The sequence below is a fragment of the Microcoleus sp. AR_TQ3_B6 genome, assembly GCF_036702785.1.
GTDB lineage: Bacteria > Cyanobacteriota > Cyanobacteriia > Cyanobacteriales > Microcoleaceae > Microcoleus.
This window is the reverse complement of the sequence record NZ_JAUBVJ010000038.1, coordinates 25,170-74,345: the sequence shown is the minus strand read 5'-3', so window position 1 is coordinate 74,345 and position 49,176 is coordinate 25,170. Positions and strand designations below refer to the sequence as shown.

Below are 49,176 nucleotides of genomic sequence, written 5' to 3'. Positions count from 1 at the left end.
AAAAAACAGTATGGTGTTGAGCAGATGTGTGAAGTCATTAGCCAAAACTGGCATTTATCGGCACAAGAAATTAAGCAGGCGGTGATTGACGATTTACGGCGACATATCGGCACTCAAAAAGTAGTTGATGATATTACGCTATTGGTTGTGAAGCTGATCCAATTAGGTGTATAAAAAAAGTCACAGCCTGAAGCATTCGCATTGGTTTAGAGCGATCGCCAATACCTCGAAAAAATTAACGTCTGGGTGAGTACACATTTGTGATACGATCACCTTGCTGGTCATAAAATTAGAAAATTTGTTATTGAGAATCTAACTAGCCATGCTTCAAATCTTCGGAGATTTCGTCGAAAGCTTTCCCCCTGACCAGGATTCGTTGGAATTAACTTTTACCCCAAATTCACTTCCCATTAAAAAGCCCTGGCTTAGTAATCGACTATCGGCTAATTTTATGGCGGATTACTTTTCCAACTTCCTCCGGGTATATGAGCAGGATCCAGCCGAGCAACGACTCATTAAAGAAAGTAAAGGAGCGGTTAGTTATGGGGCCAATGAACTGTTGGAAAATGCGATAAAATTTAATAATCAAAGAACAAACTTTAATAAATTTGGAATTTACTTTATTGAAGAAGCTGACATGACGGCCGTGCTTTTCGCTAGAAACATTGTGATTGCTGAAGGGCTTGATAAGTTTCAGAAATTTATTCAAGAATTTTTGTGCTTCGATCGAGAAAAACTCTACGTGCAACAGATAGAAAAAAGTGCAGAAGAGGAAAATAGTGGAGCATCGGGTTTAGGTTTTTTAAGGATGATAAATGATTATTCAGCCAAGCTAGGCTGGAAATTTGAAAGAGTGCAAAAATATCCTAAAATGATTGGTGTCACGACAATGGTAATCGTTCCAGTCTAGTTACCTGTTTTTTCCCGAACCCAAATTAAGTTATTAAGAGAGGATAGAACCGATAGTGACCACTCTAGAAGTTAAAGGTGAAGACTATATTGTTCAATTCGATCCTGACTCTGTAAGGGTCTACTTCCAAGGTGAACTTAGCCTTGGTGGAGCTACAGAGTACGCTCCTATCACAAACTTACTGAATGAAGTGGCTGAGTCTGAACCCCACACAATGACGATTGATTTGAGAAACTTGGTCTTTGTCAATAGTTCGGGAATTAGTATGTTGTCTAAATTTGTTCTCAGTATGCGAAAAAAGACAGGAGTTCAGTTAGTCGTTTTGGGGTCGAATGATATGCCCTGGCAAGGAAAATCTCTTAAAAACTTAGAGAAATTGTTGCCCGGACTGAAGTTGGAAATTGAGTAGGCTATCCCTAAAAGCTATAACTTGCAACTAGCTGATGGTGTACATTCTCCCTTTCCTTTCTATCAACCTGGAGCAAGTATTGCTCATGCTTCGTAGTTTGGTACTAACAGTCGTTGGAGCCACACTGCTATCTGGGTTATTGTTTTACACCCTGCAGACGGTATTTCGCCAATAGGAACGAGATACTGCCTTAGTTACGCTCACTGTCTCTGCTAATCATGCCTTGCTCGCCTTTATTCTAACCAGTTTGAAAGTTACATTTGACAATTTGAAACTGGAAATCGAATGGGTCGCTCGCATCCTACGTGCTAGCATTATCGTTACCGCAACTTACTCGTTGCTTGGGCTTTTCAACCAAGTTATAATTTACTGTCTTAAAGAGTATGCCCAGCAGACAGAAATTATGTGGGATAACGTCCTAATGCCATTGCTGGAAGGAGTGATTCCTGTTTTGATTTTATAGGCTGGCGTTGCTCTGATGTTGCTATGTTCCTTAATCTGATAGGGCTGGAAGTCATCGTTTTGGAATCGTCAAAAAACAAGCGGAAATTTTCTCGCCGGAGGCGATGGCCTCGCTTCATCCAATTCAAAGAAACGAATTCTCCTAACTCGCTCATCAGAGGCTAAATCTCAAGAGAACTCCAAAGCTGTAGTCAAGGTCTAAATTCCTATGATTAAATCGCTCGGTTGTTTTTCAATAACAGCTAAGATTAGGATGTGCAATTTATTCTAAATTATAAGATTTACCAAATTTTTTCTATTTTTAATAAAACATCAGTATTTTTAGGCTTTTCACTTAGAAGTCAGTGCCTGCCGAATTTAAATCCCGGGCTAACAGCTTGCAGTCTGTTTGAAATGATATCTTGCATCCATGCCAATAAAGGGAGCGATCGCTCATCCCGTCAGCGATCGCTCCCTTTATTGACATTAGTGCTTGCGGTCAATTAAAACTCTTCACTCAAAGCCTTTCTACATAGCGTAAGGCGCGCCGAGGCGCACCCTACCGGATAGATATGCAAGGGTAATTCTTCTTCCTCTCAAAGCTTTTTCCGAGCTATAACAGCTTTGTTCTATTTTTTCTTTGATTCAGAAATCAAATCGTCTTTATCAACTTTCGGAACAAAATCAGGGCGTTCTTTGGATTCCCAACCGGGGGGGCGCTTGGAGTTGTACCAGGCGATGGAGCCGATCGTAACTGCGGCAATAAAGCCAGCACCAAGAACTGCTATTGGAGTGGTCAAGCTGACACTTGATTCCGGCACTGGCTGCTGCATCAGCAGATCGATCGTTACTTGCTTGATGGGTGCAAGAATAACTGCCATGGGAGCGGTCAAGCTGATATCTATCATTAGGCTAAATCCTTTTCTACTCTACTTTTACATTATCTTAAGTGCTAATGCCGTTTTGTTGATATATCTGAAGACAGAAAAAGTGACAGAATTGCCGTCATAATGGTTAGAGGTTGAAAATAGGAGAGCTGATTTTATGCCGTTGGGGACAATAGCATTGCTGTTGGCTGCTAGTTTCAGCCTGGGTGCTTTACCGCTAACGAGATGGGCGGTGCGAGTGTTTACCCGCCGAGATTTGAGGGCGCTGGGTACGGGGAATGTTGGGGTGTCGGCCGCTTTCATTCACGGGGGGAAATTAGCTGGAATTGCTGCGGTGTTGGCGGAAATTGTCAGGGGAATTACTCCGGTTTTGGCGGGGCGATTTTGCTTCCCCGATGCACCGGAGATCGCGATCGCCCTGTTAATTCCTCTAGTTGCGGGCAGATATGCGATCACCCGAGGTGGAGGCGTTACCAACGCTGTTTGGGGTCTTTTGGTATTTTCGCCGCCGGTGGCTGTATCCTCGGGCATTTGGGGGCTGCTGGCGTGGGGTTTGGCACAGCGCTGGTGGGGTGAGGGCGATCGGGCGAGACTTTTTGCTTCCCGTTGCGGGTGTCTGTGCACCCCTATCTGGGTTTTGGTGTGGCGACAATCAATACCCGAATTTTTAGCAGCAGCAGGATTGGCTTTGTTGCTAGCAGCAATTAATCTCAGTCAGGGTGATGATATAGCTTTATCTAAATCCGAACAATTGTTTTCTCTAGATGACTCGTTAGATGCTGCAATTTGCGGGGATAAAGCTGCTAAGTTGTCTCAACTGAAACGCGCCGGTTTTAATGTACCTGCTGGTTTTATATTGCCCTCGAAGGAAGAAGGAAGAGGGAAGAAGGAAGAAGGAAGAGGCGAGAAGGAAGGAGGAAGAGGGAAGAAGGAAGGAGGAAGAGGGAAGAAGGAAGAAGGAAGAGGGAAGAAGGAAGAAGGAAGAAGGAATGAGGAAAATGCCGATCGACTGTTAATCAATAATTCTGTAATCCAAAATCTCAAATCCCAAATCCCAAATCGAATGATTGTGCGTTCTTCTGCTGCGGGAGAAGATGGCGATACGAGTTCTGCCGCCGGACAATATCAAACTATTGGCCCTGTTTTCACTGAAGCAGAATTGCTGGATGCAATTAATCGCTGCCGCCAGTCTTATTGGACGGACGAAGCTGTTGCTTACCGCCGCCAACGACAACTCCCCGATACACAAATGGCTGTATTGATTCAGCCTTACATTGACAGCAAAATTGCGGGTGTCATGTTCAGCCGCAATCCTTTAGATGGCGGTTCCCAGATTATTATTGAAGCTTTACCGGGAGGTGCTGAATCTGTTGTCGGCGGACAAGTTACTCCGCTTCATTGGGAAATTGATTTTAGTACGCCTGAAAATTTAGAAAAAAATTTAAGGGAAATCGAAATATATTCAATAATTGACAAAGGAATTATAGCAGCATTAGTCCAAGAAGCGCAAGCGATAGAAGCTTGTTTTCACGGAATTCCGCAGGATATTGAGTGGAGTTGGGACGGGGAAAAAGTTTGGATTTTGCAAAGCCGCCCGATTACAAATTTACAGCCTTTTTGGACGCGCACTATTGCAGCGGAAGTGATTCCAGGTGCAATTCGCCCGCTAACTTGGTCGATTAACCGGCCTCTGACTTGCGGGGTTTGGGGAGAGATTTTTCAGGTGGTTTTGGGCGATCGCGCTAGCCATTTAAATTTTAACGAAACGGCAACTTTGCTGGGTTCTCACGCCTATTTTAATGCGACTTTGTTGGGCGAAATTTTTAGGATGATGGGATTGCCGGAGCAGGGTTTGGAATTTTTACTCAGAGGGCAAAAGATGGGCAAGCCGCCTTTGGGGAAGATTTTGCCTTCTTTGCCTGGTTTGTGGCGTCTGGTGCAGCGCGAGAGGGCGCTCAATGCAGATTTTGAGGTCGATCGCACTTCTATTTTCCGGACCGCGCTCCAAAGTCTTCAGAAGGAAGAAGACTCTTGGACTCGGCTGAGGGTAAAAAGAGAGAAGAGGGAAGAGGCAGAGGAATTGGCAATTGCTAATTATCAATATTTGTCGGAATTGTTGGAGAGAGCAGAGCAAATTCAGGAGTGGCTGAAACCGATTACTTACTACAATATATTAGGGCCGATCGGGCTGGCAATTCGCAAAGGAATTTTTCGCGTGGCTGATGAATGGCTTGCCAATGATACTGCTCCGGAAATTGCCTCTATCCGAGCTTTGCAGCAATTATCTCAAAAGTTGCGAAAAACTGCGATTGGGCAATTTGACGAGACTGTTTCAGTCGCCGAGTTAGCACAGATATTTGCTGAAAGTTCGGCTTTACAAGCCGAATTTGCACAGTGGCTTGATAGTTATGGATATTTGAGCGAAGTGGGAACGGATATCGCTGTTCCTACTTGGCGAGAACAGCCGGAAATTTATCAAAAATTGCTGATAACTCTGGCTCAAAAACCGACTGTGACTAATTTAGCAGAAACTGGTAAATTAGGCTTGACCTTTGCTCAGAAGTGGCGCTTAAATAAATGTCAGCAGCGCTCGCTCGTCAAAAACGAAATTAGCGAAATTTACGCGCGGTTGTTGGCTCACCTGCGCTGGACTTTTTTGGAGATAGAAGCTTGCGGATTGGCAATGCAGGTGTTTCAGGAAAGCGGGGATATTTTTTATCTGGAATTTGGGGAAATTCAGCAGTGGATTCGCAGCGGGGCGCGTGTTTCTTTTCAGGATACAATTAGCCAAAGGCGCGATCGCCTGTTAGCCGATCGCGATCGCCCGATTCCGCCTGTCGTCTACGGCAATTTGCTGCCAAATTCTCAGAAAAGGTCGATCGTTCCCGCAACATCCGAAACTAATATCATGCAGGGAATCCCAGCAAGTATCGGCTGCGTCGAAGGCTTTGTGAAGATTTGTCGCACCGTGACAGCAGATTTAGGAGAAAATGCGATCGCAGTAGTGCCTTACACCGATGCAGGTTGGGCACCGCTGCTATTAGGAGCAACAGCAATTATCGCCGAAGTTGGCGGTCAATTGTCTCACGGAGCAATTATCGCTCGCGAGTACAAAATTCCCGCAGTTATGAATATTGCTGAAGCTACAACTCGCTTGCGAGACGGTCAAAAAGTCCGAGTAGACGGGTATCTCGGCACTGTGGAATTGCTGGAATAAGCCGAAAAAAAAATGTAAAAATTCATCTATCTTGTAGGGGCGGGTTCCACCAACAATAATTGCCCAAAACAAACAATCTCGTAAACCCGCCCCCACCCGACCAAAAACCTTTCCTAGGCTTTTAAGAAATTCTGGACAACATAGTTCCCCACATTTCTACCAGCACTCAAACCGTCTACATTAGCACTCATGAAATGAATCCCTCCGTAAAGGCGACTCATCCCCGATTCGTCGGCAGCTTCGCTGAAATTTTGGTAGGTTCGCAAACTGTTGACAGATCGATCGCCTTTGTCCCCAAACCCAAAATCCGGACCAAACACAGAACTCATCACTGCATCTGCTGCACCGCTAAAGGTACTGTGTCCCGACATATACTCCGGGAAAGGCGGAGTAGTTAGCAGTGGCAGCCACTGGGGGTCGGCTGTCGTGTTGGGATTGTTGTCTGTCTCAGCTTGGCGAATAGCTGTCACCGGCCGCCAAAAGTTGTACTCATACTTGGCATCCCAGCAGCTAATAGCTGCATCGGCGAGGGCAATATTTAGCAGGGCGAACAAGCGGGCGCTATCTTCTAAGGATTGGCCCGTGAGAGTCGCTGTTTCTTCGGCGATTTGGTTCCAGTGGCCCGGAGGGGTAAACGTACCTGCGCCGTTGGCCCAGAATTTGGCGATGGCTGTTTGGTCCGGAGTCCGGGTGAGGCTGTCACTTTTGCCGATTTCTTTGATGTAGTTAACTTCCTCTGCGTACTTGGCGCCCTCCAGGGCGGGCGGGCCGGGCGGGCGGAACTGAGAACCGCTAGTCATGGCAAAAGGAGTCACCTGCGGCCACTGTGGCGCCAGCGCGGCGGCAAAGGCGGGGGGAGTCGGCACCCAACTGCCGGGGTCGGTTGAGGGGGTGTACTGCACTACTTTCGTGATGCCGTCTGTATTCCGCAAACTGATAATTTGGTCGGCAACCTGTTGTCCGATGGCGATACCGTCTTGTTTGGCTTTGCCGTCGGGAATTTTTGCCAGAGATGATTGCAATGCTGCGTCGAATTTACCTGCTTGCGCCGGGTAGAGGCTGACTAGGGTGCGGTGGGCTGCGGCTGCTGTGGCTGCTTCTTCTGATGCCCCTGCTGGTGCATCTATGCTGACTCGGTAAGGGCTGTATTTTTTGCTAATAGAGTTAACAGAGTCGTAAATGGCTGCGTGAACCATTGCCATGTTGCGTCCGGCAAGGGGAGGCGGGCTGCTGGCTGTCCGCACGGCGTCGAGTAAGGTGGTGTTCCAGTCTGTGACTGGGTTTCCCGATCGGTGAGTGGTGAAGTTGGATCGGTTGATGCTGCTGCTGTTGACTCCTGGCAATACTGCTAAATATTCGCCTGTTAGTTTGTCTTGAATGACGGTACTGTTGCTGTTGGCGTCTGTGCCTTGCTGGATGTTTAAGTCTTCAAATGCCAGGCCGTCTAGCAATCGAATTTTGTCATTGCCGTTGCCGAAGTCGGCGATATAGTCGGCTGTGGCTACAGTTGCGCCGCCGCTGCCTTTAGCAATGGCAAATATATCATCCCCTGTGCCGCCGGTCACGGTATCGCTACCTGCGCCACCGTAGATGATATCGTTGCCGGAATTGCCGGCAATTAGGTCGCTGCCTTTGCCTCCCCAGAGGATGTCCTCGTCGTCTCCGCCAACAATCGTATCGTTGTCTCGATCGCCGCAAATTTTGTCTTTGCCTGCATCGCCTTCGAGAAAGTCGTCTCCGCTGTTGGCATAAATTATGTCGTTGCCATCCAATCCGTTAAATCTGTCAGCTTGGGTGGTTCCTTCAAGATAGTCAAATTTAGCACTAGGAGTGAGGGATGCCATGTTTATCTATTGAATATTTTGATTAAATCGTAAAGGTTTCGTAACGTCTGTAGATGCTTAGGTCTGTTTACCTCGGTTTTAATATTATTAAACTTTGTGGTTGGGAAGCAAAGGCCACAACACAGCTTTATAGCCTTTCGAGCGTAACATGAGGTACTATCTGACATAAGGCATAGAGCATAGGGAATTGGGCATTGAGCATTGGGCATTGGACCCACGGGCATTGGGCATACCTCACCACGCGATCGAACCGCTATATTGAATCTTTAATATTTAACGGGCTTTTTATGATGTTTGGCGCTCTGACGCTGGGTAAAATACAGTCATTAAAACTGCCTCACATACTGCAACTTTGTTAAGTTCTTACAAAAAAACTGTTTTTTTTAAGATTTAGATATAGATAATTTTTACCAGCATAATATGAGGGGATTGTGTAACGGAGTAAGTAGATACAGCTATCCCAGGTTTATGAAGTCCAGCTTTGGACCTGCAATCTGCTGTATTTATTAAGCACTTCTCAAAGCTGCGATCGGGTCGAGTTTGGCGGCTTGGCGGGCGGGGACGACGCCGAAGAAGAGACCCACTGTGCCGGACACGCTGACTGCAAGGGCGATCGCCACGGGCGAAATACTAGCTTGCAAGGGCGTGAAATTACCTACCAGCAAGATACCGCCGACACCGACGCAAGTACCGACTATCCCTCCGGCAGCGGATAAAATTACAGCTTCGACAATAAATTGAAATAAGATATCTTTTTGGGATGCGCCGATTGCCTTTCTGAGCCCGATTTCCTGAGTGCGTTCGCTGACGGACACCAGCATAATGTTCATAATCCCAATACCGCCGACTAATAGGGAAATGCTAGCAACAGCAGTTAACATAAGTGTTAGAGCCCCGGAAATCGCACCCATTGTTGCCATTAAATCTTTTTGATTTCTCACAGTAAAGTCATCTTCGGTAGTAACTTTGTGCCGCAGTCTCAGCAGGTTTTCTACCTGAAATTGCGCCGCGTCCATTTGCGATTCATCTTTAATCGAAATAAATATCGACGTGACAGCCAAACCGTAGGGAGATTTGCGCCCGACTATGCGATTGGCCATTGTGGCGATCGGAACAGCAGCCGAGTTATCGTAATTCGTACCAAAAGAGGTTCCTTTGGGCGCCAATACTCCAATTACTTTGACGCTGACATTTTGGATACGCACCTGTTGGCCCAAGGGATTTGTATTGCCAAAAAGTTTCTCTGCTAATTCAGAGCCCAGAACCACAACTTGGTTACTTTGTTTAACATCGAGTTCGGTCAAAAACCGCCCTTTTGCCATTTCAAAGCTTCTGACTTCTAGAAATTCTGGAATCGTGCCGAAAATTAAAGCAGAAACATTTTTGTTGCTATAGCGAACAATCTCTGAACTGTTAAGTTCTGCTGAGACGCCTTGAACGGAGGGGACTTGACTTGCGATCGCCTTTGCGTCTTCTACTATCAGTGTTTGAGGCGCATTTAGGATCGAACTTCGCCTAGCGTTGGGAACTCCGGGTCTCACGATTAATACGTTTGTACCGAGGGATTGAACTTGTCCTGCTACAAATTTTTGAGCTCCTTCTCCAATTCCCATCATGGCAATTACTGAGGCATTGCCGACAATCATCCCGATCATTGTTAAACTGCTGCGAATTTTGTTGGCTAGTAGCGTTTGACCAGCCATTTTCACACTTTCAATAAAATTCATACTTGGTTATGAGTTATTAGTTATGAGTTATTTGTATAACAATCAACGGTCAACCGTGAACAGTCAACCGTGAACAGTCAACCGTCAACAGTCAACCGTCAACAGTCAACCGTGAACAGTCAACCGTCAACAGTCAACCGTGAACAGTCAACCGTGAACAGTCAACCGTGAACAGTCAACAAACTAATTAAGCACTTCTCAATGCGACGATCGGGTCGAGTTTAGCCGCTTGTTTTGCGGGTACAATGCCGAAGAATAAGCCGATGCTGCCGGAAACACCGACTGCAAGTGCGATCGCCACTGGGGAAACGCTAGCTTGCAGGGGAGTAAAAGCAGCTACTATAAGCACGCCGCCGATACCGAATCCAGTGCCGATCGCCCCGCCTGCCGCTGACAAAATCACAGACTCAATCATAAACTGAATTAGAATATCTTGCTGAGAAGCTCCGATCGCCTTTCTCAGCCCAATTTCCTTGGTGCGTTCGGTAACAGAAACCAGCATAATATTCATAATCCCGATGCCGCCGACAAACAGCGAAATTGCCGCCACGAAAGCCAACATCAACGTCAAAGCACTAGTAATACTGCCCAAAGTTTTCATTAAATCTTTCTGGTTGCGAACAGTAAAATCATCCTCCTTAGTAATTTTGTGACGCAACCTGAGCAGATTTTCTATTTGAAATTGGGCCGCTTGCATCATAGTTTCATCTTTAATGGAAACCGAGATAAATGTTACCTTTGTACCGTAGGGAGACGTGCGACCTACGATCAGATTTGCCATTGTTGTCAGGGGCAAATAAACATTCATATCTTGATTGTCGCCAAAGCTGGAACCTTTCGCCTGCATGACTCCAATCACTTGAAAACTAGAGTTTTTGATCCGAATATATTGACCAATTGGCTGTGTATTGCCAAACAATTGTGCTGCTGCTTCCGCTCCTAAAGCAACCACATTTTCTTGTCTTTTTACATCTAATTTGCTTAAAAATCGACCTTGAGCAATATCAAAGTTTCTAACTGTCAAAAATTCTGGGGTAGTTCCGACAATGGAAGACGAAACGTTTTTATTGCGGTAAGTAACGAGTTGACTATCATTGAGAGTTGGTGCGACTTCTTCGACAGAAGGTACTTGAGATGCGATCGCCTCTGCATCTTCCACTACTAAAGTCTGGGGCGGAATCACCGGGCGGGTTTGCGCTTCAGGACTTCCGGGAATAATAAATAGCAAGTTTGAACCCAGAGAGTTAACTTGTCCCTCGATAAATGTTTGAGCTCCTTCGCCGATACCGATCATAGAAATTACCGAAGCATTGCCTATGATAATTCCTAACATCGTCAAACTGCTGCGAAGCTTGTTTGACATCAAAGTTGTGACTGCCATTTTGACGCTTTCAACAATATCCATGATTCGATTTTAGATTTTAGATTTTAGATTTGCGATTGGGGATTATTCGATTTGCGATTGGGGATTATTCGATTCTCTATTGGGGATTTGGGATTATTCGATTTGCGATTATTCTATTGGGGATTATTCGATTGGGGATTGGGGATTTGGGATTATTCGATTTCCGATTATTCGATTGGGGATTGGGGATTATTCGATTTACGATTGGGGATTATTCGATTCTCTATTGGGGATTTGGGATTATTCGATTTGCGATTATTCTATTGGGGATTATTCGATTGGGGATTGGGGATTTGGGATTATTCGATTTCCGATTATTCGATTGGGGATTGGGGATTATTCGATTCTCTATTGGAGATTTGGGATTATTCGATTTGCGATTATTCTATTGGGGATTGGGGATTTGGGATTATTCGATTGGGGATTGGGGATTGGGATTTTTGGTGTCAACTTAATATTTAAACCCATAATAAATCTTAAGAGCGGCGCAAGACTGCTCTTGTCCCACCCTCTACTCCCCGGAGGCGGGGGGCGTCGGCGGGAGATCCGGGGAAAGAAAACACCCTAGATGAGAGAAATAATGCCCCATGCCCTATGCCCCATGCCCCATGCCCTATTTCTGATTCTTGATAATATCCTCTAATTTTTTACCTTGAGGAAGTTCGGTAAAAACGCGATCGCCCGATGCGGCACCCTCTAAAATCTGAATCTTGTTGCCAATAGTCGAGCCAACCGTAACAGGCTTAAACTTCGGCTGTTGTTTTTCATCAGGAACCAGCACACCCGTTTGACCTTTATTAGTCACAATTGCCACCGTCGGCACAACTAAAGCATTGCTCAGCTTTTGACCAACAAATCTCAAATCTACGTTCATTCCCGATTGCAATAAATCCTTGCCAGTATCAATCGCTACCCGCACTTGAAACAGCGTCACATCTCGTTCTTTCACAGCTTCCGGTGCAATCAATTTAACCTTGCCTTTAAACACCTTATCTGGATAAGCATCAGCGACTATTTCAACTTCTTGACCCGGTTTAATTTGACTGATATCTGCCTCCGGGACTTTCGCCAAAACTTCCACCTCTCTAGCTAGAGCGACAATCGATGTCGAAGTTGCCGAAGTTGCTTCCGATGCCGAAGTTGCCGGAGTTACAAAAGCTCCTTGAATGGCGTATCTTTGGGTAATAACTCCAGCAAAAGGAGCGCGAACTTTCGTATCTTCTAACTGCACTTCTTGATAGCGGACTTGAGCTTGAGCTTCCGCTAATTCAGCTTTAGCTTGAGCTATTTCTTCTGGGCGAGAACCGTTTTCTTGTTCGGCTAATTGGCTTTTTGCTTCAGCAACTGCTGCTTCGGCTTTGGCGATTTCTTCTGGACGGCTGCCGTTTTCTACTTGTGCTAATTTGCTTTTTGCTTCGGCAACTTCTGCTTCGGCTTTCGCAATTTCTTCCGAGCGCGTGCCATTTTGCAATTGCTTCAATGCTTGCTGCTCGACTTGGACAGCAGCTTGCAGTTGCTGAATTTGCGACTCCCGACTTTCTTGCAGTTGTTGCAGGCGTTTTTGGGATTCTATTAATTTAGCTTGGGCAGTGCGATTTTCTTTGATCAGTTCATCGAGTTTATCTTTAGCAAGAGCACCTTCTTGCACTAACGGTCGATTGCGTGCCACCCGTTGAGCGGTTAGTTCGGCTTCGGCTTTACTCGAGTCAATTTGCGTTTGTGCTTGGGCAATTTCTTGTTTGACACTGCCGGTTTGAGCATCTGCTAAACGAGCTTGAGCTTGGGCTAAACGAGCTCGCGCTTGACTGACTTCTTCAACGCGGCTGCCGGCTCGCAGTTGCTGCAAGTTTGCTTGAGTTTGCTGCAAGCGGGCTCTGGCTCCTGCAACTTCTTCCACGCGGCTGCCGGCTTGGACTTGCGCGAGACTGGCTTCGGCTTGCTCTAAGCGCGCTCGGGCGCTAGCGATGTCTTCCGATCGATTCCCGGCTTCAATTTTGGCGAGTTTGGCTCGCGCGCTGGCTTCCCGGGCTTTAGCTTGAGCGAGTTGAGCTTCTACATCGCGGCTTTCCATGCGCGCCACAATCTGTCCTGCTTCGACTCTATCGCCCTGTTCGACAAATAATTCTGCTATGCGCCCGGAGCCTTTAGGGCTGAGATTCACGCGCTGTACGGGCTGCACCGTGCCGCTAGACGTAATCCGCACCGTAAGGTTTTGCGCTTCCACCGGCACTGTCATACTGGCGATCGCATCTACTTTCGGCTGCGATCGACTTTTTACTATATATATGGTGGTCGGTACAGCTAGCAACCCGGCTGCCACCAACCCAATCGCCCATCGCTGCGGTTTGCGCGCGGGTTTCTTCGGAGACTGCTTTTGGGCGGTTTTGTTATCTGCAATTTGGGTCTCTGCGGCCTTGGTGTCTACAGTCTGAGTATCTTCCACCTTGACCTGAGCAGTTTCCTTTTTAGGGCTAACGATCATACCGACTCACCTACTTTAATCTCAGGATTACCTTTAAGGTAAAATTTTTGCTGATGCTTGGCATCGTCTTTGAGACTCATCCGATTGGGTGATTTAAAAAAAGTTCCCCAACCAGCACCTGTAAACGATTATAGCCAATCGTTGCAATTTATTAACTAATGTTAAGTTTTTTCAGCCTAAAGAGGTGGGTCTAAACAGGATCTCTCCCGGCTGCTGGCAAATAAAAATATATTTTAGTAAATAATATCATTTTTGGGATCTAGGAGCGCGCTCCTTACCAGCAACAAAAGCGGATCGACCAGCGGGCGATCGACCGTCACTCGCTCATTGCGGACTCGTGTTAGCGATCGCAGCGGGCTCTGCCAGTGAATCCCTCGTAACGACACAATATTAAGATCGGGACTTAGACCGTCACGCTATATATAGCGTGACAAAAGTTACGAACGCCCGTTAAATCGGAATGGGCGATCGTTATAAGATTAAAAATTGAACTGCTATGCGCGAGCGCGCTCCTTTCCTGTTAATACAAGTACGCAACGTATAGTTTGGTCTTTCAGTTCAAGTTTGAGGTAGTCTGACAGTAATTTCTGCTTTAATTTGTCTACTGTTTTTTCCCCAGCCCAAATCCTACTACCGCCCTCAAACGCCCTTTTGGAATGTCGTTTAGGTGCAAGTACATCCCGGTTGGATTTATCAGTTCCTCTACCCAACTCTGCAACTAACCTGCCAGACAGTATCTTGATTCATCCGCTAATACTGGGCTTTCCACTTGTGACAATGGAGTTGGTCAACGAGGCTGCGGACTTTGCTGCGTGTGTAAGCACTTGTATCTCGGGCTTGACAATAGTGTGCGATGGAAATACCTTCGATCCCGGCTGCCGAAATACCTGCATCTCGGGCTACACAATACGTTGTGACGGAAATACGTTGTAGTAATTCAGCTGCGCACGGGCACTCGGCAGACTAATTACCCTATATCGCTAGTTTGCTCGATTATCCCCGGGCTGGCTAATCACGTTAATCAGCACAAGTTAATGCCACAAAACCCTCTTGTTTTGATGAGTCTTGATAGGTGCTGCACTAACTTAGTCGATCGCTATCAATGGTGGGATCTGGATGCAAGGAATGACTCGCCAGCCTCGAATATTCGAGGCTGGCGAGTCATCACCACAAAGGAGGGAAATTGATGAACTACTCTATGAAATATCAGCTGAAATTTGTTGCCCCCCGACTTTCAGCAGACTTGGTTTCAACCGAAGCTTTGTCCCACATTTACAAATTAGCCCAAATCCTACCACCCCTCTCAAACGCGCTTTTGGAATGTCGTTTAGGTGCAAGTGCATCCCAGTTGGATTTATCAGTTCCTCTACCCAACTCTGCAATTAACCTGCCAGACAGTATCTTGATTCATCCTGTATGGAAACGCTGTCAGAATTTATCCCAGGATTTAGCTGAGGCCAAATCTTCCCTGCACCAAAGGGTAAATGCTATCTGGCTCGAGTTCGATGTGGATGGGCAGCCATCAAACGTGCCAATTCCCTGCATTGGGCTGCATTTGAATCAGGAAGTTGCCTGTGATTTTCAATCGCTGCGAGAAATGGCTCTAAAGTTGCTCGATCATCCACTTTCCTCGCACCGTGAGTCGAATCTTCATCTGTGTTTTGAGGCTTTACCTGCTGACGCAAAAATTATTTTTATTGGTGCGGCGCTGTCTCGCCAATCTGATGCTATAAGGTTGATTATAAGCGGAATTCCTCCAGCTCAATTCTCAGCATATTTAGCACATATTGGTTGGAGCGGTTCAGTTAATGAACTGGAAGAGGTTATTTCAAGCATATCCGGTCTTGTGGATAATATCGTCCTGAGCTTCGATGTGGGTGATACCATATTTCCCAGTATTGGACTGGAATGTTATGTCACAGAAGAGGCAGAAGAGGAACCTCGGTGGCAGTTATTTTTGGATCATCTCGTCACAACTGGGCTGTGTACTCCAGCGAAGAGAAACGCTCTCCTCGGATGGCTAGGATATGAACAGAAAGCGTTAAAACGAGCATTTCAATTTGGCAAAAAAATATGGGACAGAATCCAGAATGCTGCAACTTCATTTGGTAGCTTAGTGGGGGTAAACAAAAGTGAGAAGCATCCAGGGGTAAATATCTTTAGTAGGTTCACAATCAGTACCAAAATTGTTTACCAACCCGGTATTCCCTTGGAGGCTAAAGGATATCTAGGGTTATGACCTGATTGATTAATTCAGTCAATTAGCGACACCAAAAGTATTGTCAATCGAAACCATTAGTTGCTGCAAAGTAATTTGACTTTTTGGATCTTTAACCATGCTTGATAATCTTACCCTCGCTGGCTTTGCTGGCCGCGCCAGCAACCTATCTGAGCGCCTCTCAATCACTAAACAATTGGCTGAGGGCAACACCTTGCTGGCTTGCACTGGGCAGCTCAGCCCGCTCGATACTTGGACGCTGAACAAATTGGCTGGCAAGTTAGCCGCAACACAAGTCAAGCAGCAGATTTATGAGCAATTGGCAAGCAACATACCTACAAAGGACAACTTGCAACAACTGCTAGCTGATTACAAGTTGTACGAACAAAATCTGACCAACTTGTCTGAGTCGGACCGGGTACAGTTTATGCAACCTCATGCTACATGGTTGAACCTGTACCAAGCCGCACTGGCAAAGCTGGATTTACCGCAGGCTGATTTTGCGGGCAGCTGGTGGTATGAGGGCGATATTTACTACAGACGCTTTGGCAAAGTTTGCGAACCATTTCTGCGTTGGCTGCAACAAACACTGCAACCCATCTGCGCTGAAGTTAATCAGGCTACCACTAATTACATCATTAATCAGCAAGTTATCGCTAATATTCAGCTTCAACTGCTAAATCGCTTTGAAAAATTGCTAGCTCATGCGATCGAGGCTGATATAAAGCTTTACTGTCACCAAAACAAGCTCGCCCCATCATCCGATGCTCAAGCCTATGTAAATTACTTTGAACAGACCTTTAATAACGAGCAGAGTTATCACCGCTTTTATTGCAAGTTTCCCGTACTCGGGCGTTGGTTAGCTCAAGTTACCAATTTTTTAAGTAAAATTGGTGAAGAACTGATACAGCATTTGACGAGCGATCGCGCTGAAATCAGCGCCACCTTTTTTGGGGGGCTACCCCTGAAGCAAATCAAATCTTTCAAATTAGGTCAGTCTGACTCTCATGCTGGCGGTCATAGCGTGGTCGTGGTCGAGCTAGAGTTAGCGAACTCGCACCAAGGAACTATTGTTTACAAACCCCGCTGTATAAAATCTGAAGCTGCATTGCAAGGTTTACTCGAAACCTTGACCAAAGCTGAAGCGATCGAGTTTGCGGCTTATCGAGTGCTTTGTAAAGATAGCTATGGTTATGCCGAGTTTCTCCCCGTACAAAATCATACCCAAAGCAAAGAAGTTGTCGAGAAATTTTACAATCAGCTAGGCGGTTATTTAGCCATCTTTCATATCTTAGGCGGCAGCGATCTTCATTTTGAAAACATTCTCGTCTCCAACTGCAACGCCTTCATCTGCGACTGCGAAACTGTCTTGGAATTGCTACCGCGTCGCCTGGAAAAAATTTCCGATTCACTGTCTGATTCAGTGTTTAGAACAGGGATGCTGGATTGGCCGCGCGCCAATACACCCGATGCTAGCAATCGGATAAACCTAAGCGCCTATAGTGGTGGGGAATCTTACGAGACACCCTTTGCTGTACCCCAAATTAACAACCGCGTGTCATTATCCCTGGCAGTTGAACGCAAAATTGGTGTCCGCGTTGAGGTAGAAGCTACGAATCGCATCTATTACAACGGTCAGTTGGTACGTCCGCACGATTATCAACAATGCATTGTGGACGGGTTTAACAAGGTTTACGGCTGGGTGCAACAAAACCCTACGCAAGCAATAAAGCTGATCGAAGAGTTATTCGCACCTTCCTCAGTGCGCTTTGTGAATCGAGCCACACAGATTTATGCTCACTTACTTGATGCCGCGCAACATCCTAAATGCTTAGCGGATCCGCTGGAAGTCGATTTGGTTTTCCACACTTTAATTGAACATCCGCGCCTGTGGGATGATACCGGCAAGCTAGCTGAACTTGAATTAAAGGCTTTGTGGCAGTTAGATATTCCCATCTTTGCTGCAAAGGCCGATAGCAAAGACCTGATTTATAACTATCAGCTGCAGTTGTCCGATTCTCTGTCGATTTCGCCCTTGAATAATGCAGTCGATCGCATTAAACGGTTATCCGCGGACAGCCAAATCCGACAGAACCAGTATATTTATGCTAGCTTGTGCAGCGGCGAAATTAACAGCCCACACTTTGTTGCTTCAGCGGTTGATTATGCTCAGCAAATTGGGATGCAATTGTGTTCGCTACTCCAAAAACCGTCTAAGTCGGCTCCTTGGCAAACGATAGATTACACCCCTACTGGTAAACGTTTGGTCGATATTAATAGTTCGCTGTACAGTGGTTCAGCCGGAATCTGTCTGTTTTTCGCTTACCTGGACGCAATTCAACCGAAGGCAGAATTTCGCCAAACTGCAGAGCGGGCGCTTGTCCATGCTATCGAACAACGCGATCCGACAATGATCGGGGCTTTCCAGGGCACGGCAGGTCTGATTTATCTGTTGACACACCTCGCCAAGTTCTGGGGCAAACCAGCTCTGCTGGAGCAGGCTAGTGAATTATGTGCTGAGATGACACCACGCATTAGTCAAGATGATTACTACGATATCATCCACGGCGCTGGGGGGTTGATTCCCGTCATGCTTGGTCTAGCACAGGCAACGTGCGGTAAGGGCATGAATTGCGCGAACATCTGCGCCGAACACTCACTGCAGCAGGCGATTCGCGTGGACGAGACGCTCTCGTAGCCCTGTAACCCCGAGTTAGGGCGAGGCAATCTAACTGGCTTTTCCCACGGCGCAAGCGGCATCGGCTGGGCGCTAATTCAGCTAGGCTGCCACACCAACAACCCGGAGTACATTACAGCTGGTCGTCAGGCCTTTGCCTATGAACCAACCCAATTTGATGCAGCGGAGGGCAATTGGTATGACTTGCGGACATCAGTGATGACTAAACAAGATTCAGGGCCAAAGTTTGCTCATTTTTGATGTAGTGGCGCGGCGGGGATTGGCTTGAGTCGCATTGATAGTTGGGCGACTTTAGGCCGAACGGACGAGGATATCTTGCGTGAAGCTTACACGGCGTTAGAGGCAATGCTTCGTAATTTTCACAGGCTGGAAAATGATTCCCTGTGCCACGGCAAAGCAGGTGGTGCGGAGCTATTACTGAGATTCGGTAAGCTCGTAAACGAGCCTTATCTGCAGATGGAAGCTAATGTACAGGCGACAACACAGTGGCGCAACTTTGAGAAGGCCCGACGTTGGACCTGCGGTGCAGGTGGTAGCGATGTGTTGCCCGACATGATGACCGGGTTGGCAGGCATTGGGATGCACTTTTTGCGTTTGGCCTATCCGGAGCGAGTTCCTTCACCGCTGCTACTCGATCCGCCGCTACTAGCGAAATCAATCAACTCAACCGAGCTAGCTAAGGATATGGCAAACATAGAGCCTAACTAGCCAGCCAATCAATTAATGTGTTCGAGCGCAACATGAATAGATTTGACCGTCAGTTATGGAAGCGATTTTTAGGACTTACCCAACCTTACTGGTATCCAGTCGAGCAAGGAGGAGGACGAACATTTCTTGGGTTGTTACTGCTGCTACTGCTATTCATCTTCACTACTTTCTTTATTGTGGTCAGCACAGTCAGCTTAGTGGGTCAGCATTATTTTCCGAAACTCTCTAGCAGTATTGCCCCAGGCTTTGCTGAATCTGTAGCTGATATTATCAATTCTCCAGCTATTTATGGGGTTGTGTTATGTTTATTTACTCCAATTCTCGGCTTTTTATACTACAAAATCCCGTTGAGAAATCATAGGCTGCCCTGGATTTTGTTAGCTGTATCACTATTGTTGTTGCTATCATCCATTGCTTTGGATGTAATCAGCACTTATGTAAGCAGAGACATTATAAATGCCTTTGCCGAAAAAGATGTTAAAAGCACTTTTCGTCTGTTATTTTTATACGGCAGTGTGTTTGCCGTCACTACACCGATTGTCGTCTTCTACGGCTACCTCACAAAGAAACTTGGACTCCACTGGTATGGGTGGCTAACCAATTATTTTCTGAATAAGTATTTCCACAATCGGGCTTATTATGAAATTGGCTCCAACCTTGATATTGACAATCCAGATCAGCGCATCTCGGAAGAAATTGAGTCATTTATCCTAAGTACTGTGCAAATTTTGTTAGGTATTTTCACTCAAGCCCTTAATCTAATTGCGTTTATTGGAGTTCTTTGGTCTATTTCTAAAGCGCTGGTCGCTGTTTTGTTTCTATACTCTATGTTTGGCAATGTCGCAACAGTTTTTTTAGGCAAACGACTGATCGGGCTCAACTTCAATCAAAGCCGACGAAATGCAGACTTCCGCTATGGCTTAGTTCATGTCCGCAATCATGCTGAATCGATTGCCTTTTTTCGGGGAGAAGATAAGGAATCAAGGCTTGTAAGACAGCGACTTTCTGCGCTACTCCAGAACTTTAATCTACTGATTAGATGTCAGCGGAATCTGGATTTTTTTACACAAGGATATAACTATTTTGTTCTCATCTTACCTTACTTAGTAGTAACCCCTTTGTTTTTCAAGGGTCAAATTGAGTTGGGCGCAATTCCCCAAGCGGGTATTGCCTTCAATCAGGTTTTAAGTAGCCTGTCGATGATAGTGAGACAGTTTGAATCCCTGAGTGCCTTTGCCGCTAAGATTCATCGCTTAGCCAGCTTTGCAGAAGCCTTGGAAGCGTTAAAGCCAGGACATCGCTCTGAAAGCTGCGTAAACCAAAACGCCCAAACAATTGATACAGTCGAAGATTTTCATCTAGCCCTCGAACACATCACCTTACAAACCCCTAACTATGAACGGATATTAGTCAAAAACTTGTCAGTCTCAATTGAAGCCGGTAAAGGACTGCTGATTGTGGGTTCTAGTGGCTGTGGCAAAAGTTCTCTGCTACGGGCACTCGCAGGTTTGTGGAAAACTGGCTCAGGTCGCGTAGTGCGACCAAATCTAGAAGAAATGATGTTTTTGCCCCAGCGGCCTTACATGATTTTGGGTTCCCTGCGTGACCAGCTACTATACCCCAACAGCACGGGTGAACTCACAGACGAGGAACTGTATCAGGTTTTGGAACAAGTCAATCTGCAAGACCTACCTACAAGAGTTGGCGGTTTGGATGTAGAACTCAACTGGGACGAGGTTTTGTCATTAGGAGAACAACAGCGCATCGCTTTTGCACGGCTGCTACTTGTGTGTCCCCGCTACGCCATCTTGGATGAAGCTACAAGCGCGTTGGATCTCAAAAACGAAGAAGCTCTCTATCAGCAGTTACAAGAGACTAAAACAACTTTTATCAGCGTCGGTCACAGATCGAGCTTGTTGAAGTATCATCAACGGGTTCTGGAACTATTTGGGGATTCCAGTTGGCGGCTGACATCAACTCAAGACTACTGCGCCGATGCCAGTTCCTTTGCCTAAGACCCGTGCATGACAACTTAGATAGACAGTCCTGGACGCAGTCACGCTATATATAGCGTGACAAAAGTTACGATCGCCCGTTATATCGTTTCCGGTTGCATCGGAATAATAAAATCGAGTCAACAGTTAACACTCAACGATTCAGTTTTTCGACCCGCCCGTCAACAGTCAAAAGTCAACAATAATTCCGGTGCAACCGGAATTGATATTAAATAGGAATGGGCGATCGCTCAAACACTTGCACTCTATATATACCGTGCCTGCGTCCAGGACTGAAGATGCTTACTCTCATAAACCCGGCTGCTGCCAGAAATAATAGGTTTGTCCGCGAAGCATCCGCGCAGAAACCCCGTTTCACGGGTAGCGGTGCGTAAATCCTGAATCCATATCCGCCCTGTGCCCACAACAGGTTAAAATATTTTTCAAATCCGTTAAGAATGGAAAATCAAAACAATGAATCGTCCTCAAAGCGTTACAGTTCTAGCAATCTTGCAGCTAATTAGCGGCATTTTCAGTCTGCTTGACGGCTTGTTCATCTTACTTTTTGCAGGCATTTTTGGCGGTCTCGGTGCCGCTGTCGGTGGGGCGAAAGTTGGCACTGTAATCGGCGGCTTCATTGCAATTTTTGCTGGGATAAGTTTTATTTTAGGGCTTCTCTCCTTACTCTTAACTTGGGGTTTGTTTCAACTAAAAAATTGGGCTTGGACGGGAACGTTAATTGTCCATATCATCGCCACCCTCGCGCAAATTGTCAAATTGTTTGGCAGCGGCGGTACAGCAGTCAATTTTTTAACTCTGGGTTTTGCAGTGGCTAGCATTTACTACCTGCTGCAGCCGGATGTTAAACAAGCATTTCGTGTCTGATTTCCTTTTCATTAACGGTACTGAATTCTCGGATCTAAAAAAGCATAGGAGATATCAACCGCCAGATTAATCAGTACAAAAGTTACAGCCACAAAAATTACTCCTCCTTGGACAATTGGGTAATCCCGCGTCAGAATACCCGTATAAATCCAAGAACCAATTCCCGGCCACGAGAAAATCGTTTCAGTCAGAATAGCGCCGCCTAAAAGAGTGCCGAACTGCAAACCTATAGTTGTGACGATCGGCAAAAACGCATTTTTCAAAGCGTGTTTCAAAATCACCCAATATTCCGGCAATCCCTTAGCCCTGGCAGTGCGGATGTAATCTTGAGAAAGCACTTCCAGCATCGCAGAACGAGTGATGCGAGCTATAATCGCCAGAGGAATAGTTCCTAAAGTCAAAGCTGGAAGGATTAAATGGGCGATCGCATCCCGCAAAGCCGCCAAATCCCACCTCAGCAACGCATCCAAAACATAAACACCCGTAATCGACTTAAAACCAAACCCCAAATCTACACTGATCCGCCCGCTAGGAGGCAGCCATTTCAGATAAACAGCAAACAAATAAATCAACATCAATCCCAACCAATACACGGGCAAAGATACGCCAATTAACGAACCGCTCATCGCGAGATTGTCCAGCCAGCTATTTTTCCGCACAGCAGCCAAAATACCCGCCGGAATTCCGATAAAAAGTGCCACCAACATCGCCACCACAGACAGCTCAAAAGTAGCAGGCCAGCGACTTCTAATTTCATCAATTATCGGAATACCGCTAATAATGCTATTTCCCAAATCCAAGCGCAGCAAACTCCATAAAAAAGCTAAATATTGCAAAGGTAAAGGCTGATTCAGACCCAACCTTGCTCTCAAAACTTCCACCTGTTCGGGAGTTCCCCGTTCTCCCAAAAGCACTGTAGCTGGGTCTCCCGGTATCAAATGCAAAAAAGTAAATACTAGCAGAGTGATTCCGAAAAGGACTGGCAATAGTCCCAGCAAACGTTTAGCAATATATTGAAACATCAGTCGATCTCATTCACCTTGCAAATTTGCCAAAATCCGATCGACCGTTTCTTCTACCGTTAGATGGGTTGAATCCAGCCAGTAGCCAAGGCGAGGAGTTTCGCTACGGAGAATGCGATCGAAGGCATAAACCATTGTTTCGTTGGCATATCCGGTTTTCGTTCTTGCTGCATCCCGTGCCGCTACAACTTCTGCCTTCGGACACAGAACGATCGCGGACAACGGCAAATCGTGGAAAGTAGCAACTACCTCAGCCAGTGCCGGACCAATGATTATATCTTGATAAACGACCGTAAAACCAGCCTGGAGATAGTGTCGCGCTGCCATTGCTGCTAGGTGATACCGCAGTTGAAGCTGCTGATATGCCTCTGCTGACAAATTTAACGCCATTTGGGCCTGTCCGTTCACAATCATGCGACGAAAGATATCGCCGCGAAGGTGGACACTTTTGGGCAACCGTTCGGCAAGTGATTGGGCCACACTTGATTTTCCGGCAGCCATATTCCCGGTAATCAAAATAATTTGTGGCTGATGATTTGCAGGTTGCTGATTGCTCTCCATACTGTTTGTTAACGTAAATTCATGTAAAGTAAGATAACCCAGGAGAGGTGTCTCGATCTAAACTCTCAATTTTTGCTCACTTCCTCAAAAGACTCAGACCCCAAAGGACTCGGGATCCAACCTTGAATATTCTTGCGTTTCCCTAAAAGCGGCTGCGAATGTACGATCGGCAAACGCACAGCTTCCCCGTGCAAAATCTCGCTAACTTCCGCATAAATTTTCCTCCTAGCTGCTTTATCCCCACTCGCCCTCCCCCGATCCAAAAGTTCCAAAACTTTCGGATTTTTCCAATTTCCCAAATCCGCCGTCGAACCCGGCCCGAAGTGAGGATAATAAAAATTGTCTGGATCGCCATAATCTCCCGTCCAACCCATCATAAAAGCTTGAAATCCGGGAGGTTTGAGCCGATCGGCCAAATAAGCAGACCAATCCTTTGTCAGCAATTTTACCCGAATCCCGATCGCGCTCAAATCCGCCGCCAAAGCCTCAGCGATCGGCTTCGGCGTGGGAAAATAGGGACGGCTGACGGGCATATACCACAAATCCAAATCAAAACCGTTCGGATAACCAGCTTTCGCCAGCATTGCTTTAGCTTGCTGCGGGTTAAATTCATAATCTTTAACTCGATCGGACGCCGCCCAATTCAGCGCAGGCGGGATAAATTGCGGATCGTGTTTTCCGAGTTCTCCCCAGAAAGCTTTGACTATGGCTGGCTTGTTAATTGTTTGGGCGATCGCCCGCCTGACTTCCGGTTTTGACAAAGGTTCGTAACTCGGATTTAAAGCTAAATAACCGACATTAAAAGAAGGTCGCACAACAGCGTCTAAATTAGGATCTCCCTGAACTTCTGGCAGTTGATCCGGCGTTAAATCCACAGTAAAATCAAGTTGTCCTGCTCGCAACTGAGCCAATCTCGCCGCCGGATCGTCAACAAAACGAATTACCAATTGATTGACTTTTGGCGCGCCAGATTTCCAATAATTGGGATTTTTCTCCAAAACAATGCGATCGCCCGATCGCCATTCCTGAAACACAAAAGGTCCCGTACCCACCGCCAGGGACCCCGGAGTGCCGTATTTAGCACCAGCTTTTTTCACCGCCGCCGGACTCGCCATCCCGAAATAACCAGACCCAATCGCCGAGGGAAAACCAGCAAAAGGTTGATTTAAAACAAACTTAATCGTAGACTTATCAACAACTGCCACATCTTTTACCAGGGAATTTTTATCTCCCTTAAAGCCACCAAAAAGATCCTTCCAAATTTGATAAGTTTTGCCAGATTCTCGATAACCGTTAGGATTTTTCGCATCCCACCAGCGCTCGACATTAAACTTAACAGCTTCCGCGTCAAAATCCGTACCATCGTGAAACTTTACCCCCGAACGCAACTTAAAAGTCCAAGTTTTGGCATCTGTAGAACTTGACCATTCAGTAGCGAGACTCGGCTCAAGTTCCACAGTTCCCGGTTTGAAATCAGTCAAGCGATTGTAAATTTGGTCGATCGCAATCACCGAATTGCCATCAGTAATATTTCCCGGTTCCAGATTTACCGGCTGACCCCCCGCACCGTAAACCAAAGCCCCTGGAGGAATTGCAGCAGGAGCGATCGGACTGGGAGAATTATTGCTAGCAGTATTTGAAGGAGTGCCGCAATTTGATAAAATTACAGCCACCCCAAAAACCATACCCAATAAAACCAAACGCCATAATTTTAACAATTTCATCTCAATATCTCCCCTTGACTAGCAAACTGCACTCATCTAATAAATTGGTAACTCTCCCCAGCTCTCCCCTCTGCGCTCTCTGCGCTCTCTGCGGTTAATTTAATTAATTCTATATTAAAACAAAACACAATCTAAATATAATTCTCACTTCTCCTCAATTGACCGATAATAAAACATTGTCCGATACCGAGAAAGTCCCGTGAATACACAGCAAGTTACAAATTTAATTAACCAACCAATTCGAGTAGGCGTGCTCGGCTACGGCGGACTCTGCCAAGCAGCCGCGAGGGTACTCGCTCCCAAAGGCGAAATGCTCTGGGTAGCAGCAGCACACCAAAAAGTTATGCTTATGCGGCAGAAGGATTGAACTCTCAGAAATGCGAGGTCATTTACAAATCTCAAGCTTCTTTAGGTTATTTAGAACCAGGGGGAATTTTGAGCGATCGCAGCATTCAAGAACTCATCCAAACCGCCACAAAAGTAGACGGCTATTTCCTAGCCGTGCCCAATCTTCCCAACAATTTCATGGCATCTGTAGCCAGACAATTTATCGAATCCGGGTGGCAAGGAGTATTAGTAGATGCTATCAAACGCACCAGCGCAGTTGAGCAACTGCTCGCCCTGAAATCCGAACTCCAAGCAGCAGGAATTACCTACATGACAGGCTGCGGTGCAACGCCGGGATTGCTAACAGCAGCCGCATTAGCAGCTCAAAGTTACGCAGAAATTCACAGCGTCAAAATCACCTTTGGAGTCGGAATTGCCAATGGGGAAGCTTATCGAGCCACGATTCGCGAAGATATCGCTCATTTGCCCGGTTATGACGTACCGAAAGCCCAAGCAATGACCAAGAATTTCTTAATGGTACAAGCCCCCGGATTTATCCGTGGAATCAATCCCTTTTCGAAAATTTAAAATCCTCAAGCCCCCGCATTGATCCGTGGGGTCAATCTAAAATCTAAAATCTAAAATCTAAAATCGATTGACCGATGCAGAAGTGGAAGCGCTGTTAGATAGCACTGGCGGTTTATTGAAGCTCGAAAATATGGAACACGCCGAGGATATCATGTTGGAGTTGGCGGGAATTTGCGCGCGCGATCGAGTCACAGTCGGCGGCATCGTCGATACCCGAAATCCCAAAAAACCCCTCAGTACCAACGCCCAAATTACTGGCCGCACCTTCGAGGGCAAAATCTCTACTCACACCTTTACTTTAGGCGACGAAACCAGCATGGCAGCCAACGTTTGCGGCCCGGCATTCGGCTATCTCAAAGCAGGAGTAATGCTGCACAAAAAAGGCATTCACGGCTTATTCACCTCCACCGAAATCATGCCTTTATTTGTGCGCTAACAGCGGTAGAGCAATTCTCAATTGCCGACAAGGAAATTACCACACAGCAATGCTGTGTCCCTACCCGAGAAATAAATTTTAGATTTTAGATGTTAGAGGCGATCGCACGGATGAATTCGTTCGTAGCTCGATCGGACGCGGAGCTTTTTTCTCGCTTGAAAGTTCTTTTATTTTGCCAAACTCGGGTAAAGCGTTGCCATCCCTTGCGGTTCATGGCTGTATTTACCGCTGTACTGCGGTCGATAGGTCTCGTTATACAAACAAAGGCTGTTGGGATTTTGCATCACAAACTGCATCATTTGCCGATGGGCCTCACCTCGAAAGAACTGTTTCAGGTCATGTTCAAAGCGCCAGTAACTGACCGCGACCACTTCGTTGGGTCCGCAAATTCCAGTTTTCACTTGCACGCAGCCTTCAGCTTTGGCAGTGGCACTCCGGATCCAGAATAGATTTTTCCACATCCAGAAAAACCCCGCGCGATCGCGTGCCAAAATACCGTTGACAAACACAACCGCCTCTGGTTGTTCCGGCAAATCGATTTGGTAAATAGAATAGCTCTTTGCACTTGCCATCTTCAGACTCCTTTGCAGTATTGTTATCCGCGAGCCGTTTGTTCAAAAAACATAATATTCACTAAATTGAATATGCACTCTAATATATATTCAATTTAGTGAATATGTCAACCCATAGCCCATGTCTCTTACCTATGCCATTTTGTCGGTCTTAGTCAGCGCCCCCAGCAGCGGCTATGACCTTGCCAAGCGGTTCAACCCCTCCGTGGAAGGGTCGGTTGGTTTTTTCTGGAATGCCACATTCCAACAGATTTATCGAGAATTGAACCGCTTGGAAGAAAAACAGTGGCTGCAAGCGGAATCCGTCCAGCAGGAAAATCGACCGGACAAACGTATCTATACGTTGACGGCAATGGGTAAACAGCAGTTGTGCCAGTGGATAGCGGAGCCGGAAGAGATGGCACCGATCAAGGATGATTTGCTTGTGAAACTCTATGCGGGGCATCTGATGCCTAGCCAGACGATGCTGGCCAAGCTGGAAGCGCATCGCCGGCAACATCAGCAGCGATTAGCGATTTATCAAGAAATTAAGAGCCAGAATTGCCAAAATCCGCAAGCATTGTCAAAAACCCTAAAGTTTCAGTACATGACGTTGCTGCGCGGAATTCACTACGAAACAGGCTGGCTAGCCTGGTGTGATGAAATCGTGCTGTTGCTGGAATAGGTTGATGGGGTTTTTTTGCCTTCTTCCTTCTGCCGATTCAACCAATCTCATCTGCATCAGGATCGATACCCATAGCCAGCAGCCGCTCTGCAAGTCGCGCCGCTTTTTGTTCCGCCCGTTCAGCACGCTGACGTTCTTGTTCAGCACGTTGATGCTCCTGTTCAGCACGTTGATATTCCTGTTCAGTTCTCAGTTTTTCAAGTTCAGCTCTTTCGTCACCAATTAATAACAAATTCCCCTGACTATCCCACCACCGCAACCAAATTTGCGTTTGATTTTGATAACTTCCCTGCCACAGTCCCAACTCAATTTCTAACGGTTCAATAGGATAGTGACCCCGTTGATTTGGTACGAGTTTTTGATAAGACAAGTCTCTCAAATGATAGACTTCTAACTTATCGTTGCTAATTTCATAAATGCCGTAGTAAGGAATGCGAATAATTTGCTCGTAAACCCAAAATTTACCCGGTTTTTGCACCTCTCCTTCATCAGTTATCAACAGAGGAGTTGCATCCCGTTCTTCGCTGCCGTTTCCGCTGGCAAATTCCAAGGCAATTAAAGGTGCCAGATGTTCTCGCCACAGCACGTAAGAACGGCGATATTTTCCCTGTTCCGGGCGCGGTGAAACATTCGGCACGTAGAACCAATCTGGAGCTTCTGCCCCTTGTTCCGGTGGCTCGGTTTCTCGCCAATAAATACCGCAATCTTGTCCTATGCAGTAGCGTCCGTCGGGATGTCGGCGCTCCAAAACAGGCCCGATAGAATCCGTCAGAATTATACTTTGAGGATGCTCCTGAAAATTTTTCACGAAAGTACCGTCAGACTCTGGAAGTTGTGTATGGTCGGGAAATGCGGGGGGCAGACCTATGTCAATTAATGTTTCCGACATAATTTTAGGGCGATCGGAGCTATTGTTTGCAATTTTATTATAGTTTCTAACAATTAAGCAATAGAGTCACAAGCCCCAAAGCCGCGATTGCAAATCTCAAATCGAGTCTAGCAAGTGGCGTGGCTTGAGGGGGCTTGTGACTTGTTCGATCTAAAATATCGATGCGAAAATGCACCTTAATAGGCAACAGTCAATCGATTTTAGATTTGAGATTTGAGATTTTAGATTGACTTGCGCGAGATAAATGCTCTTTCTTGAGGATTTTCGAAAATCGATTTGGGATTGATTCCACGGATAAATCACGTGGCGGGTACCACCTTTGAAATTCTTGGTCATTTGGCAGCGAATAAATTGAGGACTCTCAACTTCATCAAGTAGGGCGCTCAAACCATTCAAAAACGTTTTTAACTGCTAAATCGATCGTTTCCCGGTCTTCATAAATTAGGATTTATTAGTACAGGTTCGGCGAGCCACACCTGCGGTTAATACCCAAATTTATTTACTAATACTAGAATAGACTAACCAAATTCTTAAAAGGTATGACCAATGAATAAAAAGGAAAGACAGGAATTGCATGAGAGTGTAAAAGAATAATTGCGACACGTGAGAGAGAGACTGAATGATTCCAATCTCAGTGAAGAAGAGTGGAGAATACTTGATAAAAAAGAAGACAAGCTGATTGCGCCGAACCTGAGATTATCTCTAGATTTAGAGAGAGAGAGTAATTCGGAATTAGTAAGTCAAGTTAAATAGGATATCACTGTAATTCCTGATGCCTTAAAATATTGAAAGTCAGAGCTATTACACTGACTTTCTAGCGGGCTGCCAAAAACTGCTCATTGCGAAGGCTACAAATCAAAACTCTCTTCACCAATACTTCCGAGTTCCCCGCTACCCAGAAACTCTTCCTCCTCTACTTCCTCAATCCCAGAGTCGAAACTTTCCAACACAAACGGCAAACCAGCGGCCATCAAACCCCGTTGAATCAGTTCCGGCGTTTCATCAAACAAAACAAATAGCGGATGAACAGCCTCAGCTTCATCGCTATAAATATGTCTGTAGCGGTGCGGCATCACCCATTCGTAACCTTTATCCAGCCAAACCTGAGACTGCCGCCAGCGGCCGAGCAACTCTGAAAACTCTTCGCCCGGACGATGAATGAAAATCAAAATTTCCACTCCTATTTTAACTTTCCATTCAGGATCGCACATCAAAATCGCCAAATCGCACGGCAAACAAACTGCCTGTCCGGGCGATATGCTAGTGCCGCCGCTTCCCGCATAAGAAACCCCGTCCCGCAAGCGCGCAATTGGCAAAGGAATTGTGATTAAACTCTCAAGGGCGCGGCGGATACTGGGAATCATTTCCATGTAAACCCGATATTTTTTTAGCAGGGCGATCGCGGCAGAAGATTCGCTGTACTCTGCTAGTAAGGCCTCGTAATGTGATTGTTTAACAGACATTTTCCAACCAAAGAATAAGTAATTACTAATTGCTGCTAATTCCTGAGCGATCGCTTCTCGTTACCAGCAAGACCTTGATAATGAAGATTTGGAGGCTCTACCTTCAAATTGTTTTGTCTTTTTAATCGAGGTTGTGCTTTCTCCAAAGGTCTTCCCAGGCAGAGCCTGGGAACCATTGAAATAGTCATTGGTTATGCGTTAATTGATACTAACTAATAACTAATAACTAATTAGCCTTTTTTTACAGCTTCTGGAACACTGCGAACATCGGCAGATACATGGACAGCAAAATCGAACCTACGATCCCACCGACGACAACAATCATCAGAGGTTCTAGCATACTGGTAAGTCCTTTTACAGCTTCTTCCACTTCCGTTTCGTAGAAAGCGCCAACTTTCATCAGCATCTTGTCAAGTTCCCCTGTCTCCTCGCCAATTGCCATCATTTGAATGGCCAAAGACGGAAAAACAGCTTGTTCTTGCAAAGCAATACTGATCATGCCGCCGCTTTGAATTTCCTGCCGGGCATATTCGATCGCATTAGATATCGCCTGATTCCCAGCCACATCTCGCACAATTTCCAAAGAATTGAGAATCGGCACGCCCGATCGCGTCAGCGACCCAAATATCACGCAAAACCTAGCCACAGCAGATTTTTCGATCAAATCTCCAAAAACCGGCAACTTCATGGCAATCCGATCAATTTGTAGGCGACCTACTGGAGTTTTGTAGTACATATCGAAGGAAATTTTGAGCGCTATAATTACCCCAATAACTGTTACCTGTTGGATAGGAGGCCAAGCCGTACAAAATGCACTAATTGCCAACATCATCACCGTAAAAGCCGGTAAATCTGCACCAATATCCTTAAAGATTTTGGCGAAAGTTGGCAGCAAGAATATGGTCATTGCGAAAAAAATCACGATTGCAATGCCCAACACAGTCTTCGGATAAGACATCGCCGAATTAATTTCAGATTCCGTCTTGTGATTTTTTTCCATCATCACCGCCAGACGGTCTAGGGTTTCATCTAGCACCCCCCCGACTTCTCCCGCCGCAACCATACTGATAAACAGTTGGTCAAAAACATCAGGAAACTTAGCCATCGCCTCTGCCAAGTTTATCCCCTCCTGCACGTCAGCATTCATGCTTCTGAGCGCTCGCTTCAGCTTAGCATTAGAACACTGTTCGTGCAGCACGGAAAGGCATCTAACGATCGCCACCCCTGCATTAAACATAGCCGCAAACTGACGAGCAAAAATAGCCAGATCCTTAATAGTAAGACTGGTAAGGTTATACTCGATTTGCTCCTGAATCTTACTGAAATCAAAGCCACCTTTCGGTTTTTCGCGGATAACGTTGGTAGCCACAGCTCACCTCTGAAAATTTATTAAAAGTTATAACTCATCAGTCATCAGTCACCAGTCATCAGTTCTTTCTGCGGACTCCTGACTAATGACTGCTGACTGAATTAATGAGATCCTACCTTGGCGCCAACAGGTGCCGGGCCGATCAAGCGTTCGAGTTCGTCAGCCTTAGAAGCCTTAGCCATTGCCGATTCCCAAGTGACTTTACCGCTCTTGTAAAGTTCAGCTAGGGCCATTTCCATAGTCCTCATACCCAATTTCGCGCCCATTTGGATTTGGGAGTAAATCATTGGAGTTTTGCCCTCCCGGATCAAGTTCGCCATAGCTGGAGTATTCACCATGATTTCCATAGCGCAGCAGCGGCCGCCCCCAACTTTTATTACCAAATTTTGGCTGCAAATTCCCACCAAAGAGTTAGACACCTGGGCGCGAACCTGGGGTTGTTGAATGGGCGGGAACACGTCCAAAATCCGATCTATCGTTGCAGCCGCCGAATTAGTGTGCAGCGTTCCCATCACCATGTGACCGGTTTCTGCTGCGGAAATTGCCAGACCGATGGTTTCCAAGTCCCGCATTTCCCCCACCAGAATTACATCAGGATCTTCGCGCAAAGCAGCTTTCAGCGCATTAGCAAAGCTCTTAGTATCTTCGCCCTTTTGGCGCTGGTGAAACAAACTCTTGATATTAGGAAACACGTATTCGATCGGATCTTCAACTGTGAGAATGTGTTCCGCCCGCGTCCGGTTGATCAGATCCAACAAAGCCGCCATCGTAGTAGTTTTCCCGGAACCTGTTTGCCCCGTCACCAACAGCATACCCCTGGGTCTTTCCGTGAGATCCCGCAAAATTTGCGGCACGCCTAAAGCATCTGCATTAGGAATCTTAGAAGCCAGAGCCCGCATACAAGCAGCCCAAGCACCCCGCTCCCGGTAGACATTGACGCGGAACCGAGCCAATCCCCGAACGCCGTAAGCGCAGTCGAGTTCCCACTCCATTTCCAACTGCTTGCGCTGCATATTGTTGAGCATTTGGAAAATTAGGATCTGCACTTCCTCAGCAGCCAGAATGTCGCCGTATTGCGTCTGAGGAGTTAGTTTACCGCTGACTCGGAAGAATATAGGCGCGCCCGCTTGGATGTGTATGTCCGAACCCCCTTGCTCTACCAGGGACTCCAGTACGTCTTCAATCATCAGACCCATAGATACCTTTCCTCGATCGAATGGATAGTTATTGACCAATCTAGCTCAGTTAACAGCCAACAGTTAATAGTCAACAGTTAACTGCTGAATCAATCCAAAAAGCGTGGCGTCAAGCAGTACGGACAATCCAGCATCTCCGGCTTCAATTCCGCCCGACAAGTTTTGCAGGTAAGTCCCTGCTTGCGTTTGGCTTTCATTTCCGCCTCCAGCCCCGAGTCAGTAAACGTCACCCGCTCGACTTCTTCAAAGGTAGTCGCGCCTTCCCGCACCAACTGCAAGCTGTAAGCCAACAACGTTTTCATCCCTTCTTCTACTGCCGCTTCCTTAATTTGCTCTGTGGGAGCTCCTTGAGTGATCAGAGTTTGAAGCCGCTCCGTATTTTTCAGGAACTCGTAAACCCCTACCCGTCCTTTGTAGCCTAGGCCGCTGCACTTGCGACAAAGTTGCTCGCGTTCTGCCAGTTCCTTCCTTTCCTCCACCGGTATGGTGTTGGCTTTGTAAACAGTCAGATCAATTTCTTGAGAAGCCGACAGACCGTACTTGCCGAGTTCTTCATTAGTAGGCTGGTAAGGAATGTAGCATTGGTCGCAAACGCGCCGCATCAGACGCTGAGCCAACACCCCCAACAGAGCGGCCGAAACCATGAACGGTTCTACGCCCATTTCGGCCAAACGCGCGACCGCCCCAGCCGCGTCGTTCGTGTGCAGCGTCGTCAGCACCAAGTGTCCCGTCAAAGCAGCTTCCAGAGCTGTTTTTGCCGTTTCCTTGTCCCGCGTTTCCCCCACCAGCATCACGTCAGGGTCTTGCCGCAAAAAGGCCCTCAGAATGTTGGAAAAAGTCAAGTCTTTTTCCCGAATTACTTGACATTGGGTAATTCCTGGTAAAGCATATTCGATCGGGTCTTCCGCCGTACTGATATTAACCCCCGGATCGTTGCGTTCCGCCAGAATCGAGTACAGAGTAGTTGACTTGCCCGAACCCGTCGGCCCCGTCACCAAAATCAGTCCGAACGGACGGCTAGCAGTCTCTCGCACTAAAGCCAGAGTTTCTTCATCGGAGATTAACAAACCCAAACCCAACTGAGTGCTGGAACTGTCCAAAATCCGCAGCACGATTTTTTCGCCGTACCGGGAAGGCAAGCTATTCACCCGGAAATCCACCGTGCGTCCCTCAAACACCCGGCGGATGCGGCCGTCTTGAGCTTGTCGGCGTTCGGCAATATCCAGGTTGGCAATAATCTTAAAACGAGCCGTAATCGATTGGACTACCTGTTTGGGAAACCGGAAATACTCTTGCAGCACCCCGTCTTTCCGCATCCGTATCCGCATAAACTCTTCTTGAGGTTCTACGTGGATGTCAGACACCTTTTCCGACAAAGCTTTAGCCAAAATGACGTTGACGGCCTTAATTACCGGAGCCGCCTCAGCATCGTCCAAGGTGTTAGCTAGGTCTTCTTGCTCGACCGTCTCCTCTTCTAGCGAGATTTCAAAATCTCCCTCCCCTAGCTCTAGCTTTTTCTGCTTTTCGGCTGCTGCTATTTTGGCTGCTATCTTAACTTGCTCGTCTTGATAAGCCGCAGTTATGTCCTGATAGTCGTCTGGCGTAATCACCCGTCGCTGTAAAGCCAAGCCGTGAGGCTGTAAAATCCGCCGCAAATCTTCTATGGCGTTGAGGTTGTCGGGATCTACCATTGCCACTAAAACCGCCGGAGGCTGAGTTTCAGTCTTCGCTACAGGTAAAAACCGACCTTGGTTACAAATGTCGATCGAAATCTTCAACCCATCGAGCATAACTCCGAGTTGCTCGTTAGACATTTCGCTCATCTCCGGGTCAAATGCTTCAACCCCGTAGACTATCTTGCGTTCAAACATCTGCTGCTTCTTGTAAAGCCGCAGCAATTCTGGGGGCAACGGCTGCCCGGTAAGTGCCTCTAATACCTCCGTCAACCGCTTGCCCGACTTCTGGCTTTCAATTTGAGCTTGCTTCAGTTGGTCGCCGTTGACGTAACCCGCCTGAATCATCTTGTTGAGAGCCGGAGTAAAATTGCTCAGAGCAACTATCGATGTGGAGCGAAGCCCCTGGGATGTGTTAGTCATAAAAAAGACTCATGCTTGTGGGAAACTCAGTCACTTTCGAGTGCTGAGAGGAAAACCAACGCGGGCTTTTAACCCCCGTATTCTTTGCTTGTGGATCAGCTATCATGTTCCTGCTCAATCCCTATCTGTTAAGTGTAAGCTCGCAGTCCCCTCTAAAGTTCGTCCACAAATTGACGAGACCTTCGAGGGATTTGCCGGTGCTGGCAATCAGATCTTGTTCCTTAAGTGCTGGCGTTGCTTACTTACCTGATTAACTTGCGGGATACTCTCGTTATAGCGTCAGGACACATCACTTGGGGATTGCCCGTACCGCGAGAGAAAAGCGGGGCGGGGTGTGTCGCCGTACCACGCTCATTCTATTTTCCCAAATTGTTTGCTCAAAATACAGCGCCCGTGGTGGCGCGGTTAGCTTTACTAGGTTAAAGATGAGCTATGTTGTGTGATGATAGCTTGTACCAAAATTAATGGGTCTAAAGCCTCCCCCTTCCAGGGGAACTTTTTCGGATGGGCAAACCGTTGAAAATCCCCGTCATTTGAGGAAGTCCGAGAAAGCGCTTAAAAGCCTTAATCGTAGACTTTCTAAAACTCAGAAAGGCTCTAAAAACAGAGAAGCGGCGAGCAATCGCTTGAGTCGAAAACACCTCAAGGTAATTCGGCAGCGTCAAGACTTTGCCGTGAAGAAGACCTTGTGCGTCATCCAGTCTAACGACTTGGTCGCCTAGGAGGACTTGCAGGTGCCGAACACGGTCAGAAACAGAAACTTTCCAAGTCTATTTCCGATGCTGCATGGTCTACTTTGGGCCAATGGCTGGAATATTTTGTTAAGGTGTTCGGCGCGGTAACGGTTGCCGTTCCACCACACTACAGAGCGTCAAGATTGTTCCAACTGTGGGGCAAAAGTCAAAAAGTCGTTGAGTGCGAGAACTCCTAAATGTCATCATTGTGGGTTTGTATTAGACCGAGACTGGAACGCGGCAATCAACATACTGGAATTAGCACTACGTACCGTGGGGCACGCGGGAACTAACGCCTTTGCGAGACATCGACAAGAGCATTGGTGAGGCAACTCCTCAATGCAAGCCGAGTCGTGGCAAGAGGAAACCCAAGAAGTAATTCTGGGAATCACCGTGGCATCAGCGGGCGTGAGGATGTCAAACAAGCACACAACTAACTACTTAGTCACTCTATACAAATTCCTGTTTCTCCCGAGTTGAGAAACGCAGCAAATTGTCAAAAATGCCAGGGTCAGCTTGCGACTAAAACAGCCAGACCGATGATAACTTTAAGTCACTATCGTTTTAAGCAAACGTTGAAGCATCAAGCCTCCTAATGGGGAAAGGTTTTAGTAGACGTAACAGCAGAATATACTTATAAAAATTGTTATAAATGCGATCGCGTTAATCGAAAATTAGGAAGCCACAAACCTTGGGTGGTCGCCGACAGCAGTCATACTATAGATAAATATCTAAACTGCCCTTTGAATATTTTATTGAAAGCTTTGAGAAATGCCTCCACATCACGCGAGATTTACTGTTTTCACATTGTGCCATAGACACTAAATTCGAGCGATCTAGATTTACCGGGTTAAATGTATCTGCTAGAATTGATAGGGTTCTGTCGCGCAGCTTTTGTCAGGAACCTCAGCCTAAAGGCATGAGGCTTGAAGGAAAAATCTAACAAGCCGTTCCCCGGCGGCTGAGCGTCTTAACTGACTCGGTTTTTTGAGTCACGACACCCGCGCCAAGGCGTAGCTAGTCATGAGCTCTGTCGCCCGTGAGTTAAACAGTTCGGTATGTCACGCTCAACAGTGCTTTCAACAGGAGCCGCGCTCACTAAACAAAGGCACAAAGCTAACTTTACTCCGAAAAGAGATTGAGGCAACCATACCTCACCTCTGGGGCAACCATACCCCTCCACCCGGCGAGGGGATTCAATTCAACGTAAAGCCGTCCTAAGAGGACGGGGTTTCAAACCCATAGTTCTGATGATTGACGACGAAAAACAGCAAGATCAAGATCCTAACTCAACTGGGGAAACCCCAGAGGGTTCGCCGGCAAGCGAAAATCCGCCGGCACCAGAAAACTCGAACGGAGCGGCAGATTGGGAGCTCGAACTGGCTCGAGCTTATCAAAGTGCTCAGGACGATCGCTCGCCAGCAAACGCATCCGGGCCTGCAGTCACCGGCAGTTCAACCAACAGTCCGACAGCAGAGGCGGCGGAGTCTTGGAAGAGGGAACTGGCCCAGGCAAACGATGAAAAAGAGGCTTTAAAAACTCAGTTGCAAGCGGCATCGGCTCAACTAGAAGAGCTGAAAAATCAAAATCTCCGCCTAGCTGCCGATTTTGAGAACTTCCGCAGGCGCACCCAAAAGGAAAAAGAAGAGCTAGATTTACAGGCAAGGTGTCTGACAATCAAACCCCTGTTGCCGGTAATTGACAATTTCGAGCGCGCTCGATCGCACATCAAGCCGCAAACCGATGGCGAAATGAACATTCACAAAAGCTACCAAAGCGTTTACAAGCAAATGGTAGACAGCCTCAAGCAAATCGGGGTTTCTCCGATGCGCCCCGAAGGCGAACAGTTTGACCCCAACCTCCACGAAGCTCTGCTAAGCGAGCCAACTGACGAACACGAGGAAGGAACAATTATCCAAGAACTAGAACGCGGCTACATTCTGGGCGATCGCGTGTTGCGGCACGCCAAAGTGAAAGTTGCAGCGGCTGGGCTATCTGTGGTAGCCTCAGATGAAAATCCCGATAGTTCGGAAAGTTAATCGGGATACAAACTACTGCATTCCTCAAAGTCACTGACCCCCGAATTCTATTCGGGGGCCATAAGGCGGAAAACTCACCAACTTCTTAATTGATGACTAAAAGCAGGTCAGCGCTTTTGCAAAAAATTATGAAAAATGTTTTTACCCGTCTTTGATATTGCCTGATTGAGATCAAGTTTATTTCCTACAAATCTGGTCTGGTGATGCTTGTTTGAACAAGCTGAGTCGTTTTTCCTCCCCCAACCTGTAGTTGGAGGTTTACAAACATCCCACAAAGTTTTATGAGGCGCTATGGGAAAAATTATTGGAATTGACTTAGGCACGACTAACAGTTGCGTAGCTGTGTTAGAGGGCGGTAAACCCGTCGTGATCGCCAATTCCGAGGGCGGCCGCACAACTCCGAGTATAGTAGGATTTGGCAAGGGGGGCGATCGCTTAGTAGGTCAATTGGCCAAGCGGCAAGCTGTAACTAATGCTGTAAATACTGTCTACAGCATCAAACGATTTATCGGACGGCGGTGGGACGACACGGAAGAAGAACGGTCCCGGACTCCCTATACCTGCATAAAAGGCAAAGACGACACCGTTAACGTCCAAATTAGGAACAAGGTTCACACTCCCCAGGAAATCTCGGCAATGGTACTCCAAAAGCTCAAGCAAGATGCTGAAGCTTATTTGGGACAAACTGTTACGCAAGCCGTGATTACAGTGCCAGCCTACTTCACAGATGCCCAGCGGCAAGCTACTAAAGACGCCGGTACGATCGCCGGCCTAGAAGTCCTGCGCATCGTCAACGAACCGACGGCTGCAGCCCTGTCCTACGGGCTGGACAAGCAAAATATAGAACAGAAAATCTTGGTTTTTGACCTCGGCGGCGGTACTTTCGACGTTTCGATCCTGCAACTGGGAGACGGAATTTTTGAAGTCAACGCTACCGCCGGTAACAACCATCTCGGAGGAGATGACTTTGACGACTGTATAGTCCAGTGGCTGGTAGAAGCTTTCCTGACTCAAGAAGGCGCTGACCTCTCACAAGACAAAATGGCCTTGCAGCGCCTCCGAGAAGCAGCGGAAAAGGCGAAAATCGAACTCTCGAACCGGGAGTCCACCTCAATCAATTTGCCCTTCATCTACACTGACGAAAAAGGGCCCAAGCATCTGGAAACGGAACTCACCAAAGCTAAGTTTGAATCACTGGTGGGTCATTTGGTGCAGGCGACGATCGATCCGGTGACTCAAGCGCTCAAAGACGCAAGTTTGACCCCGAAAGATATAGACAGAATTATTTTAGTGGGAGGCTCAACCCGGATTCCGGCAGTTCAACAGGCAATTAGCAAGTATTTTGGGGGCGTTTCTCCCGATAAATCCGTCAATCCCGACGAAGCTGTAGCCGTAGGCGCGGCAATTCAAGCCGGGGTGTTGGGCGGTGAGGTCAAAGATTTGCTGCTGCTGGACGTGACGCCGCTCTCCCTGGGACTCGAAACCTTGGGCGGGGTGTTCACCAAAGTAATCGAGCGCAATACAACTATTCCCACCAGCCGATCGCAAATGTACAGCACGGCGGCAGACGGGCAAACCTCGGTAGAAATTCACGTCCTCCAAGGCGAGCGGGCATTGGTTAAAGACAATAAAAGTCTCGGCAAGTTCCTGCTCAAAGGCATTCCCCCAGCCCCCCGCGGCGTACCTCAAATCGAAGTTACCTTTGAAATCGATGCCAACGGGATTCTCAAAGTGGCCGCTGAAGACAAGGGAACCGGAAAAGAACAAAGCATCCAAATTTCCAATACAGGGGGATTGAGCGAAACCGAAGTCGAGCGGATGCGGCAAGAAGCCGAACTTTACGCCGACGAGGACATGAAGCGCGCTCAACTCGTCGAACTCAAAAATCAAGCTGACACCCTGGTCTATAATTGTGGTGTAACTTTAAAAACCAACGCCCAACTGCTGAGCGACGACCTCAAGGCCGAAGCCCAAACAGCAGCAGCAGCCTTGCGGGAGGCGATGGCTAACCCCGAGATCACAGTTGAGGAACTCACGCCCGCAATCGAATCTTTCAAGCAACTGCTTTACTCCCTGGGGACAGCAGTCTATTCCCTGCCCCGCAGCGGGGTAGCCCCGTCAGAAGCAGCGGTTGAAAGCGAGATGATGTCAGAAGTAGAATCAGAACTAGAAGAGGTGGCAGCTACCTCGGACAGCATTTTGCAGACAGAAGAGCTGCTGGTAGCGCCCCAAGCGCAGCCGGAACCAAAGCCAGAACCAAAGCCGGAACCAAAGCCGGATAGACAGTCAAAACGACAGCCAAATCCACCGCCAAATCCACCGCCAAATCCACCGTCAAAACAAAAACCGAAGGTTCCGGAACCAGAAGTTGATGATATGAATCCTTTCCTTTAAAACAGAAAAGCTAAAAATTAAAAGTTAAAAATTAACAATGAGAATTTTTAATTTTTAATCGGTAATTTTAGGAAAGGTTGCCCGTTTCTTTTTCGTACACTTTTTGTTATTTACCTCCAGGCAAGCAGCTCTATGGCCGGTGATTACTATGAAATATTAGGCGTTTCTCGCAGCGCAGACAAAGAAGAAATTAAGCGTGCTTACCGCCGCCTAGCTCGCAAGTACCATCCAGATGTCAACAAAACAGATGGTGCCGAGGAGCGGTTTAAAGAAATTAACCGCGCCTACGAGGTACTCTCAGAACCGGAAACCCGCGCCCGTTACGACCGTTTCGGTGAAGCAGGCGTGAGCGGTGCGGCTCCGGGCTTCCAAGACTTCGGGGACAGCTTTGCCGATATTTTTGAAAGCTTCTTTCAGGGTTTTCAGGGCCCGGGGGGCGGTCAACAACAAGGTCGCAGACGCAGCGGACCGGTGCGCGGAGACGATTTGCGCCTAGACTTGCGGCTGGAGTTTCGCGAAGCAGTGTTCGGTGGGGAAAAAGAACTCCGCATCAAGCACCTAGAAACCTGCGAAACTTGCACGGGGACCGGCGCCAAACCGGGAACCAGACCCCAAACCTGCTCGACTTGTACCGGCAGCGGTCAAGTCCGACGCGCTACCCGCACTCCTTTTGGCAGCTTTACTCAAGTTTCAGTTTGCCCCAGTTGCAACGGCACCGGGCAAGTGATTGAGGAAAAGTGCGAAACTTGCGGCGGCCGGGGTCAGAAAGAAGTGATGAAAAAGCTGAAAATCACAATTCCGGCTGGGGTTGACAACGGTACTCGCTTGCGCGTGTCCAATGAAGGGGATGCCGGCAAACTGGGCGGCCCGCCCGGCGATCTTTACGTGTTCTTGGCTGTGAATGAAGACCCCCTATTTAAGCGGGACGGCACTAACGTTAACTCGGAAGTTAAGATTAGTTATTTGCAAGCAATTTTGGGGTGCCGGTTGGAAGTGGAAACCGTAGACGGGCCGACGGAATTGTTGATTCCTAGCGGAACTCAGGCGAATACTGTTCTGACTTTGGAGAAAAAAGGGGTGCCTCGGTTGGGAAATCCAGTCAGTCGCGGCGATCATTTGGTTACGGTGTCTATTGACATTCCCACTAAGGTGACTGCTGAGGAACGGGAGTTGCTGATGCAGCTTGCTAAACTGAAGGGCGATCGTACTGGTAAAGGCGGTTTGGAAGGATTTCTGGGCAATTTGTTTCAGAAATAAGCAATTTTTGACACCCATGGGTGTCAAATTTTCCTGTTTGAGGATTCCCCGGCAATTTGTTTCAACAGCCGTTAAAAATTTGTGCGCAATTGCCCACAAAAATGGCAGGTGGGACGGTTCCGGGGCAATTTGTTTCAACAGCCGTCAAAAAATTGTGCACAAGTGCCCACAAAAATGGCAGGTGCGACGGTTCCGGGGCATTGGGTTTCAGTAGCGCTCAAAAAAGTGAGCGCAATTGCGCTCATTTTCTGCATAAAGAATAATAATCTGTGTCCAATTGGACACACAACTTCGAGAAAGAATAAAAATCTGTGTCCAATTGAACACAAAATTTTAGATTCTCCAGTTTCCAGGCAACTTGTTTAACAAGCTCAGCAACAACATGAATGCCCCCACACCGATTTTATCCGGTCAATCAGGCGTAAAATCGGTAGCAGGTATAGATTTATAGATTGGCAATTCTGTGTTAAACTGGATTGCATGACTCTGATCGTGAACTACTGCTACCGAATTTATCCCGACGCCAGCCAAGAAGAAACGATGCTTCATTGGTTGGAAATTTCACGCAAGGTTTATAACTACGCTTTGCGAGAAATCAAAGATTGGGTCAATTCGCGTAAATGTAGTTTAGACTATTGTTCGCTGGAGAGAGAATACATCATTCCAGCCGACAAGCCATTCCCTACCTATTACGCTCAACAGAATGAACTTCCCAAAGCGAAGAAAAAGTTCCCGTTGTTGGGCGAAGCCCCTTCTCAAGTTCTGCAAACTACTATTCGTAGATTGCATGATGCTTGGAATTATTTTCAGTCGCGGGGGTTTGGCTTTCCTCGCTTCAAGAAGTTTGGACAAATCAAGTCCATGCTGTTTCCTCAATTCAAAACCAATCCTATTACGGGATGGCAGATAAGCTTGCCCAAACTTGGGAAGATGCCTATCAACTTGCATCGACCTATCCCAGAGGGGTTTGTGGTTAAGCAAGCACGGATATTGAGGAAAGCTGATAGGTGGTTCGTTGTAGTAACAATTGAGTCTGATGTGTCGATACCTGACGCTCAACCGCATGGAGATGCGCTGGGTATCGATTTGGGATTGTCTAAGTTTTTGACAACCTCGGATAAAGAGTTTATTGCTAGACCCCGATTCCTGACATCCTTGTACCGCAAGCTGGAATTGCTGCAACGTAAGTATGCCAGAACGAAAAAGGGTTCTAAGAACCGTGAGAAAGCTCGAATCAAGGTTGCCAGATTCCACAACCACATTGCGCTAGTTCGGAAGGATTGGCAATTCAAACTGGCTAACCATCTGTGTACCAAGGAAGGTATTGGGATGGTCTTTGTTGAGGACTTGAACTTGAAAGCGATGTCTAGGGGGATGTTGAGAAAACATACCTTGGATGCTGATGAAGGTCAATTTCTCAATCTGTTGGAGTGGGTGGCCAAGAAGCATCAAATCTATTTTTGTCGCGTCAATCCAGATGGAACGTCTCAAACTTGCCCTAAGTGCAACACACATACGGGTAAAAAAGAGCTTTCCGAACGAGTTCATAAATGTGGTGAGTGCGGATATCAAACCGATAGAGATCACGCAGCATCCGAAGTTATTAGGTTGCGTGGTTTAGAACTCATTAGTACGCAAGGACTTTGCGGAATAGAAAATGCCTATGCAGTCGGTCTGCCGGGGATTGATGAAAGTCAGTCAAGGTCAGAGGCGAAAACCCGCAAGGGAAGAACTAGGAAATCTTCCAACAGTGATGTTGGGAAGCCCATACCATAATCTTTGATTGGGTGTGGGAGGATGTCACAAAACTCAGGCTTTCAGGATTTGAGATTGCACAAAGCATTATGAATTCAACATCTAAAATTGAAAATCCCAAATCCCCAGATGCCCAAATCGACCTGCGGGGCACTCCCTGTCCTCTCAATTTTGTCCGCACTAAACTGCGCTTGGAGCAAATGGCACCGGGTGCTGTTTTGGAGGTGTGGCTAGACCCTGGAGAGCCGATCGAACAAGTACCCGATAGTCTCAAAATGGAAGGCTACCAGATTCTCGAAACGCAATTTGTCGCGGATGAGCCGGAGTCGGGCTTTTTTGCAATGAAAGTGCAGCGCCCAGAACACCAGGAAGCAGGATGAGCCTGAATTCGCCCTCCATTGTCGGTACTGTAATTGCTGTTCAGGCTAACTTCTACCAAGTGAGGTTAGATCCCCCAGTCTCGATTAACGGGAAAAATGCTCCCCTCGCTGATTCTCCGACTCTCCTGTGCACTCGTCGCACTCGACTCAAAAAAATTGGCCAACAGGTGATGGTGGGCGATCGCGTGGTGGTAGACGAACCCGACTGGACTGACCGCCGGGGTGCAATTTCTCAAGTCTTCCCGCGCCAAACAGAACTCAACCGTCCGCCTGTAGCTAATGCCGATCGCATTCTCCTGGTTTTTGCCCTCGCCGAACCCGACTTAGACCCCGCATCATTAACTCGGTTTTTAGTCAAGGCAGAATCTACAGGTTTAGAGGTGAGTTTGTGCCTCAACAAATGCGATTTGGTCACGCCCCAAGAGTTGGAACAGTGGCGCGATCGGCTTTCAGGCTGGGGCTACGAACCAATGTTTATTAGCGTCCGCAGCGGCGCAGGAGTCCAGGAAGCCAGCGAAGAAAGTAAAAATGAAGTTTCTGCATCAAAACCAGCTTTCCATGACTTAACGGAGAAAATAGAGCCATATAGCGTGACTTCTGAGGATGACCCAAAGGTTCCCACTTCGGTCTATCAGTTACATCCGTTAAAGTCGGTACATAGCCCGTTGCCGAACCTCCTTCTGCAGCACTTGCAAGGGAAAATAACGGTAATTTGTGGTCCTTCAGGGGTTGGCAAGTCCAGCTTGATCAACCAACTGATCCCGGCCCTGAATCTGCGAGTGAACGCTGTTTCCGGCAAACTCGGTCGCGGGCGCCACACCACTCGCCACGTAGAACTATTTGAACTCCCCGGTGGCGGACTTTTGGCAGATACTCCGGGCTTTAATCAGCCGGCTCTCGAATGCGACCCGTCCGAGTTAGCTCAATATTTCCCAGAAGCACGCCAGAGGCTGGCTTTGGGTAGCTGCCAGTTTAGCGACTGTTCGCACCGAGACGAGCCTAACTGTGTGGTGCGGGGCGGTTGGGAGCGCTACGATTATTACTTGAATTTTCTCTCCGAGGCGATCGTCCGCCAGCAACAAGAGCAAAACTCTAGTAGTGCGGAGGCGAGTTTGAAACAGCAAACCAAGTCGGATGGTACGCAGCAATACGAACCGAAGCTGCAAACTAAAAAGTATCGCCGCTCTTCCCGCCGCCTTCAACACCAGTCGCTGCAAGATATGTGTCAAGATTTAGACGAGTTGTGAGGAATTAGTCGATGGCGATCGGTCGATCGGCCCCGGAACACAGTACATTAATAGCTAAAATTAAATGGCCTTAAATTTGTTAAAAAAAGTACAACAGAAGCACAGCGAAGTCGGTTATGCAGGAGTAAAAATACTGTGAATATTCAAGAACTGTTTCAAAAAGGTGGGCCCGCCATGTGGCCCCTGTTAGTGTTATCTATTCTATCTTTGAGTACAATTATCGAGCGCTTGTGGTTTTGGGCAAGCCTCCTGAGCAAAGAAAAGCAAATAGTTAACCGCATTCTCGAGGCGGCTCGCAGCGATTGGGGGGCCGCTAGCGAGATTGCCAGACAAGCTAACCGACAGCCGATCGGGCGATTTCTATCTGCACCGCTGCGCCTGTACAATCCTGAACCAGACTTATTTCGACTCGCACTCGAAGCTGCAGCCGATGAAGAGTTGGCTTCGATGCGCCGCGGCGACAAAATCTTAGAAGCTGCGATCGCTCTAGCCCCTTTGCTGGGCTTGCTGGGAACAGTGTTGGGCTTGATTAACTCGCTCAGTTCTATCCGTCTGGGCGACATCGGGACCTCGGCAACAACTGGCGTAACTTTGGGGATTAGCGAGGCGCTGATCACGACTGCATCAGGGATGGTAGTAGCAATTTTTAGCTTGGCGTTTTATCGGATATTTCAAGCTTTTTTGTTCAACCAGGCAAAAATATTTCGCAAAGCTGGAAATGAACTCGAATTGCTTTACAGGCAATACTGGCCGACAGCTAATGCTAAGGGTCGATCGCCCGGTACTGAATACAGCAATTCTTCCTTTGGTTCCGATGGTTTGAACAGGCGTTCTCTCAATTCTCAAGAAGCGGCAGAACGGAACCGGGAGCCGAAATTGAAAGGTTCAGATCCGGCTGAAGATTCACCTTCTAATAATTAAAACTGCTGAGAACTGATGAAGATTAATCTAGATACTCCTGCGGAAGAGGCTCGGATTGAACTGGTGCCTTTAATTGACGTGATCTTTTGTATTCTGACGTTTTTTCTCCTGGCGGCTCTGCAACTGACTCGCCAGCAAGCAATTAATGTCGATTTGCCTAAGGCGAAGACGGGACAAACACAGATGCGAGAGATGCTGATTGTCAGCATTGACGATTTCGGGCAAACTTATATCGACCAATTGCCTGTGAACTACCAGCAGCTCGATCGAGTTTTAAAGAGTTTCCAAACCCAAAACCCTGCGGGGTTGATGGTGCTGTACGCTCCTCAAAATGCTAGATATGCCAAAGTTGTCGAGGTTTTAGACAAATTGAGAGAGGTAGGGGGCGATCGAGTGGCCCTAGCAACTCTTCCTAGTTCGGCTGCTCCCCCATTGCCCAATCCCTCGCTTCCGAATTCTGGCATTCCTGCGGCACCTGCGATCGGCAATTCCGGTCAACCTCTGCCATCTCCTCTGGCTCCGGGGCAGCAGCAGCTCAATCCCAATCAGTTTCCATCTCCTCTCCCGGCTCCTCGGCAGCAGGAGTTTAATCCGAATCAGCTTCAATCCCCTCTCCCCGCTCCTCGGCAGCCTAGCAACGTTGGGGTAAATCAGGGCATTCCTCCTGTTTCGCCTGCACCCGCTGCTCCCAATTCCCGACCTGGAGCGGCCACTGCACCCTAGGATGGCGGACCCTCGAATTAGTCAGAAGGAAGAAGGAACAAGGAAGAAGGAAGAAGGAAGAAGGAAGAACAGAGAAATATAAATTCTCCCCATCTCCCCATCTCCCAATCTGACCCCCTCCCTCTCTCCTCATTTCCCCCTCTCCCGCTCTCCCGATCTCCCCATCGGACACTGGCAGACAGAAGCTCTGCCCAATTTGGTATAAAGGGCTTCAATTCTTTTGGTTCGTACTGAGCCTTTTTTCTCTTGACAACTAGATACAGTTGTATATGCCTGCGGAAGGAACTTTTGCAGGCATTTCGCCATCTCTCTCCATAAGTAAGTTATTTCTTGGGACAGATGGTGATTTTGTCAAACGATTGTTACCTTTTGTAATATATACTAAAGCAAGATGGGCCATGGGGCATCCAGAAACCAACGGTCGATCGCTGAAACAACTTACAAATCTGGTTAATCCAGGTATTCACTTTTAAGTCACCTTTACTTACAGAGGAGTCAAAGTCATGAGCCAACCAGCAGAATTGTCTTTGGAGCAGCAATTTAGCCTGTGTTCCTTCAAAACACAGGTAAGTGACATGAGCCGCGAACAAGCTCAGGAGTTCTTGGTCAAGCTTTACGAGCAAATGATGCTTCGGGAAACCATGTACCGCCATTTTCTGAAACATCATTGGGGTCTAGAACCAAACCCAGGCGTTGAGTAGCAAAGAGTCGCAGTCGGCGACCTCTGTCTCTTACTCTCTTCCTCAGGTGGAAAGGAGTTGGGGGTGATGGGGCGTCACTCGAAGGCACAAGTAAGAGGGCTTGAGTTATCTACCAGAGAAGTCAGAAACAATAAAATCAAGGGTTTGTGCAATTAAGAACGTCATCGGGCGTCGGGTGTGGTTGCTATAGAAGGTAGAAAGCATCTGCACAGAGTCATTGTCTCGCCGGGAAAATTTGGGAGTTTTTTTCTTGATTAGCCTCAATTTGGGAAGTCGAGCGCAGCAATCTATTGAGCGCCACAGAAGGATATCGCAAAAATAATTGATCGCGGTTCGACTCAAAAGTTTAATAATTTTTGCTCGTAAGTGTGAAGTTTTTAACAAAATAAAATATTTGTCTTTAGTTACAGCGGATAAGGTTTCACAAGAGTGCGCTAGTCGGACATCTGAGCGGGATCTCCGACTAGCAAGACCTTCTATTTTCACATCAAACCCTAGAAGTCGCAGGTGGTAACTCTAGAAAAAGCTATTCTGACTGACGTTCCAAAGTAGCCTCCATCGTACTTGTCAAGTAATGACCAGACATGATGCCGCTAGAGTGATAGTAGCGGTTGTGATCGACGCGGTGGAGGGTATCAAAACCCGTGCGCCGTTGGCGTTCGTCTCCCAGTACCCAGTAACGCTGGACGATCGACTGGGGAGCAATCCAACCTTCGCCCTCGACCCGACCGAGTTCGCTGTGTTGGAGTACAAAAGTATACTGCCGTTCATCGCTGTTGAGGTGTCCTCGGTACTGCAAAATAATCTCTTCGCGATCGCCTCCAGGAAACACGAGCTTCGTCACCATACTGAACCAATCTGTTCGGTTCCAGCTCACTAAAGTTTTGCCTTTCACCGTAATTGGCACGCCATTGCGCTCAATCCAACTTCCTTCGAGCGTCCATTGGCCCGATTCCATTAAAAACGTGTGAGCCACAGTGCTGTTCCTATGCTTTTCCTGCTGGCTACAATGCTGGTGCAACAACGCACAGCCGTTGTCCCTAAGACTCTATGCTATCACGCCCAACTGTGCCAACACGAGTTAATTTCCCCTAAAAGTACCGGTGCCCGGGCACCTGTAACTTGAGGCAGATTGCCGGGAATACCCCGAACCCGCCATGCGGCTAAAACCGCGAAAGCGATCGCCTCTTTAAAATCTACACTCAAGCCTGCCTCAGAAGTAGTCAACACTTGCACTGGATGCAATTGAGATTGCAATCGGCGTTTTAAGTAGAGATTGTGGCTGCCGCCCCCGCACAGTAAAACTCGATCGGGCATAGCCGGTAAGAAAGTTTGGTAACTGTGAACGATCGAGGCAACAGTCAGTTCTGTCAGAGTAGCCAGTAGGTCAGCCGGACTGAGGTTGTAACCTTGGGCCTCGACCAAACACCGGTCAAAATAGTCTACACCAAATAACTCTCGCCCTGTAGATTTCGGCGGTGCTTGACGGAAGAACTCTTGCTGCAACCACTCCTCGACCAAAGCTTGACAGGGAGTTCCCGAGGCGGCCCAAGCTCCACCTTCGTCGATCGTCTTAGTGCCGCCACAGAAGTGCTGCACTGCCAAATCTAACAGTGAATTCGCCGGCCCTGTATCCCAGCCCAAGATGCCGTCCCCAAGAATCAAGATCTCCGACTCGTCCTTGTTTCCCCCCTTGGACCTGGCTGGAAGATAGGTAACATTGCCAATTCCGCCCAGATTTTGGATGCAGAGGCTTTTGTTGGGTTCCGCCAGCAGGCAGGCATCAACTATTGAGACTAAGGGTGCTCCTTGACCCCCTGCTGCAATGTCTGCCGATCGAAAGTTACTCACTGTAGTAATGCCTGTCAATTGCGCAATTAGCGCGCCCCGCCCGAGTTGCAAGCTGTAGCCCATGAACCCACTGGCGAGCTCTTTCTCGGCTTTCCTTGCTGGTCGGTGGTAGACGGTTTGACCGTGAGAGCCTATCAATTCTGCTCTATCATATTCTGCTTGAATTGTCAATGCCGCCGTAGCAAATTCTTGGGCGATGGCATCATCTAATTCGGCTAGTTCAGCCATTGATAAAGCTGAGCCGCTGCAAACCGAGAGAATTTGCGATCGCAAATTAGCAGGATAAGGGAAAGTCTTGCCGGCTACCAATTGCACTTTCAAGTCTGTTTGGGAACCGACCACATCCACCAAAGCAGCATCAATGCCATCCACCGACGTGCCGCTGATCAAACCGATAACGCGGGTCATTAAATTTTAGATTTTAGATTTTAGATTTTAGATT

At 47.3% G+C, this 49,176-nt stretch carries 41 protein-coding genes and 3 pseudogenes; 26 read left to right on the top strand and 18 right to left on the bottom strand.

Annotation, left to right across the window (positions count from 1 at the left end; translation table 11 throughout):
- The 4 genes from QUB56_RS18950 to QUB56_RS18935 form a co-directional block, all read left to right on the top strand.
- Positions 1 to 174 (top strand): SpoIIE family protein phosphatase (locus QUB56_RS18950; RefSeq protein WP_332957233.1); only part of this gene is annotated, 174 nt, incomplete at its 5' end.
- A 148-nt stretch (positions 175 to 322) separates the two neighbouring features.
- Complete coding sequence (locus tag QUB56_RS18945; protein ID WP_332957225.1) at positions 323 to 910, top strand: DUF6272 family protein; 588 nt, start codon at positions 323 to 325, stop codon at positions 908 to 910.
- Between the two features lie 55 nt (positions 911 to 965).
- Complete coding sequence (locus tag QUB56_RS18940; protein WP_332957224.1) at positions 966 to 1,319, top strand: slr1659 superfamily regulator; 354 nt, start codon at positions 966 to 968, stop codon at positions 1,317 to 1,319.
- Between the two features lie 268 nt (positions 1,320 to 1,587).
- Positions 1,588 to 1,782 carry a hypothetical protein gene (locus QUB56_RS18935; protein ID WP_332957223.1) on the top strand — a complete coding sequence of 65 codons (195 nt, stop codon included), beginning with the start codon at positions 1,588 to 1,590 and terminating at the stop codon, positions 1,780 to 1,782.
- A gap of 333 nt (positions 1,783 to 2,115) precedes the next feature.
- On the opposite strand, the gene QUB56_RS18930 is transcribed toward QUB56_RS18935, so the two are convergent.
- Together QUB56_RS18930 and psb35 are read right to left on the bottom strand one after the other, a co-directional pair.
- Positions 2,116 to 2,247, bottom strand: a complete 132-nt coding sequence (locus QUB56_RS18930; protein ID WP_332957221.1) for a hypothetical protein — start codon at positions 2,245 to 2,247, stop codon at positions 2,116 to 2,118.
- Positions 2,248 to 2,389: 142 nt separating this feature from the next.
- On the bottom strand, positions 2,390 to 2,593 hold the full coding sequence (psb35, locus tag QUB56_RS18925; RefSeq protein ID WP_332957230.1) for a photosystem II assembly protein Psb35: 204 nt from the start codon (positions 2,591 to 2,593) through the stop codon (positions 2,390 to 2,392).
- Between the two features lie 211 nt (positions 2,594 to 2,804).
- Here psb35 and QUB56_RS18920 point away from each other — a divergent pair, with 211 nt between their 5' ends.
- Positions 2,805 to 5,864: a glycerol-3-phosphate acyltransferase gene (locus tag QUB56_RS18920; protein WP_332957219.1), complete on the top strand. Its 3,060-nt coding sequence runs from the start codon at positions 2,805 to 2,807 to the stop codon at positions 5,862 to 5,864.
- Positions 5,865 to 5,977: 113 nt separating this feature from the next.
- On the opposite strand, the gene QUB56_RS18915 is transcribed toward QUB56_RS18920, so the two are convergent.
- From QUB56_RS18915 to QUB56_RS18895, 5 genes are all read right to left on the bottom strand, one after another.
- The gene (locus QUB56_RS18915) at positions 5,978 to 7,708 is read right to left on the bottom strand and encodes a chemotaxis protein CheB (RefSeq protein ID WP_332957217.1); all 1,731 of its coding nucleotides are present in this window, start codon (positions 7,706 to 7,708) and stop codon (positions 5,978 to 5,980) included.
- Between the two features lie 506 nt (positions 7,709 to 8,214).
- Entirely contained in the window at positions 8,215 to 9,435 is a 1,221-nt protein-coding gene (locus tag QUB56_RS18910; protein WP_332957216.1) for an ABC transporter permease, read from the bottom strand.
- Between the two features lie 187 nt (positions 9,436 to 9,622).
- Entirely contained in the window at positions 9,623 to 10,840 is a 1,218-nt protein-coding gene (locus QUB56_RS18905; RefSeq protein WP_332957215.1) for an ABC transporter permease, read from the bottom strand.
- A gap of 613 nt (positions 10,841 to 11,453) precedes the next feature.
- Positions 11,454 to 13,322 (bottom strand): efflux RND transporter periplasmic adaptor subunit, encoded by a 1,869-nt coding sequence (locus QUB56_RS18900; protein WP_332957214.1) that lies wholly within the window; start codon positions 13,320 to 13,322, stop codon positions 11,454 to 11,456.
- 233 nt (positions 13,323 to 13,555) lie between these two features.
- Complete coding sequence (locus QUB56_RS18895) at positions 13,556 to 13,708, bottom strand: hypothetical protein (RefSeq protein ID WP_332957212.1); 153 nt, start codon at positions 13,706 to 13,708, stop codon at positions 13,556 to 13,558.
- A 391-nt stretch (positions 13,709 to 14,099) separates the two neighbouring features.
- On the opposite strand from QUB56_RS18895, the gene QUB56_RS18890 reads away from it, so the two are divergent.
- The 6 genes and pseudogenes from QUB56_RS18890 (at position 14,100) to QUB56_RS18865 (ending at position 21,825) form a co-directional block, all read left to right on the top strand.
- Positions 14,100 to 14,255: a cinnamycin family lantibiotic gene (locus QUB56_RS18890; protein WP_332957229.1), complete on the top strand. Its 156-nt coding sequence runs from the start codon at positions 14,100 to 14,102 to the stop codon at positions 14,253 to 14,255.
- Positions 14,256 to 14,356: 101 nt separating this feature from the next.
- A complete protein-coding gene (locus tag QUB56_RS18885) occupies positions 14,357 to 14,509 on the top strand; it encodes a hypothetical protein (RefSeq protein WP_332957211.1) in 153 nt (50 codons plus the stop codon).
- Positions 14,509 to 15,561: a hypothetical protein gene (locus tag QUB56_RS18880; protein WP_332957210.1), complete on the top strand. Its 1,053-nt coding sequence runs from the start codon at positions 14,509 to 14,511 to the stop codon at positions 15,559 to 15,561. The genes QUB56_RS18885 and QUB56_RS18880 overlap by 1 nt, the downstream gene beginning before the upstream one ends.
- Positions 15,562 to 15,658: 97 nt before the next feature.
- Positions 15,659 to 18,946, top strand: a pseudogene (locus QUB56_RS18875) (type 2 lanthipeptide synthetase LanM family protein).
- A 32-nt stretch (positions 18,947 to 18,978) separates the two neighbouring features.
- Positions 18,979 to 20,961, top strand: a complete 1,983-nt coding sequence (locus QUB56_RS18870) for an ABC transporter ATP-binding protein/permease (RefSeq protein WP_332957209.1) — start codon at positions 18,979 to 18,981, stop codon at positions 20,959 to 20,961.
- Between the two features lie 453 nt (positions 20,962 to 21,414).
- The gene (locus QUB56_RS18865; RefSeq protein ID WP_332957207.1) at positions 21,415 to 21,825 is read left to right on the top strand and encodes a hypothetical protein; all 411 of its coding nucleotides are present in this window, start codon (positions 21,415 to 21,417) and stop codon (positions 21,823 to 21,825) included.
- An 11-nt stretch (positions 21,826 to 21,836) separates the two neighbouring features.
- On the opposite strand, the gene QUB56_RS18860 is transcribed toward QUB56_RS18865, so the two are convergent.
- The 3 genes from QUB56_RS18860 to QUB56_RS18850 all read right to left on the bottom strand — a co-directional run bounded on the left by QUB56_RS18860 (position 21,837) and on the right by QUB56_RS18850 (position 25,132).
- The gene (locus QUB56_RS18860; RefSeq protein WP_332957205.1) at positions 21,837 to 22,847 is read right to left on the bottom strand and encodes an ABC transporter permease; all 1,011 of its coding nucleotides are present in this window, start codon (positions 22,845 to 22,847) and stop codon (positions 21,837 to 21,839) included.
- Between the two features lie 9 nt (positions 22,848 to 22,856).
- Positions 22,857 to 23,408: an AAA family ATPase gene (locus QUB56_RS18855; RefSeq protein WP_332957203.1), complete on the bottom strand. Its 552-nt coding sequence runs from the start codon at positions 23,406 to 23,408 to the stop codon at positions 22,857 to 22,859.
- Between the two features lie 65 nt (positions 23,409 to 23,473).
- Positions 23,474 to 25,132: an ABC transporter substrate-binding protein gene (locus QUB56_RS18850; RefSeq protein ID WP_332957201.1), complete on the bottom strand. Its 1,659-nt coding sequence runs from the start codon at positions 25,130 to 25,132 to the stop codon at positions 23,474 to 23,476.
- Positions 25,133 to 25,331: 199 nt separating this feature from the next.
- Between QUB56_RS18850 and QUB56_RS18845 the strand changes: the two are divergent.
- A pseudogene (locus QUB56_RS18845) lies at positions 25,332 to 25,978 on the top strand (saccharopine dehydrogenase-like oxidoreductase); the annotation flags it as partial.
- 139 nt (positions 25,979 to 26,117) lie between these two features.
- A pseudogene (locus QUB56_RS18840) lies at positions 26,118 to 26,483 on the top strand (saccharopine dehydrogenase-like oxidoreductase); the annotation flags it as partial.
- Between the two features lie 167 nt (positions 26,484 to 26,650).
- On the opposite strand, the gene QUB56_RS18835 reads toward QUB56_RS18840, so the two are convergent.
- Positions 26,651 to 27,055, bottom strand: a complete 405-nt coding sequence (locus QUB56_RS18835; protein ID WP_332957199.1) for a monooxygenase family protein — start codon at positions 27,053 to 27,055, stop codon at positions 26,651 to 26,653.
- A 121-nt stretch (positions 27,056 to 27,176) separates the two neighbouring features.
- Between QUB56_RS18835 and QUB56_RS18830 the strand changes: the two genes are divergently transcribed.
- Positions 27,177 to 27,719, top strand: coding sequence for a PadR family transcriptional regulator (locus QUB56_RS18830; RefSeq protein ID WP_332957198.1), 543 nt, complete (start codon positions 27,177 to 27,179; stop codon positions 27,717 to 27,719).
- A 37-nt stretch (positions 27,720 to 27,756) separates the two neighbouring features.
- Here QUB56_RS18830 and QUB56_RS18825 read toward each other — a convergent pair whose 3' ends face one another.
- The 5 genes from QUB56_RS18825 to QUB56_RS18805 form a co-directional block, all read right to left on the bottom strand.
- Entirely contained in the window at positions 27,757 to 28,608 is an 852-nt protein-coding gene (locus QUB56_RS18825) for a Uma2 family endonuclease (RefSeq protein WP_332957197.1), read from the bottom strand.
- Between the two features lie 848 nt (positions 28,609 to 29,456).
- A complete protein-coding gene (locus QUB56_RS18820; RefSeq protein ID WP_332957196.1) occupies positions 29,457 to 30,071 on the bottom strand; it encodes a hypothetical protein in 615 nt (204 codons plus the stop codon).
- A gap of 241 nt (positions 30,072 to 30,312) precedes the next feature.
- On the bottom strand, positions 30,313 to 31,440 hold the full coding sequence (locus tag QUB56_RS18815; RefSeq protein ID WP_332957195.1) for a type II secretion system F family protein: 1,128 nt from the start codon (positions 31,438 to 31,440) through the stop codon (positions 30,313 to 30,315).
- Positions 31,441 to 31,541: 101 nt separating this feature from the next.
- Positions 31,542 to 32,636: a type IV pilus twitching motility protein PilT gene (locus QUB56_RS18810; protein WP_332957193.1), complete on the bottom strand. Its 1,095-nt coding sequence runs from the start codon at positions 32,634 to 32,636 to the stop codon at positions 31,542 to 31,544.
- 89 nt (positions 32,637 to 32,725) lie between these two features.
- Positions 32,726 to 34,732 carry a GspE/PulE family protein gene (locus QUB56_RS18805; protein ID WP_332957191.1) on the bottom strand — a complete coding sequence of 669 codons (2,007 nt, stop codon included), beginning with the start codon at positions 34,730 to 34,732 and terminating at the stop codon, positions 32,726 to 32,728.
- Positions 34,733 to 35,196: 464 nt separating this feature from the next.
- Here QUB56_RS18805 and QUB56_RS18800 point away from each other — a divergent pair, with 464 nt between their 5' ends.
- The 12 genes from QUB56_RS18800 to QUB56_RS18745 all read left to right on the top strand — a co-directional run bounded on the left by QUB56_RS18800 (position 35,197) and on the right by QUB56_RS18745 (position 46,883).
- A complete protein-coding gene (locus QUB56_RS18800; protein WP_332957190.1) occupies positions 35,197 to 35,454 on the top strand; it encodes a transposase in 258 nt (85 codons plus the stop codon).
- Between the two features lie 123 nt (positions 35,455 to 35,577).
- On the top strand, positions 35,578 to 35,793 hold the full coding sequence (locus QUB56_RS18795) for a zinc ribbon domain-containing protein (protein ID WP_332957189.1): 216 nt from the start codon (positions 35,578 to 35,580) through the stop codon (positions 35,791 to 35,793).
- A 923-nt stretch (positions 35,794 to 36,716) separates the two neighbouring features.
- Positions 36,717 to 37,505, top strand: a complete 789-nt coding sequence (gene grpE / locus QUB56_RS18790; RefSeq protein WP_332957187.1) for a nucleotide exchange factor GrpE — start codon at positions 36,717 to 36,719, stop codon at positions 37,503 to 37,505.
- A gap of 291 nt (positions 37,506 to 37,796) precedes the next feature.
- Positions 37,797 to 39,899, top strand: a complete 2,103-nt coding sequence (dnaK, locus tag QUB56_RS18785; RefSeq protein WP_332957186.1) for a molecular chaperone DnaK — start codon at positions 37,797 to 37,799, stop codon at positions 39,897 to 39,899.
- 132 nt (positions 39,900 to 40,031) lie between these two features.
- Positions 40,032 to 41,156, top strand: a complete 1,125-nt coding sequence (gene dnaJ / locus QUB56_RS18780) for a molecular chaperone DnaJ (protein WP_332957184.1) — start codon at positions 40,032 to 40,034, stop codon at positions 41,154 to 41,156.
- Positions 41,157 to 41,636: 480 nt separating this feature from the next.
- A complete protein-coding gene (locus tag QUB56_RS18775) occupies positions 41,637 to 42,932 on the top strand; it encodes a transposase (RefSeq protein ID WP_332957182.1) in 1,296 nt (431 codons plus the stop codon).
- 68 nt (positions 42,933 to 43,000) lie between these two features.
- Positions 43,001 to 43,291, top strand: coding sequence for a sulfurtransferase TusA family protein (locus tag QUB56_RS18770; RefSeq protein ID WP_332957181.1), 291 nt, complete (start codon positions 43,001 to 43,003; stop codon positions 43,289 to 43,291).
- Entirely contained in the window at positions 43,288 to 44,538 is a 1,251-nt protein-coding gene (gene rsgA / locus QUB56_RS18765; RefSeq protein ID WP_332957180.1) for a ribosome small subunit-dependent GTPase A, read from the top strand. Before QUB56_RS18770 ends, rsgA begins: the two co-directional genes overlap by 4 nt.
- Positions 44,539 to 44,673: 135 nt before the next feature.
- Positions 44,674 to 45,459 (top strand): MotA/TolQ/ExbB proton channel family protein, encoded by a 786-nt coding sequence (locus QUB56_RS18760; RefSeq protein ID WP_332957179.1) that lies wholly within the window; start codon positions 44,674 to 44,676, stop codon positions 45,457 to 45,459.
- Between the two features lie 15 nt (positions 45,460 to 45,474).
- Positions 45,475 to 46,182, top strand: coding sequence for a biopolymer transporter ExbD (locus QUB56_RS18755; RefSeq protein ID WP_332957178.1), 708 nt, complete (start codon positions 45,475 to 45,477; stop codon positions 46,180 to 46,182).
- A 269-nt stretch (positions 46,183 to 46,451) separates the two neighbouring features.
- Positions 46,452 to 46,655 carry a hypothetical protein gene (locus QUB56_RS18750; RefSeq protein WP_332957176.1) on the top strand — a complete coding sequence of 68 codons (204 nt, stop codon included), beginning with the start codon at positions 46,452 to 46,454 and terminating at the stop codon, positions 46,653 to 46,655.
- 30 nt (positions 46,656 to 46,685) lie between these two features.
- Positions 46,686 to 46,883: an NblA/ycf18 family protein gene (locus QUB56_RS18745; RefSeq protein ID WP_006635253.1), complete on the top strand. Its 198-nt coding sequence runs from the start codon at positions 46,686 to 46,688 to the stop codon at positions 46,881 to 46,883.
- Positions 46,884 to 47,409: 526 nt separating this feature from the next.
- Here the strand turns inward: QUB56_RS18745 and QUB56_RS18740 are convergent.
- The gene (locus tag QUB56_RS18740; protein WP_172190924.1) at positions 47,410 to 47,859 is read right to left on the bottom strand and encodes a hypothetical protein; all 450 of its coding nucleotides are present in this window, start codon (positions 47,857 to 47,859) and stop codon (positions 47,410 to 47,412) included.
- Positions 47,860 to 47,939: 80 nt separating this feature from the next.
- Complete coding sequence (locus tag QUB56_RS18735; protein ID WP_332957174.1) at positions 47,940 to 49,142, bottom strand: anhydro-N-acetylmuramic acid kinase; 1,203 nt, start codon at positions 49,140 to 49,142, stop codon at positions 47,940 to 47,942.
- Positions 49,143 to 49,176 lie beyond the last annotated feature (34 nt).

Bases quoted from the DNA above. Each gene is read 5' to 3' on its own strand.
- QUB56_RS18945 (WP_332957225.1), top strand. From the start codon at position 323: ATGCTTCAAATCTTCGGAGATTTCGTCGAAAGCTTTCCCCCTGACCAG.
- QUB56_RS18930 (WP_332957221.1), bottom strand. From the start codon at position 2,247: ATGTCAATAAAGGGAGCGATCGCTGACGGGATGAGCGATCGCTCCCTT.
- psb35 (WP_332957230.1), bottom strand. From the start codon at position 2,593: ATGCAGCAGCCAGTGCCGGAATCAAGTGTCAGCTTGACCACTCCAATA.
- QUB56_RS18920 (WP_332957219.1), top strand. From the start codon at position 2,805: ATGCCGTTGGGGACAATAGCATTGCTGTTGGCTGCTAGTTTCAGCCTG.
- QUB56_RS18915 (WP_332957217.1), bottom strand. From the start codon at position 7,708: ATGGCATCCCTCACTCCTAGTGCTAAATTTGACTATCTTGAAGGAACC.
- QUB56_RS18910 (WP_332957216.1), bottom strand. From the start codon at position 9,435: ATGAATTTTATTGAAAGTGTGAAAATGGCTGGTCAAACGCTACTAGCC.
- QUB56_RS18905 (WP_332957215.1), bottom strand. From the start codon at position 10,840: ATGGATATTGTTGAAAGCGTCAAAATGGCAGTCACAACTTTGATGTCA.
- QUB56_RS18900 (WP_332957214.1), bottom strand. From the start codon at position 13,322: ATGATCGTTAGCCCTAAAAAGGAAACTGCTCAGGTCAAGGTGGAAGAT.
- QUB56_RS18890 (WP_332957229.1), top strand. From the start codon at position 14,100: ATGGAGTTGGTCAACGAGGCTGCGGACTTTGCTGCGTGTGTAAGCACT.
- QUB56_RS18885 (WP_332957211.1), top strand. From the start codon at position 14,357: ATGCCACAAAACCCTCTTGTTTTGATGAGTCTTGATAGGTGCTGCACT.
- QUB56_RS18880 (WP_332957210.1), top strand. From the start codon at position 14,509: ATGAACTACTCTATGAAATATCAGCTGAAATTTGTTGCCCCCCGACTT.
- QUB56_RS18870 (WP_332957209.1), top strand. From the start codon at position 18,979: ATGAATAGATTTGACCGTCAGTTATGGAAGCGATTTTTAGGACTTACC.
- QUB56_RS18865 (WP_332957207.1), top strand. From the start codon at position 21,415: ATGAATCGTCCTCAAAGCGTTACAGTTCTAGCAATCTTGCAGCTAATT.
- QUB56_RS18860 (WP_332957205.1), bottom strand. From the start codon at position 22,847: ATGTTTCAATATATTGCTAAACGTTTGCTGGGACTATTGCCAGTCCTT.
- QUB56_RS18855 (WP_332957203.1), bottom strand. From the start codon at position 23,408: ATGGAGAGCAATCAGCAACCTGCAAATCATCAGCCACAAATTATTTTG.
- QUB56_RS18850 (WP_332957201.1), bottom strand. From the start codon at position 25,132: ATGAAATTGTTAAAATTATGGCGTTTGGTTTTATTGGGTATGGTTTTT.
- QUB56_RS18835 (WP_332957199.1), bottom strand. From the start codon at position 27,055: ATGGCAAGTGCAAAGAGCTATTCTATTTACCAAATCGATTTGCCGGAA.
- QUB56_RS18830 (WP_332957198.1), top strand. From the start codon at position 27,177: ATGTCTCTTACCTATGCCATTTTGTCGGTCTTAGTCAGCGCCCCCAGC.
- QUB56_RS18825 (WP_332957197.1), bottom strand. From the start codon at position 28,608: ATGTCGGAAACATTAATTGACATAGGTCTGCCCCCCGCATTTCCCGAC.
- QUB56_RS18820 (WP_332957196.1), bottom strand. From the start codon at position 30,071: ATGTCTGTTAAACAATCACATTACGAGGCCTTACTAGCAGAGTACAGC.
- QUB56_RS18810 (WP_332957193.1), bottom strand. From the start codon at position 32,636: ATGGGTCTGATGATTGAAGACGTACTGGAGTCCCTGGTAGAGCAAGGG.
- QUB56_RS18805 (WP_332957191.1), bottom strand. From the start codon at position 34,732: ATGACTAACACATCCCAGGGGCTTCGCTCCACATCGATAGTTGCTCTG.
- QUB56_RS18800 (WP_332957190.1), top strand. From the start codon at position 35,197: ATGGGTCTAAAGCCTCCCCCTTCCAGGGGAACTTTTTCGGATGGGCAA.
- grpE (WP_332957187.1), top strand. From the start codon at position 36,717: ATGATTGACGACGAAAAACAGCAAGATCAAGATCCTAACTCAACTGGG.
- dnaK (WP_332957186.1), top strand. From the start codon at position 37,797: ATGGGAAAAATTATTGGAATTGACTTAGGCACGACTAACAGTTGCGTA.
- dnaJ (WP_332957184.1), top strand. From the start codon at position 40,032: ATGGCCGGTGATTACTATGAAATATTAGGCGTTTCTCGCAGCGCAGAC.
- QUB56_RS18775 (WP_332957182.1), top strand. From the start codon at position 41,637: ATGACTCTGATCGTGAACTACTGCTACCGAATTTATCCCGACGCCAGC.
- QUB56_RS18770 (WP_332957181.1), top strand. From the start codon at position 43,001: ATGAATTCAACATCTAAAATTGAAAATCCCAAATCCCCAGATGCCCAA.
- rsgA (WP_332957180.1), top strand. From the start codon at position 43,288: ATGAGCCTGAATTCGCCCTCCATTGTCGGTACTGTAATTGCTGTTCAG.
- QUB56_RS18755 (WP_332957178.1), top strand. From the start codon at position 45,475: ATGAAGATTAATCTAGATACTCCTGCGGAAGAGGCTCGGATTGAACTG.
- QUB56_RS18750 (WP_332957176.1), top strand. From the start codon at position 46,452: ATGCCTGCGGAAGGAACTTTTGCAGGCATTTCGCCATCTCTCTCCATA.
- QUB56_RS18745 (WP_006635253.1), top strand. From the start codon at position 46,686: ATGAGCCAACCAGCAGAATTGTCTTTGGAGCAGCAATTTAGCCTGTGT.
- QUB56_RS18735 (WP_332957174.1), bottom strand. From the start codon at position 49,142: ATGACCCGCGTTATCGGTTTGATCAGCGGCACGTCGGTGGATGGCATT.